This window comes from Rhodococcus wratislaviensis (assembly GCF_900455735.1).
Lineage (GTDB): Bacteria > Actinomycetota > Actinomycetes > Mycobacteriales > Mycobacteriaceae > Rhodococcus_F > Rhodococcus_F wratislaviensis.
Genome location: NZ_UAUI01000005.1, coordinates 1 through 57,384, shown reverse-complemented (window position 1 = coordinate 57,384; position 57,384 = coordinate 1). Strand labels below are relative to the sequence as shown.

Sequence of the window (57,384 nt, the reverse complement as noted above, 5' to 3'; positions counted from 1 at the left end):
AATGCGCCGCCCACGTCCTGCACGAATGCGGCGTCGATGTGTTCACCGACGACACCCCGCACGTCGTAAGCCTTGATCACGGCATGTACGGACTCGGCTGATCGCGCCACTTCTTGTTTCTCCTTTACGAGCACCAGTGCTGGCGCAAGCCTAATGCCTGCCCGTCGCGGGCCCGGCACGCCGCGGACCGCAGGCCCGGAAGCAGGCCGGGACGTCAGTTGGAAGGGTCGGGAAGTACCCGCAGGTGGCCGCGGCGACCGGTGCGCGCCGGGCCGGGCTGGGTGCCGGTCTCCGCGCGTTCCTCGGTGGACACGGCCCGGTCGGACCGCCCGCGATCGCCGAGACCCGCCTCCCGCACGGCCTCCGCCAGCGCGGTCAGGTCGTCCTCGTCCGGAGTACTCGACGAGAACCCACCCTCGTACCGAACCAGTTCCCAGCCCTTGGGTGCGGTGATCCTCGACGCGTGCGTTTCGCACAGATCCCACGAGTGCGGCTCGTCGACCGTGGCGAGCGGGCCGACGACGGCAGTGGAGTCGGAGTAGACGTACGTGAGCGTCGCGACAGCGGGGTTCTTGCACCCGGGGCGGCAGCATCGACGCAGAGATCTCACAGCTAGGGAGCCTAGCCCCACGAAGGCCCGACACCTACTCGGACACACCGAGAGTGTGCGGCTGTCGTAATGTCCACACCATGTCCAGAGCACGACGCAGGCGTCCCGTGACCACCCGATCCGTCGACCGACGGGGACGGGGAATCCGCGGGTCCGTGTTCCCTCCGGACGCACCGGCACGACGGAGCCGCGCAGAGAAGTTCGATCTGGTGGTGCTCGAGGCGTTCGCGCCGATCGACGCGCGCTGGCGCGAACGCCTGACGAAGCTGGACATTGCCGTCGACGAGGTTCCGAAGATTCATGCGCTCGACCCGGATTCGGTCAACTGGCCCGCCGAGGTCGTGGCGGACGGGCCCGTGCCGCTGTCCCGACTGATCCCGGCCGGCATCGACCGGCACGGATCCACGACGCGGGCGCGAGTCGTCCTGTTCCGGCGACCGCTCGAACAGCGCGCCAAAGACCCGGACGACCTCACCGACCTGGTGCACGACGTGCTCGTACAGCAGGTGAGTACGTACCTCGGAGTCGAACCCGAGGTCATCGACCCGGATTTGCCGGGCGACGAAGACTGACTAGACGATCCCCCGCTTCAGGCGCCGGCGCTCGCGCTCCGACAATCCACCCCAGATACCGAACCGCTCGTCATTGGCCAGTGCGTAGTCGAGGCATTCGTCCCGCACCTCACAGCCCAGGCAAATGCGCTTCGCTTCCCTGGTGGAGCCTCCCTTTTCGGGGAAGAAGGCCTCAGGGTCGGTCTGCGCACAGAGCGCGCGTTCCTGCCACTGGTCCTCGATGGTCTCGAACAGCTCGTCGAAACCGGTCACCAGACTCAACGCCGGGCGAGGGCCCGTCGTCTCGACTTCCTGTGCGACGAGTTCTCGCACAGGAATTTCTTTCACACTGTCTTCTTGCACACAGACTTCTTGAACACAGACGCCGTCCGCTGCGCCTGCTTCGGAATTGGTCTGCGGTTCGTCGCTTACTGTGCTCCAGCGAGTCTCCGACTCGATCTGCTCATTGGGCATCGTTCCGCCTCCTCACCTGTGATAGCGCAGAAAATTTCGATCGATCATGTACCCCGAACCGAACACCCCTGCCACCCGTTCGAACAACCGTTCGAATTGATCCCCGCTGCAAGTGATTCCACGCCCACAACGTCGGAATGACATATTTGTGATTAGACACGCCCAGCGTGTCGCGGTCAAGCTAACCGTCGAAAGTCGATTACTATTTCGCGCTCTCAAATCGCTCCGGGGAAGCAGCTCACAGGAGGCGGACAGCCACCGCCTAGGCTTGCATCGTGAACGTGACTGTATTGGTTGGCGGGGTGGGCGGGGCCCGGTTCCTGCAAGGTGTGCGGAGACTTCTGGGGGCCGATTCGGGCCATCGCATTACCGCGGTCGTCAATGTCGGGGACGACGTGTGGATGCACGGGTTGCGGATCTGCCCGGACCTGGACACCTGCATGTATACCCTCGGTGACGGTATCGACACCGAGCGTGGGTGGGGGCATGCCGGTGAAACCTGGAACGCCAAGGCCGAACTCGCCGCCTATGGTGCGAAACCGGATTGGTTCGGGCTCGGTGACAGGGACATCGCCACGCATCTGATCCGCACGCAGATGCTGCGGACGGGGTATCCGTTGTCGGCGGTGACCGAGGCGCTGTGCAACCGGTGGCAACCGGGTGTGACCCTGCTGCCGGTGACCGACGACCGTAGCGAAACTCACGTCGTGATCACCGACCCGCAAGACGGGGAGCAGCGGGCGATCCACTTCCAGGAGTGGTGGGTTCGGTACCGCGCCCAGGTCCCGACGCACAGCTTCGCGCACATCGGCGCCGAGCAGGCCGCCCCGGCGCCCGGAGTGCTCGAGGCGATCGAGAGCGCCGACATCGTGCTGCTGGCACCGTCGAATCCGGTGGTCAGTGTCGGCGCGATCCTGGCGGTGCCCGGGATCCGCGGCGGCCTGCGTACCACCGCCGCGAAGGTGGTCGGTGTGTCGCCGATCGTCGGCGGAAAACCGTTGCGGGGCATGGCCGACGAATGTTTGGACGTGATCGGGGTGGACACGTCGGCGGAGGCGATCGGCCGCTGGTACGGGGCCCGGTCCGGGACCGGGATCCTCGACGGCTGGCTGGTCCACGACACCGACACCGCCGAGATCCCCGGCGTGAACGTGGCCCGGGTGCCGCTGATCATGACCGACCCCGACGCGACCGCCGCGATGGTGCGGGCGGCGCTGGACGTGGCGGGGGTGACACTGTGACCGACCCCACCGGAGCGTCCCGGTCCGATCACGCCCCGGGCGGTGCGGTCGAGATCCGCCCGGTGACCGGCCTGCCCGAGTTCCGGCCCGGCGACGACCTCGCCGGCGCGGTGGTCGCGGCCGCGCCGTGGCTCGCGGATGGTGACGTGCTGGTGGTCACCAGCAAGGTGGTCTCGAAGGTGGAGGGCCGGATCGTGTCCTCGCCGACCGACCCGGAGGAACGCGACGCCGCCCGCCGGCGGCTCGTCGAGCAGGAAGCGGTGCGGGTCGTGGCCCGCAAGGGCCGGACCCTGATCACCGAGAACCGGCTCGGGATCGTGCAGGCGGCGTCGGGCATCGACGGCTCGAACGTCGAGGGCTCCGAACTCGCGCTGCTGCCCGAGGACCCGGACGGCAGCGCCCGCGCCCTGCGGGAGGCGATCGCGGTGGCGCTGGGGGTGCGGGTGGCGGTGGTGGTCACCGACACCATGGGCCGGGCGTGGCGCAACGGGCAGATCGATGCCGCGATCGGTGCGGCCGGGCTTGCGGTGCTGCACGGGTACGCCGGGTCCCGCGACAGTCAGGGCAACGAACTGGTGGTGACGGAGGTGGCGGTCGCCGACGAGATCGCCGCGGCGGGGGATCTGGTCAAGGGCAAACTCGGCGGGGTGCCGGTCGCGGTCGTGCGGGGCCTGGATGTGGCCGACGACGGGTCCGCCGCACAGGATCTGATCCGGCGCGGCGCCGAGGACCTGTTCTGGCTCGGCACCGCCGAATCCGTCGAGATGGGGCGGGCGGAGGCGCTGCTGCTCCGCCGCTCGGTCCGCCGGTTCGCCGACGACCCGGTCGAACCCGGCGCGGTCCGGGCGTCGATCGCGCAGGCCCTGACCGCGCCGGCGCCGCACCACACCCGGCCGGTCCGGTTCGTGTGGGTCCGCACCCGCACCGTCCGCGATGCACTGCTGACCCGGATGGCCGAGCAGTGGCGCACCGACCTCACCTCCGACGGGATGAGCGCCGACGCTGTAGCCGCGCGGGTGGCCCGCGGGAACATCCTGTTCGACGCACCGGAGGTGATCATCCCGTTCTGCGTCCCCGACGGCGCCCACCACTACCCCGATGAGCGCCGGCGGGCGGCGGAGTCGACGATGTTCACCGTCGCGGTCGGCGCCGCGGTGCAGGCACTGCTGGTGTCGTTGGCGACCAAGGGAATCGGCAGCTGCTGGATCGGGTCGACGATCTTCGCCGCCGACACCGTCCGCGCCACCCTCGACCTGCCCGCCGACTGGCAACCACTCGGCGCGATCGCCGTCGGCCACCCCCTCGAACCACTCACCCCCCGACACGCCGCCGACCCCGGCGACGCCCTGATCGAGAGATGAGCCACGCGCAATGAGCGCCGAATCACTACACCGCACCGCGACCGCCGCGCTCGAGGGCTGGAAAACGCTCGACGAGAACGACGAATCGTTGCGGCACACCATGCTCGCGTTCCTCGCGTCGGCGCCGCTCGGCTGCCTACGCGAGCACGTACCCGGACACATCACGGCGTCCTCCCTCGTCCTGGACGAGGAGGGATGTCACGTACTCCTGACCCTGCATCCCCGGGTCGGCCGGTGGATCCAATTGGGCGGGCACTGTGAGCCTTCCGACGAGACCGTCGTCGATGCCGCGCTGCGGGAGGCGTGCGAGGAATCGGGAATCCCCGACCTCCGGATCGATCCCGACCTGCTGTCGGCGCACACCCACCCGATCACGTGCTCACTCGGCCAGCCCACCCGGCACCTCGACCTCCGGTTCCTCGTCCGCGCGCGACCCGGCGCCCACATCGTGCGCAGCTCCGAATCGACGGACCTCCGCTGGTGGCCGGTGGACGCACTGCCGCCGAACGCGGAGAAGTCCACGATCGACCAGCTCGTGCACCTGGCCGGACTGCGCTAGCGGAGCGGCTCCAGCGTCAGGCGCTTCGCCGCGATACGGTCGCCGGAGGATGTTCCCCAGACGGGCCGCAAGTTGCTCGGCAACCCGATCCGATCATCCGCGTAATCCGTTGGGACGCCTCGGGTCCGGATCGCCGATCCCTCCGTAAACGAATCGTCGAGCGCCACTTAGCGTGTGAAGGCGCGCGTCACTTCACCAGCGCTTCGGCGGAAGCCGGGCCCTTCATGGCCGGAGGTAGCCGATCAGAGTTGCGTGGTAGCGCCGGGACTGCACGACTCCCCCGGGATCAGGGCTGTTTCTGGTTGGTGATGTATGGGGCGACGTTTGATAGCGGGGTCTCCGGCGGAGGCAACGAAATATGATGGTGGCGAAGAGTGACTGCAGAGGTTCGCCCGGGTGTGGTCGGGGAATTGCTGTCGCGGACAGTCGCGGGACTTCGTCACCTACAAAGCCGCGTCGGTGGGTGTCCCTGTGGAGGTCATTGACCCGCGGAACACCTCGCGGACGTGCTACCCGTGCGGGCACGTCGACAAGGTACCTGGGGTACGTGAAGTACATGACCACGACGCACGGCTATTGGGCCGCCTAATCAACCGGCCTACAGTCGGCGCGCACCTGACAGCCAGTCGGGGACGCGACTGCCAAACCCCGCCCTTCAGGGCAGGGGTACGTTGATCTCTCACACGTCCGTGCTGAACCGGACCCCACCGTCGGGCAGGGTCACTCCCGGCCACACCCGGGCGCCGCGCAGGAGTTCGCACCGGGCGCCGATGTCGGCTCCGTCACCGATCACCGCGTCACGCACCAGCGCCCGCGGCCCGATGCGTGCGCCGAAACCGATGATGGACCGTTCGACGGTCGCTCCGGCCTCGACCACGGCACCGTCGAACAGCACGGCGCCGTCGAGTCGTGCGCCCGCACCCACCTCGGCGCCGCGGCCGACGACGGTTCCGCCGATCAGCAGCGCACCCGGGGCGACACCCGCACCCGGGTGGACGAGCGATTCGCCGCGGGGCCCGTCGAGCGCAGGCGACGGAGCGATGCCGCGCACCAGGTCCGCGGAACCGCGCACGAAGTCCTCGGGGGTGCCCATGTCGCGCCAGTACGAGGAGTCGACGTGTCCGTACACGCGGGCGTCCTCGGCCAGCAGCGACGGGAACACCTCGCGCTCCACCGACACCGCGCGTCCCTCGGGGATCCGTTCGATGATCTCGCGCTTGAAGACGTAGCAGCCGGCGTTGATCTGGTCGGTCGGCGGGTCCTGCGTCTTCTCGAGGAACGCGGTCACCCGGCCGTCCGCGTCGGTGGGCACGCAGCCGAACGCCCGCGGATCCCCGACCCGCACGAGGTGCAGGGTGACGTCGGCGTCCCGGTTCCGGTGGGTGTCGAGGATCGCGCCCAGGTCGGTGCCGCCGAGGACGTCGCCGTTGAAGACCATGGCGTGGTCACCGCGCAGCTTCGGCAGAACGTTGCGGATGCCGCCACCGGTGCCGAGCGGTTCGGTCTCGGTGACGTAGTCGATCTCGAGTCCCAGCTTCGAGCCGTCGCCGAAGTACTCCTCGAAGACCTCCGCCTTGAAGGATGTGCCGAGGACCACGTGCGTGATCCCGGCCGCCCCGATCCGGGCGAGCAGATGCTGGAGGAACGGCAGACCCGCCGTGGGCAGCATGGGCTTGGGCGCCGACAAGGTCAGCGGGCGAAGCCTCGTTCCCTTACCGCCGACCAGCACCACTGCATCGGTCGTCTTCTCAATTGCCATGAGTCGTTCCCCCCTCGTTCTGGTTCGTGCGTCGTTCCCGGACTGCGGCAGCCACGGCGATCTTCGACCGCACTGCCAATCCTCCCCGAAGTGCCCACCGCAGCGGCGCCTGCCACCAGTGGGGATGACGATCGGCCTGGAACCGGTACGCGCTCTGATGGTGAGCGGGCAGCATCAGTTCCGGATGCTTGCCCGCGGCGTGCCCCTTCGCGTGGGTGACCTCCGCGGAGGGCACGTACACGTTGAGCCAGCCGGCCTTGCCCAGCCGGTCACCGAGGTCGACGTCCTCCATGTACATGAAGTAGCGGGAATCGAAGCCGTCGATCGAGTCGAAGGCCGCGCGGCGCATCAACAGGCACGAACCGGACAACCAGCCGACCGACCGCTCACTGACCGTCTCGTTCTCCTGGCGGTAGCCGGCAGTCCACGGGTTGGACGGCCACACCGTGCCCAGAACCGCGTGCCCGGCCCCGGACACGAGGTCGGGCACCTGGCGCGCCGACGGGTAGACGCTCCCGTCGGGTTCCAGCACGAGAGGGCCGAGCGCCCCCGCTCGCGGCCAGCGCTCGGCGGCCGCGAGGAGTACGTCGATCGATCCGGGCGCCCAGCGAACATCCGGATTGGCGATGACGACGAATTCGATCTCGTCGTCGATCTCCGCCACAGCCCTGTTGATGGCACCGCCGTAGCCGATGTTCCCGCCGGTCCGCAGCAGGCGCACGTGCTCGTGCGCCGCATCCGCGGCCTCGGGGGCGCCGTCCGTCGATCCGTTGTCGGCCATCACGACCTGCGGATCTTCTTTCGTCGCCTCGGCGAGAGTGCCCAGGAACTGCTCCAGATGCTCGCCTGGCGAATAGGTCACCGTCACCACGGCCAGCTTCGAACTCACGCGGGCAAGCGTAGCCGTTGAAACAGGGTCCGCCTCACACCACTGCATGCAGGGCTGCATGCAACGCGTCTCGCCACGGCCGCAACGGGGTCAGCCCGGCGTCGGCCCACGCACGGCCGGACAGGACCGAGAAGGCCGGTCGCGGGGCGGGCCGCACGAACTGGGCGCTCGTGCACGGGCGCACGCGCCCAGGGTCCGCACCTGCCTCCTCGAACACGGCACGCGCAAGGTCGAACCAACTCGCCCGGCCCGAGTTGGTCGCGTGCAGCACCGGTGCATCGACGTCGCCGCGCGCGGCGAGTTCGAGCAACGCATCGGCCAGGTCGCCGGCGAATGTGGGCGAGCCCACCTGATCGTCCACGACGTCGACCGTGTCACGTTCACGCTCGAGCCGGAGCATGGTGGAGACGAAGTCGGTGCCGACCCCGGTGTAGACCCAGGCGGTGCGCACGACGTGGGCGGACGGAAGCGCTGCGTGAACGGCGCGTTCGCCGGCGAGTTTCGTGCGCCCGTAGGCGGTCGCCGGTCCGGTCGGGGCGTCCACCTCGTACGGCGTGTCGGCCTGCCCGGCGAAGACGTAGTCGGTGGAGACGTGGATCAGCCGGGCACCCGCCCGGGCGCACGCCGCCGCCAGGTTCGCGGGCCCCGTCTCGTTCACCGCCCGGGCGGTGTCCTCGTCCGACTCCGCAGCGTCGACCGCCGTGTACGCGGCACAGTTGATCACCACCGATCCGTCTTCGACCTGCGCCTTCACCGCGTCGGGGTCGGTGATGTCGAGTTCGTCCGACCCCACACCCCGGGCCCGAATTCCGGTCGCCTCCGCTCGTCGGAGGACATGCCCACCCAACTGTCCACGGGCGCCGGTCACAAGGATGTTCGTCACGGGGGTCAGTCTGGCACGCCGATCGACGCGTCCCTGCTCCCGGCGCGTCGACCAGTAGCCTGGTTTCCGTGTCACACGAGCAACCCGCACCAGACGCACCCCCGAGCACAGCTCGGCGGCCGATTCACATCGCTGTGGCCGTGCTGTCGGTGCTCGCCCTCGTCGTGACGGGATTCGCCTGGCGGAGTATCGACTCGCTGCGCAACAATCTGGCAACCGCGGGCGGCCTGGGCCTCGGCGGAAGCGCCGACGGCGCCGTCGACATCCTCATGGTCGGCACGGACAGTCGCACCGACGCCCACGGCAACCCCCTGTCCCAGGAGGAACTCGACTCGCTTCGGGCCGGCGAGGAGGTGGCATCCAACACCGACACCATCGTCCTCATCCGCGTTCCCAACGACGGGAGCTCCGCCACTGCCATCTCGATCCCCCGCGACTCCTACGTCGACGTGCCGGGCATCGGCATGTCGAAGATCAACGCCGCGTACGGCGCCACGAAGGAGACCGAGCGGCTGAAGCTCGTCGAGGACGGAGCCAGCGACAAGGAAGCCGAGGAGGAGTCGACGAAGGCAGGCCGCGAGGCGCTCATCCAATCGGTGGCCGATCTCACGGGAATCACCGTCGACCACTACGCCGAGGTCGGGCTGCTCGGGTTCGTCCTCCTCACCAACGCCGTCGGCGGCGTCGACGTCTGCCTCAACGAACCGGTGGACGAGGACATGTCCGGCGCGCACTTCCCCGCCGGTGAGCAGACGTTGAAGGGTGCGGACGCTCTGAGCTTCGTCCGCCAGCGCCACGACCTCCCCCGCGGCGACCTCGACCGCATCGTGCGTCAGCAGGTGTTCATGGCCTCGCTCGTCGGCAAGGTGCTGTCCGCGAAGACTCTCAGCGACCCGGGCAAGCTGAACGAACTCAGCGGCGCGGTGCAACGCTCGGTCGTGCTCGACGACGACTGGGACATCATCGAGTTCGCCACCCAACTGCAGGACCTCGCCGGCGGCAAGGTGCAGTTCGAGACGATTCCGGTCGCGGATCTCAACGGCACGACCGACTACGGCGAGTCCATCGTCGAGGTCAAGCCGAAGGACGTGAAGAGGTACGTGGCCGGTCTGGTCGGCGAGGAGCCCACCGACTCGGAAGACACCACCACGTCCGAGACGCCCAAGATCGACGCCTCGACCGTCACCGTCGACGTTGCGAACGCCAGCGACGTCGGGGGCCTCGCGAACGGCGTCGCCGATGCCCTGACGTCGCTCGGCTACGGCCAGGGCGAGGTCGGCAACTACACGGGCGCGTCGGTGAGCGAGACCACCGTCTTCGCGCACTCCGCGGACGACGACAGCGCCAAGGCGGTCGCCGCAGCACTCGGCGGGCTCCCCACCGACACCGACGCGACACTGCCCGAAGGTTCGGTGCGGGTGGTGCTGTCGAGTGACTACCAGGGGCCGACGTCCGCCGAGACCACCGGCACCACCACGTCGTCCGAGTCGTCGGAGACGGGCCTCGAGCCCGCGTCCACGGCCGGAACGACCCCCACCCCGGCACCGCCCGGCCCGCCCATCGACGCCGGCTCGTCGGGCCCGCGTTGTGTGAACTAGAAAACGAGAGACGGATCGTGTCCATGAACCATGCGTCCCGCACGCTGACCGACGCCCTGCTCGACCCCATCCTGAAGAACGACCCGGCCGGACCGCGCGTCACGTTCTACGACGACGCCACCGGCGAACGGGTCGAACTCTCGGCCCTCACGCTCGCCAACTGGGCGGCCAAAACCGCCAACCTGCTGCGTGACGAATTCGGCGTCGAGCCCGGCGCCCGCGTCGCGGTGCTCCTTCCCGCGCACTGGCAGACCGCCGCGGTTCTGCTCGGCGCATGGTGGGCGGGCGCCGAGGTCGTGCTCGAACCCGATGCGGACGCCGAGATCGCACTCGTCTCGGCCCAGCACCTGGGCGACGTCGAGGACGTACCCGAGGTAGCGGCACTGTCGCTGGACGCGTTCGGCAGGCCCGTCCCCGACCTCCCCGTCGGCATCACCGACTACGCCACGTCCGTGCGCGTCCACGGCGACCAGTTCCGGCCGACGGTCGCCGGACCCGCACTGGCGGGCAAGAGCGTCGACGACGTTCTCGCCGCGGCGCTCGCCTCCGCCGAATCGCAGGGGATCACCGGTACCGACCGGGTGCTCTCCGAAGAGGCGTGGGACTCCCCCGACGCCCTGATCGACGGTCTGGTGGCCGTCTTCGCGGCCGGCGCGTCACTCGTGCAGGTCACCAACGCCGACCCCGCAGCCCGGTCGAGGCGCGTGGACACCGAGAAGATCACCCGTCAACTCTCCCGGTAGCCGCCGTCCGCGAGGCCCGCGGCGATCTCGAACCTGTTCCGGGCACCGCGGTGCCGCAACTCCTCGAACAGGTACCGCAGCGCGAAGGTCCACCCGTACGTAGCCCATTGGTCGGCGTGGACCGCTTCGTGCCGCACGAGCGCTCTCGCCGGGTCCCGGCCGGTGAGAAATGCGCCGCCGATCGTCGTCCCGCCGCGTGCGTACCCACCCCGCATCCCTCTGCACACGAAGATGCCGAAGTCGGCGTCGAACGTGATGCGGGCGCCCCACAGTCGGGCGTACGCCAGCGCGAGCCGTGTGATCGCCGCGGACTGGGGGTTCCCCCGCGACGCTCGGATCATCGGCACACCGCGGCTGCGTTTCACAGGCGCAGGATAAGTGCTCGAGGCGAGGTTCATCCACAACTTCTCGCCCATCCACAGACCAACCTGAAGTCCCAGTTCGCGCGCGGCAGGGATGACGCGCCCACCACGATGCTGTCGATCATGACCGCACGCATTCGTACCCTGAAAGAACTCACCGACGCCGGAATCACCCGCAGTACCATCGCCGCCCGGTGCCGAAGTGGCAGCTACCACCGCGTGCTGCCCACGGTGTATTCCCTCGTCGAACCCGACACGTACGTGCGGTGTGCCGCCGTGTCGGCATGGCGGCCGGCCGCGGTCCTGAGCCACCGCACCGCGGCCTGGCTCTACGGCTGGTTGCCCGAGCCGGCGGTCGTCGAGGCGACGATTCCCCGGGGCCTCCGCGTCACGCCGCCGGACTGGCTTCGGCTGTACCGCCGCGACCTCGCACCGCACACGGTGTCGATGGTGTCCCTTCTTCCGGCGGTGTCGCCCGCCCAGGCGCTCTTCGATTGCGCAGTCGTCATGCCCGAAGGAGACGTGGCGTCCCTCGTCGACAGCGAACTCGACCGCAGCGTCGATCCGCACGAGTTCCGTGACCTCTGCGCCGCTCACCACGGTCGGCACGGTGCGCCCGCGGCACGGCGACTGTTACGCCACGCTGCCCTCCGAGCCGCGTCGGAACCCGAGCGGGTACTCGGTCGCCAGCTCAGCCTTCGCGGTTTCCCGCTCGAGGCCAACCACCCGATCGGTCCGTACGTGGGTGATTTCGCCGACGAGCAGGCGCGGATCGTGGTCGAGGTCGACGGCCGCGAGTTCCACAGCGAGCCCGACGTGTTCCGGAACGACCGACGGCCTCAGAACTGGCTCGTCAGTGAGGGGTGGATGGTGCTCCGCTTCGCTGCCTACGACGTGCTGGCGCATCCCGATGTGGTCGCCGCCGAGATCATCGATGCGGTGCGTCGACGGCGTCGCAGTCGGCGCCCGAAGTGAACTGAGCCGCCACTCCTTGCTCCCCGAGGGCTGATTCGGCCCCGGAGCAGCGAAGAGTGGCGGCTCAGTTCGACGCGGTCAGCCCAGCAGCTTGTCGCGCAGTGCCTTGTCCTTGTCCAGGACCATCTTCTCGAGCCCGTCCTGGAACGCGACCATCTGCTGCTGCAGTGCGGGGTCGGAGGCGCCGAGGATGCGGACGGCGAGCAGACCGGCGTTGCGGGCGCCGCCGATGGACACGGTTGCGACGGGGACGCCTGCGGGCATCTGCACGATCGAGAGCAGTGAGTCCATGCCGTCGAGGTATTTCAGCGGGACGGGCACACCGATGACGGGCAGTGGGGTGGCCGACGCGACCATGCCCGGTAGGTGGGCGGCGCCCCCGGCGCCGGCGATGATCACCTGGATGCCGCGGCCGGCCGCGTCCTTCGCGTAGTCGAGCATGCGCTGCGGTGTGCGGTGCGCGGAGACGACACCCACCTCGAAACGCACCCCGAACTCGGCGAGCGCCTCGGCGGCGGCCTCCATGGTGGGCCAGTCCGAGTCGCTGCCCATGATGAGCCCGACCTGTGCGCCCTGCCGTGCTGCCGTGTCACTCACCGTGTACATCCCATCCGTCGGTCCATTCAGCGTGCGAGAGCCAGTGGGCGGCGCGCTCGGCACGCTCGCGCACCCGCGCCACGTACTCGGGGTCGTCGATCGAGCCGGGTCCGCCGACGATGTTCACGTGGCCGATCTTCCGGTCTTCACGCTCACCCTTGCCGTACAGATGAATCTTCGCGTCGGGCATCCGGGCGAAGAGGTGGTGGACGCGTTCGTCCATGCTCATCTCGGGGGCCGTCGGCGCACCGAGCACGTTCGCCATCACCGTGATCGGCGCGAGCGGTGCGGTGTCGCCGAGCGGGTAGTCGAGGACGGCGCGCAGGTGCTGCTCGAACTGTGAGGTACGGGCGCCGTCCATCGTCCAGTGGCCGGAGTTGTGCGGGCGCATCGCGAGTTCGTTGACGACGAGCGTTCCGTCGGTGGTTTCGAACAGTTCGACGGCCATCGCGCCGACCACCCCGAGTTCGGACGCGATGCGGAGCGCGAGTTCCTCGGCGGCCTCGGCGACCGAGTCGGGCAGAGCGGGGGCGGGGGCGAGGACCACGGCGCACTGCCCGTGGCGTTGCACCGTCTCCACGACGGGCCACGTGGCGCCCTGGCCGAACGGTGACCGCGCCACCATCGCGGACAGCTCACGCCGCATCTCGACCTTTTCCTCGACGATGAGGGAGACACCCTGGTCGAGTTGCCGGGTGACGATGCGCTCGGCTTCGTCGAGATCATCGGTGATCCACACGCCGCGACCGTCGTAACCGCCGCGGACGGCCTTGATCACGACCGGCCATCCGTGTTCGGCGCCGAATTTGACGACGTCCTCGGCCCAGGTCACCTCGGCGTAGGCCGGGACCGGTGCGCCGAGTTCGGCGAGCTTGCGGCGCATCGCCAGCTTGTCCTGCGCATAGATGAGTGCCGTCGGCGGCGGCTGCACGTTGACGCCCTCGGCGACCAGGATGTCGAGGTGCTCGGTGGGCACGTGCTCGTGGTCGAAGGTCAGCGCGTGCGACCCGACCGCGGCCCTGCGGAGCGCGTCGAGGTCGGTGTGGCTGCCGAGGACGACGTCGGGGCTCACCTGCGCAGCGGGTTCGTCGGCGGTGCCCGAGAGCACCCGCAGTGTCTGGCCGAGCGCAATCGCGGCCTGGTGGGTCATCCGCGCGAGTTGGCCGCCACCGATCATCGTCACGACGGGTTGCCCGGCGGTCAGATCGCGGGGTGTCGTGGGACGCGGTGTGGAGTCAGAGTTGCCGGTCACGGGTCACTAGTTTGTCACGTCCGGCGCGGGGTTCCGCCGCCGAGGTGCCGGTCCGCACTTTCTGTGATTCTCCTGATGATCTCGCCGCCAATTGGTGGTATCCGGTCCGACTTTCGTAAACTCATCCGTTGTGTCATTTGTCGACGGCGTCCTAGCACGCGTTCCCCAGCCTTTTCGGGCTCTCGCGTTGCGGCATCACGAACTGATCAAGTTCGCGATTGTGGGCGGCACCACCATGATCTTCGACCTCGCCATCTTTTATTCGCTGAGCCTGACGATCCTCGAAGAGAAGCCTGTTGTCGCAAAAGTTCTGTCCGGAATTCTCGCGACGGTCCTGAGTTACATTCTCAACCGCGAATGGTCGTTCAAGAACCGTGGCGGACGTGAACGACACCACGAGGCCCTGCTGTTCTTCACGATCAGCGGGATCGGCGTACTCCTCGCCGCCGCGCCCCTGTGGATCGCCAACAACGTGTTCGACATCCGTGCCAGCCAGGAGAACCTGACCACACTGGTGGTGGTCGACTTCGTGCTCAACTACATCATCGGAAACCTGCTGCAGATGGTGTTCCGGTTCTGGGCGCTCCGCCGGTTCGCCTTCCCCGACGAGAACGTGCACATCATCGATCCGGACCTCGTCGACGAAGCTGTCGAGGAAGAGTTCGGCCACTCCTGATCGTCAGCGCGGTTCCCGGATCCCGGTGACCCGTGTCGGCACGTGCTCGCGCGCGAGGGGAACGAAGATCGCGAACAGGGCCGGACGGCGACGCTGCAGTTCCAGCCGGCCACCGTCGGCCTCGATGAGTGCACGGGCCAGCGCCAGGCCCACACCGGTCGAACCGGCCCCCGAGAAACCGCGATCGAAGATGTGTGGCGCGAGGTCGTTGCTGACCCCGACTCCCTCGTCCGACACCTCGACGCACACCATCGTCTCGCGCGGCGAGGTCTCCTCGCCGGGCGTCCTGAGATTCTGACCCTGGATCAGACGCACCGCGACGGTGCATGTCCCCGCCCCGTGCATGAGCGCGTTGTCGACGAGCACCGCGACGGCCTCACGGAGCCGGGAACCGGTGGTCGACGCCATCACGTTCGTGTCCCCGCGCAGCACCAGTTCGCGGTCGGCGTCCTCGAACGGCCGCTTCCAGTCCGCGATGACCACACTGAGCTCCCGGATCACCGACACCTGGGTCTCGGTGCCGTTGCTGCGTGACGAGCGGACCAGTTCGTCGATCGCGACGGTCAGTCGGTCCACCTGCGCCATCGCCTCGTCGGCCTCGACCACGACCGCGGGGTCCGAGTGCACGGACAGTTCGTCGAGCCGGAGGCGGACGGCGGTGAGCCGGCTGCGGAGCTGGTGTGAGACGTCCGCGACGAGTGCGTGTTCGCGCTGCAGCCGTCCCGCGATCTCGACGGTCGCGGAGTCCAGGACGTCGGAGACGCGGTCGAGTTCGGGGATGCCGTGACGCCGCACGTCCGGCCGGAAGTCGCCCTCCGCGAGCCGGGCCGCCCGGTTGGCGACGTCCCGCAGCGGATCGGCGAGCCGCTTCGCTGTGACGTAGGCGACCACGGTGCCTGCCGCGATGGACACGAGCACCAGCAGCGCGACGGCACCGACGGCCTGGCGTTGCTGGGTGCGCATCTCGTCGGACGGCACTTCGAGGCGGAGCGAACCGGACGTGCCCATCGCGAGAGATTCCACGAGCGGCGACTGCACGGACGATTCGCCGATGTCCACTCGCGCGGCGCCGTCGTCGGTGGTCGGATAGACCACCACCAGGCGGCCCCCGGCGGGCGTCAGCAGACGCAGGGAGTTCGTGTCGAGATCACCCTCGACGACACCGTTGACGCCCTCCTGGGTGATGATCTCCGTCGCCATCCGATCGAGCCGGACCTGGAGATCGCTCCGGTTGAAATCCTCGACCCACAGCCACGCCGTGTAGATGAGCGGCACACCGAGCAGCAGCGCCGTCAGGATCACGACTGCGAGGATCGACTGGAGAATTCTGCGGCGCACTACCCCGCCTAGTCGGTGTTGATGCGGAAACCGACGCCGCGGACCGTCGCGATGCGACGCTCGGCGGCGGGGCCCTCGTCACCGATCTTCCGGCGAAGCCACGACATGTGCATGTCGAGTGTCTTCGAGCCGCGCAGTTCCACGTCGCCCCAGACCTCGGCGAGGATGGTGTCGCGGGAGACCACCTGACCCGCGTGTTCGAGCAGCACCCGGAGAAGCTCGTACTCCTTGTTGGCGAGGGCGATCTCGGTTCCGTTCACGAGCACCCGTCGGGCCGCCGGTTCGAGCCGGATGCCGCCGACCTCGACGACGGAATCCTCGCCGCCGCCGCGACGGCGCAGCAGGGCGCGCACCCGGGCCATCAGCTCCGCCAACCGGAACGGCTTGCCCACGTAGTCGTCGGCGCCCGCGTCGAGTCCGACGACGAAGTCGACCTCGTCGGTGCGTGCGGTGAGCATGAGCACTGCCAGTTCCGAACTGTGGGCGCGCACTTGCCTGCACACCTCGAGTCCGTCCATCCCCGGTAGGCCGAGGTCCAGGATCAACAGGTCGTACGCTCCGTCGAGAGCCTGCTCCAGCGCTGCCGGGCCGGTCTGCTCGATGGTGACGTCGTATCCCTCCCGGCCCAGTGCCCGCGACAGCGGGGCGGCAATGGCTTCGTCATCTTCGGCAAGCAATACAGCAGTCACCTCCACAGCGTACGGAGGTGCGAAGACGGCTGTGACCGGTTACCAGCCTTTGCCGGTGTCGGCGTCGCCGCGCGGGTCGTCTCGCTCCCGTTCGCGGTGGAGATCCATCGCGTCGAACACCTGGTGATAGAGCAGCGAGTGGACACGCTGGACGTCGGGGATGTCGTCGAATTCCAGCGGGTCGTCGGAAGACGACACGATGACGAGCGTTCCGGTGCGGAGCATCCGGTCGAGGAGGCCGTGCCGGAACTGGACGTTGCTGATGCGTCCCATCGGAATGTCGATCCCGGTGTGCGTCATCACACCCTGACGGATGAGGACACGACGGTCGGTGACGATGAAGTGGGTGAACTTCCAGCTGAGAAACGGCGCGACACAGCGCCATACGACGAGGCCCAGCCACACCACGAGGACGACGACGAGCACGACGTTCAGCGCGGAGCCGTCCAGCTTGTTCTCGGCGAACCCCGCCGCGAAACCCGCCACGGCCGTCGCCAGCAGAAAGGTGACGGCGGGGAGCAACAGCATCTTCCAGTGTGGATGACGGTGAAGCAGCAGTTCCTCGTCCTCGGCGAGGGCGTCCTCCGGATATCCCATGCGAAGAGTGTGCCTCTACCGCATGCGGCTGAGCACTATCGGGGTGATGACGATGATGATGCCGTACAGCACCATCCACACTCCGACCACGATCACGAACACCTCGAGCGACAGTTCGGGCTGCAGGAGCACGAAGCCTCCGGCGACGACGCTGATCACGCCGAGCACGATGGTCAGCCCGCGATCCGCGACCGAACCCGAGGCGCCTTCCACGATTTCGAGGACACCCCGGAACACCCACCATGCACCGACGACGAGCGCGATGATCACGACGGTCTGGAGCGGGCTCCTCAGCACGAGGAACGCGAGAAGTATTGCCAGGGCGCCGGATACGCCCACCAGCGTCCGTGCGGCTCCCCCGGCCTCGACGTCGGCGAACGCCCGGATGATCTGGACGATCCCGAAGCCGAAGAACTGGATGGCGATCAGGACGGCCAGAACCGTGAGCGTCACGTGCGGCCATACGAGCACCGCGATGCCGAGACCCAGTGTGAGCAGACCGAGCACCACCGTGAGGCCGGTCAACGTGCGCCGGGCCGCGGTGACGGAGGACTCCGGAATTGAGGTACTCATGTACCACAGTGTGGCACTACTCGGTGCGCACCGGGCGTAAATGTGTGATGTCACCTGCGGCGACGGCGACCGTTCCGGGCTGGCCGTCGGGGGCGATCACGACCCGGCCCTCCGCGTCGACGTCCGTTGCGATGCCGATCAGTTCGCGACCGCCGGGCAGTTCGGCGCGCACCCGCTGGCCGAGCGTGCCGCAGCGGGCGCGGTAGGCCGCGGCGAGTTCCGTGACGTCCCAGTTGGAGTCGTGCCATTGCTGCCAGCGATCGGCGATGGCGCGCAGCACCGCCCGCACGAGGGTGTCGCGGTCACTGACCTCGGCACCTTCGAGGACGAGGGACGTGGCGTGCTCGACGGGCAGCTCGTCCCTCGTGAGGCTCACGTTGAGACCGATCCCGACGACCACCGCGGGATCCGGTGCCGTGGCGGACACCTCGGCGAGGATGCCGGCGACCTTGCGGCCGTCGATGAGCACATCGTTGGGCCACTTGAGTTCCGCGGGCACCTCGGCGGTCGCGCGGAGCGCGTCGACGACGGCGACACCGGTCAGCAGTGGCAGCCACCCCATGTCCTGGACGCCCATGCCCGGCATCGTCAGCAACACGGAGACCGCGATCTGCGCCTGCGGCGGACTCACCCAGGCGCGTGAGTGGCGGCCCCGGCCGCTGCCCTGGAATTCGGCGAGCAGCACGTGCCGGTCGCAGCTCGACGACGCGGCGCGCGCGAGAAGATCGGCGTTGGTGGACCCGGTCTCCTGCACGACGTCGAGGCGCGCCCAGAACCTGCGGGTGTCGCTGTCGTCGTCACCGCGGACGAGTGCCGCACGCAGATTGTCGGCGTTGAGAGGAGGTCGGTTCAGGTCGGTCCACATCACCACAGCCTAGGACGAGCAGGAAAAGGTACTGGTCAGTAGCCGGGTCCGGGCAACCCGCCGCCTGACCACCTCCCTTGGCAGAAGCTCGCCGGCTCTCGTTAAGCTGACCTGTCATGACCACTGTTCAGGAGCCGAGCGCGGCGGAGTCGGCGAGTACGCCCGATATTCACACGACGGCGGGAAAGCTCGCCGACCTGCGTAATCGTCAGGCCGAGGCGCAGCACCCGAGCGGTGAAGCCGCGGTCGAAAAGGTCCACGCCAAGGGCAAGCTCACCGCCCGCGAACGCATCACCGCCCTGCTCGACGAGGGCAGCTTCGTCGAACTCGACGCCCTCGCCCGGCACCGCTCGGTGAACTTCGGCCTCGCCGACAACCGCCCCGTCGGCGACGGCGTCGTCACCGGCTACGGCACCGTCGACGGCCGCGACGTGTGCGTCTTCTCCCAGGACGCCACCGTCTTCGGCGGCTCCCTCGGCGAAATCTACGGCGAAAAAATCGTCAAGGTCATGGACCTCGCCCTCAAGACCGGCCGCCCCCTGATCGGCATCAACGAAGGCGCCGGCGCCCGCATCCAGGAAGGCGTCGTCTCCCTCGGCCTCTACGGCGAAATCTTCCACCGCAACGTCCAGGCGTCCGGCGTCATCCCGCAGATCTCGCTGATCATGGGCCCCGCCGCCGGCGGCCACGTCTACTCCCCCGCCCTGACCGACTTCGTCGTCATGGTCGACCAGACCTCCCAGATGTTCGTCACCGGCCCCGACGTCATCAAGACCGTCACCGGCGAAGACGTCACCATGGAAGATTTGGGCGGCGCCCACACCCACATGGTCAAATCCGGCGTCGCCCACTACGTCGCCTCCGGCGAACAGGACGCCCTCGACTACGTCAAGGACCTGCTGTCCTACCTGCCGTCCAACAACCAGGCCGCCGCCCCCCGGATGCTGCCCACCGACCCGATCACCGGGTCCATCGAAGACTCCCTCACCGCCGAGGACCTCGAACTCGACACCCTCATCCCGGACTCGGCGAACCAGCCCTACGACATGCACGAGGTCATCCGCCGCATCCTCGACGACGACGAATTCCTCGAGGTCCAGGCCGAACGCGCCGGCAACATCGTCGTCGGCTTCGGCCGCGTCGACGGCCGCTCCGTCGGCATCGTCGCGAACCAGCCCACCGTCTTCGCCGGCTGCCTCGACATCGACGCCTCCGAAAAAGCCGCCCGCTTCGTGCGCACCTGCGACGCGTTCAACGTCCCCATCATCACCCTCGTCGACGTCCCCGGCTTCCTGCCCGGCACCGACCAGGAATACAACGGCATCATCCGCCGCGGCGCGAAACTCCTCTACGCCTACGGCGAGGCCACCGTCGGGAAGATCACCGTCATCACCCGCAAGGCCTACGGCGGCGCCTACGACGTGATGGGCTCCAAGCACATGGGCGCCGACGTCAACCTCGCCTGGCCCACCGCCCAGATCGCCGTCATGGGCGCCTCCGGCGCCGTCGGCTTCGTCTACCGCAAACGCCTCCTCGAGGCCGCCAAGAACGGCGACGACGTCGACGCGCTGCGCCTGCAACTGCAACAGGAATACGAGGACACCCTCGTCAACCCGTACGTCGCCGCCGAACGCGGCTACGTCGACGCCGTCATCCCCCCGTCCCACACCCGCGGACAGATCGTGGCCGCCCTGCGCCTGCTCGAACGCAAAATGGTCACCCTCCCGCCCAAGAAGCATGGGAACATCCCCCTATGACCGCGATCACCGAGGACGAATTGCGCACCGAGACCGGCCCGGACGCGACGCCGTCAGTCAACGGTTCCGCAGCGGACACCACGACCACGAACGGCGCGGCGACCGACGTGCCGCGTGACACGGACGGAACAGCAGCCGACGCTGCGCGTGAGCCTTTCTTCACGGTGGTCAAGGGCTCACCCTCCGACGAGGAGATCGCGGCGCTCGTCGCGGTGTTGTCCGCGGTCGCTGCCGCCGGCAGCGGTGATCCCGATTCGCACGTCCCGCCCGAGTCCTGGGGTGCTCCCACGCGGATGCACCGCAGCATCGCCCCGTTCTCGCCCTACGCGTTCCCGAACGTGTCGGCGTACCGGCATTGATCCGGATCCGGTGACGTCCTTCGTTCTCGCCTCGGCTTCCCCGGCGCGGCTGGCTGTTCTGCGCAGCGCCGGGGTGGAGCCGGCCGTGCGAGTCTCCGGAGTCGACGAGGACGCTCTCATCGCGGCACTCGGTGCCGACGCCGCCCCGGAGCACGTCGTCACCGAACTGGCCCGCGCCAAGGCGAGCGACGTCCTCCCCGTTCTCGCCCGGGACGGGATCTCGGACGCCGTGGTGGTCGGATGCGACTCCATGCTGCTCATCGACGGGTCCCTCCAGGGCAAACCCGGAACCGTCGACGTCGCCCGCGCGCGGTGGTCGGCGATGGCCGGCCGTAGCGCGACCCTGCTCACCGGGCACAGCGTCCTGCGGATCGCGGAGGGCGCGGTGGTGGGTGACGCACACGATCACAGCGCCACCGTCGTCCATTTCGCGAGCCCACCGGACGCCGATCTGGAGGCCTACCTCGCGACCGGGGAACCACTGCAGGTCGCGGGCGCGTTCACCCTGGACAGCCTCGGGGGTTGGTTCGTGGACCGAATCGAGGGCGATCCGTCCAGCGTGATCGGGATCGGTCTGCCGCTCGTCCGGAGGTTGCTCGCGGAGGTCGGCGTCGGCGTCGCCGAGTTGTGGGCGTCGTCAGGCCGCGTCGGCTGACCGTTCGTCGACCTGCTGGTTCCGGCGCGGAAGCGTCAGCGACGCCACACCGATCGCGGCCGCCACCGCCGCGATGATCCAGAGGATGCGGCGTTCTGCCTGGAGGAACGCCTCGCCTGCCGCTGATCGCGTCGATTCCCGTGCGGCCACCACCGCGGAATCGGCGATCCGCTGCTGAGTCGCACCGAGCGCCGCACCTCCGGAGGCCGGAGAACGGCATTCGTCCGGCACCTTCATCGGGGACGTCGACCCGAGTTGCTCCGTCGCGCATCGTACGAACGTCTCCTCCGCCCGCGGAATCAGCGCCGGCGGCACCCCGGCCTCGGCGAGCTGCGCGGTCAGCGCAGGCCGCTCGGCCTGCACCGCGTCCGCCGACTGCGTCGCGACGAGGTTGAAGAACACGACGCCGATCACTGCGAGCCCGATCGAGCTGCCCACCTGCTGGACTGTCGGGAGCAGGCCCGACACCGAACCTGCGTTGCGCGGCTGCACGGTCGCGAGGATCGCCGTCTGGAGCGGCGCCACGAACAAACCGAGGCCGGCTCCCCCGATGAACAGGGGTCCGGCCAGCGCCGACCACCGCGGATCGGTGCCCTCGTGCTGCAGTTGCGCCGCCAGCACGACGAGGGAGCCGGCGAAGAGCACCATCCCGAGAGGCAGGACGAGGTTGCCGATGCGCCGGTAGACGACGGCGGACGCCAGCGCGGCGAGGCCGGTCCCCAGGGCCCACGGCAACGTCATCACCCCGGCCCTGAGCGGTGAGAACCCGAACCCGAACTGCAGCGTGAGGGAGATGGTGAAGATCAACGACGTGAGCGTCCCGAAGAACACGAACGCGATGGCCGCGCCGAGCGAGAACGCGCGGTCGGTGAACAACTCGAGGCGCAGAACAGGGTCGCCGCCGCGGCGCCCGAGCCGCCACTCGTAGACGACGAACGCGATCAGGACCGGCACCGAACACAGCAGCATCACCACGATCGACGTCGGCCAGCCACGTTCCCTCCCCTCCGCGAGCGGAAAGATCAGGAGGAACAGGCCGACCGCCGACAGCACGGCGCCGCCCACGTCGAGTCGGCGGATGCCGTCGGGCTTCGCATCGACCAGATAGAAGTAGCCGAGGACCAGCGCCGCGAGTCCGATCGGGAGGTTGACGAAGAAGATCAGCCGCCAACCCCAGTCGAAGAGGTCCCACTGGATGAGAAGTCCGCCGACGAGCGGACCGCAGATCGTGGCGAGCCCGATGGTCGCGCCGTAGATTCCGAACACGCGCGGGTGGGAGCGTTTCGGAAAGAGTCCCGAGATGATGGCGAACGTCTGAGCCGACATCGACCCCGCCGCGAGGCCCTGCAACGCCCGCGAGACCACGAGAGCGGTCGGCGACTGGGCCAGGCCGCAGAGCAGTGAGGCGACGATGAAGACGGCCAGTGCGGTGAGGAAGACGCGTCGCCGGCCGAGTAGATCCCCCAGTCGCGCCGCTGTGATCAGCGAACATGCGAAGGACAGCGTGTAGACGCTCACCATCAGCAGCTGCGCCGACACCGAGGCGCCGAGATCGACCGCGATGCTCGGAAGCGCGACGTTGACGATGGTCGCGTCCAGGAGTTGCATGAATACGGCGGCGAGACTGGTGGCCAGACCCAGCCACGGGACCCACCGACCGAGTTCGCCTCGATAGAGTGCGTCACGCTGAGTCGCAGGCATCCGGACAGGCTAGCGGCTCGAACCTCACAGAATGCTGTGAGGTGGTTCAAAGGTTGCTGGATAATACGCGAAGAACTTGCAGCGTAGAACCCTTTTGCCCGACACTTGACTGGACCGGGACCGACCTGTAATCAGTCTCATACTTCTTTACCTCTCGCGGTAAGGCACTCGGTGCCGCATCCTGTTGCGAGAAGTCCGTGCCACACCCGACCGAACTCGCAACCGATTCGACACCCGAGGAGCCGCTCGATGGACTTGAACTTGATCACCCACTGGAAGCCAGAGCCTGGGAGGGTCGTCGAGTGGAAAGTCACGGACGCGAGTGCACGTGCGGCTGCCGAAGCGCCGGTGGATCCGGCACTGCCGACCACCATGCAGGAGCGGCACCTGCGGCGGGCCCGGCTGGCGGCGAACAACGGCGAGACCCAGTCCCCGTGGATCGGCATCGCGTTCGACTTCCCGGGCAGGCTCGACCGCGCCGCGATGACCCGGACCCTCGAGCGTTACATCCTGCGGCACGACACGCTGCACAGCTGGTTCTCGTTCGAGAACGCGGACGCCGACCCCACGGACACCGCGAACGCGGTCCGGCGGCACGTCGTGCCCGTCGACTCAATCGCCCTCACGGCGCACGAGGGCGAGAACCTCACCACCCCTGAACAGGTCCGCGACCACATCGCCGCGCGCTTCGCGAACGACACGAGCGCGCTGGCCTGGCCTGCATTCGTGTTCGGCGTGGTGGAACATTACGACGCCGCGGCTCCCGGGACCGACGACAGCTTCACCCTGTTCCACGCCGTCGATCATGCGCACACCGACATGCAGTCGATGATCCTCACGTTCGCCGAGACACGAATCATCTATCAGGCCGAACTCGACGGTGTCCAGCCCGAGCTGCCCGATCCGGGAAGCTACGTGGAATACAGCCGGCGGGAGCGGGAGAAAGCGGCGACGCTGACCCTCGCCTCCCCCGAGGTGCACGGCTGGATCGGTCACCTCACCCGCAACGGCGGCACCTTCCCGAGTTTCCCCCTCGACCTCGGGGCGTCGGACGAACCGAAGCCGGCCATCGGCAGCCGATTCGACCTCGCCGACGCCGACGAGTGCGAACGGTTCGGTGCCGTGTGCAAAGCACACGGTTCCAACTTCATCGGCGGCGTGTTCGCGGCCCTCGCCATCACCGAACACGAACTGGTCGGGCGCGACCGCTACATGGCGCTGTCCCCCCTCACCACCCGCACCGACCCGCAGTTCTACTGGTCCCAGGGGTGGTTCATCAATCTCATTCCGGTCGGGTTCGCCCTCGAGGACGCCACCACGTTCACCGGGCTCGCCCAGCGCGCACAGGACGCCTACCGGTCGGGCAAGGCGCTCGGCGAAGTATCGGTGCAGCAGGTGATCGACACCGTTCTCGCTCAGGCCGGCCCCGAGGCGATGTCGCAGCCCACCACACTGGCGCCGCCTCCGATCGTGTCGTACATCGACGGGCGGCGATTGCCGCAGACCGAGAGCTTCACCTCGACGCGGGCGACCGGCATCGTGGGCGGCAAGGCCACCCAGATCGCGTCGATCTGGATCAACCGCGTCCTCGAGGGCACGTGGATGGCCGTCTCACACCCCGACACCGACGAGGCGCACCGGTCCGTGACCGCATATGCGGAACGGTTGTCGACCATCATGAGAACCGTTGCCCGCGAGGGCGATTACACGGTGTCACCGTTCGTGCCGGCGGCGGCGGACTCCGCGACTGCCGCAGGGGTGGAGTAGTGCACGTCACGTCGATCGACCGGTACATGCTCGAACCCGGCCTGGTGACGGAATGGTCCGTCGCGCCGGGCGAGATTTCCCCGTCCGCGGTGCCGCCGTCGTACAACCAGCAATTCCACCTCGACACCGCACGGACCCACGGGGTCGGGCGAAGCGTCTGGATGGCAGCGGCATTCGACCTTCCCGGGACACTCGACCGGGACGCGCTCGCGCAGGCTCTGGTGCATTTCATCCGGCGTCACGACACTCTGCAGACCGGCTTCGACGTGAGCCCGGACGCGATGGCGCGCGTGGACCTCGATCCCGAGGACATCACCGTCGTCGCGTCCGAGTCCTCGGCGACGACGTCACCGGACGAGCTCCGCGACCATCTGCGGTACCGGTTCACCGAGGCGTGCGACCCGCTGACGTTCCCCGCGTACCTGTTCGCCACCATCGAGCGCGACTCGCACTACACCGTCGTCAGCGCGTTCGATCACACACTCGTCGACGGATACTCGCTCGTCATCGCGCTGGGCGAACTCCGGCAGATCTATCAGCGAATCATCGGACTCCGCGGCTCCGCTGTGCTCACGGAAGCGGACCTGACGAAGGAACTCGGCGATCCGGGGAGCTTCCTGCGGTACTGCGAACTGGAGGCCGAGGCGCCCGTCACGGAGATCGGCGACCCCCGGGTGCGCGAATGGGCACGCTTCTACGAGCGCTGCGGCGGCACCGCGCCCAGTTTCCCGCTCGATCTGGGTGTCGAGGCGGGCAGGCCCGCCCCGCAGGGAGCGGACGTCCGCCCCCTCCTCGACGCCGCCGGCACCGAGCGGTTCGAGGAAATCTGCCTGGACTCGGGGGGAAGCCTGTTCACCGGGACGCTCACCGCGATGGGCATGGCAGTGCACTCGATCAACGGCATCTCCCGGATGCCGTTGCAGTTTCCGCTGCACATTCGCCAGGACCCACAGTGGGCCAATGCGATCGGGTGGCTCACGACGAGCGCGCCGCTGACGGTCGAACTGACCCCCGACTGCGACTTCCAGTCGTCCCTGGCGCACACCCACGCCTCGTTCCGGACGGCCCTCACGCTCAAGGGTGTGACGATGGCCCAGGTGCGGGCGGCTCTCGGTGACGGATATCGCCGCACCCGCACGGATGTGTTCATGGTCTCCTACATCGATTACCGCAGACTGCCCGGCACCGACGATCACGACGAGCTGAACGCACACCACATCAGCAACGTGACGGTCGCGGACGACGCGCAGTTCTGGATCTCACGCACGCAGCGGGGTCTCGCGTTGCGGTCGCGGTTCCCCGAGACGCCGACGGCACGCCGGGCGGTCACCGAGTTCCTGGTGCGGCTGCGGGACATCATGCACGACATCTGCGAGAACGGCGTCACTCCCATCGCGGAGCTCACCAGTCAGCTGAACCTGGAAGGCACTCCGGTCGTCTGACCGCCGGAGGGCTCGAACAGTCGTCGCCGCATCGCGTCGGCGATCTTGGCTGCCTCGACCGTGGCCCGGTGCGCGACGTCGCCCGCGAACAACTCGTCGACGCTGGACGTCCACAGTTCGACCCAGCGGTCGAAGTGGCGGTCGGTGAAACCGTGCCGGCCGTGCAGCGCCCGGTGTACGGCGAATGCGCTGCCGCGGTAGACGCCGGTGCGCAGCAGGATCGTCTCCCAGAAGTCGCACATGACGGGCAGGTGGTCGTCCAGGCCGATCACCGCGAGCGTCTCGAAGGCCGGTTCGAGGACCGGATCGGCGAATGCTCGGCCGTAGAAATGCCGGAGCAGCAGTTTCAGGTCGGCGCGCGTCGAGATGTCGGGCATGGGGCCTCCGTTCGGGTGCGAATGTACGCGCCCGCGCGGCCTCCTTCACCGTCCGCGGAAGGTAAGTGTGAACGCCGGTCGGAAGAACGTCCGGCGTCCGCCTAGAATTGACGCCGTCCCCGTCGCATCTGCCCCAGGAGCCCACCCGTGCCCGTAGCGCCAGATCCCACCCAGTCCTTCGCCGAGTACGCCAATCCCGGTCGGCTCGTGTCGACGGAGTGGCTGTCCGCGAATCTGGGCACACCCGGCCTCAAGGTGGTGGAGTCGGACGAGGACGTGCTCCTCTACGACGTCGGCCACATCCCCGGCGCCGTCAAGGTCGACTGGCACCTCGATCTCAACGATCCGGTGACGCGTGACTACATCGACGGCGAGCAGTTCGCCGAGCTGATGAGCCGCAAGGGCATCAGCCGCGACGACACCGTCGTGATCTACGGCGACAAGAGCAACTGGTGGGCGGCGTACGCACTCTGGGTGTTCACGCTGTTCGGGCACGAGGACGTCCGCCTCCTCGACGGTGGCCGCGACGCGTGGATCGCCGAGAACCGGGACACCGCGTTCGACGTCCCCGAGACCTCCCCCACCGACTACCCGGTGGTCGAGCGCAACGACGCCCCGATCCGCGCATTCAAGGACGACGTGCTCGATCACCTCGGCAAGGGGCCGCTGATCGACGTGCGTTCGCCTCAGGAGTACACCGGCGAGCGCACCCACATGCCCGACTACCCGGAAGAGGGCGCGCTGCGCGGCGGCCACATCCCGAGCGCGCTGAGCATTCCGTGGGCCAAGGCAGCCGCGCCCGACAGCCGGTTCCGCTCGCGCGGTGAACTGAACGAGATCTACGGCGGTGTGTCCGCCGACGACGACATCGTGGCGTACTGCCGCATCGGTGAGCGTTCCAGCCACACCTGGTTCGTCCTCACCCACCTGCTCGGTTACCCCACCGTCCGCAACTACGACGGTTCGTGGACGGAGTGGGGCAACATGGTTCGCGTTCCGATCGTCAGGGGTGAAGAGCCGGGAGACGTTCCCGGCGCATCGTCATGACCGAACTACCCGATTCGCTTGCCGAGATCGTCGACGACTTCGCTGCCGTCGACGGCTCGGACAAGCTGCAGTTGCTGCTCGAGTTCAGCCGGGAACTGGCACCTCTGCCCGCCGAACTGGAGCAGGACGCGATGGAACCGGTGCCCGAGTGCCAGTCCCCGTTGTTCCTGTCGGTCGACGACTCCGATCCGGAACATGTGCGGCTGCATTTCAGCGCGCCCGCGGAAGCGCCGACGACACGCGGTTTCGCGTCGATCCTGCACCAGGGCCTGGACGGGCACAGCGCTGCCACCATCCTCGGCGTTCCGGACGATTTCTATTCCGCGCTCGGGCTCGCCGACGCCGTCAGTCCCCTGCGGCTGCGCGGCATGTCCGCGATGCTCGCGCGAATCAAGCGGCATCTTCGCAGCTAGGCAGGGTCTGAACACACACTGATGGAATTCACCGAACTTGCCGACTACCCCGTTCCGGTGGGCGCGCTCACCGAATGGTTGCCGTGCGCCCGCTCGGAATGGGTGGACGATCCTCGCCCGGCCTCGTACATCCACGAGGCGCACCTGCGCCGGTGCTCCGACTCCGGCGGTCGCGAATCGTGGCTTGGTACCGCCTTCGAGATTCACGGCACGCTGAACGTCACCGCCTTTCGGTCGGCGCTGGAGAAGTGGACGGATCGTCACGAGGTGCTGCGCTCGCACACGACGTTCGACGCGGAAACCGAGCGCGTGCGCCGGCGCACCGTGCCGCAGGGCGGGCTGCACGTGGGGGTCGTCAGCCACGGGTACGACGCCGCCGGTGGCGACAACTTCGCCCACCTGCAGCAACTGTTCGACGAGTACGCCTCACCGCACAGTTGGCCGTCGTACGTCTTCGCGACACTCGAAACCGTCGAACGCGACCGGTTCACGGTGTTCTTCGCGGCGGATCACTCGATCATCGACGGGTTCTCCATCGTGCTCGTCGCCCACGAATTGACCGCCCTGTACGAGGAGGCACTGTCCGGCCGGACGGCCAACCTGTTCCCCGTCGGCAGCTACATCGACTTCGGCCGTGAAGAGCGTGAGAACTCCACCGACGCCGAGGTGAAACGTGAGGCCCTCGACGTGTGGCGGTCGGCACTCGAGGGACCGGGGCTCCCCGAGTTCCCGCTCGAGGTCGGCCCGCGCACCTCGTACGCCCAGCAGAACCTGTCTGCCTGGATTCTCGATGCCGACCAGGCAGCGGCATTCAACTCGGCGTGCCGCGAGGCGGATGTGGGGTTCTTCGCAGGCCTGCTCGCATGTCTGGGTATGGCCGGGGCGGAAGTGGCAGGGGATCAACGCTTTCGGACCGTCACTCCGGTCCATACGCGACACTCCCCGCAGTGGGCGTCCGCACTGGGATGGTTCGTGGGTCTCAGCCCGATCGACTTCGAGGTGACGTCGCACGACTTCGCCGCCGTCGCCCATGAAGCCGCCGAGAGCGTGGCCCGGACGAAACCGATCTCGGTGGTTCCGTTCGATCAGATCGAGAAGGAACTCGACATCCCCATCCGGCCGCGCTTCGTCGTCTCCTACATGGACGTCCGGTTCGTTCCCGAAGCGGGCCGCTGGCACGAGCGCAACGCCCGGGCGCTGCGGAGCCGGCAGTACACCCACGACGTCTACGCCTGGATCAATCGAACCCCCCGAGGTGTCAATCTGGCGGTCCGATATCCGGGCAACGACATCGCTGCCGCGAGCGTCCACACGTGGGTCGGGAGCCTCCGCAGACAACTGGAACAGGTTTCAACCAGCTACCCATCGGTAGGGTTGCGAAGCGTCGGACAGGCCTGACGGGAAATTTCGATCCGGTGACAACACGGATCGGTTCGGTGCTTAGACTCCGAAGTGATGCCGTAAACGACCGCTGGTGACACCCACGGGAGCCACCGCGGAGACAGAACATGCGAACCACAGGAGGCTCAGTGCCCAGTCATGCCAGCGCGCACATCACGAAGGTGCTCGTCGCGAACCGCGGTGAGATTGCAGTGCGGGTGATCCGGGCCGCAGCCGATGCCGGCCTGGCCAGCGTCGCCGTCTACGCCGAACCCGACGCCGACGCCCCGTTCGTGCGCCTGGCCGACGAAGCCTTCGCCCTCGGCGGGCAGACCTCCGCCGAGTCCTACCTGGTGTTCGACAAAATTTTGGATGCCGCCGCCAAGTCCGGCGCCGACGCCATCCACCCCGGCTACGGCTTCCTCTCCGAGAACGCCGACTTCGCCCAGGCCGTGATCGACGCCGGCCTGATCTGGATCGGCCCCTCCCCGCAATCGATCCGCGACCTCGGCGACAAGGTCACCGCCCGGCACATCGCCGAAAAAGCCCAGGCCCCGATGGCCGCCGGCACCAAGGACCCCGTCAAGAACGCCGACGAGGTCGTCGCCTTCGCCAAGGAATACGGGGTCCCCGTCGCCATCAAGGCCGCGTTCGGCGGCGGCGGCCGCGGCATGAAGGTCGCCCACACCATCGAGGAAATCCCCGAACTGTTCGACTCCGCCACCCGCGAGGCCGTCGCCGCGTTCGGCCGCGGCGAATGCTTCGTCGAACAGTATCTGGACAAGGCCCGCCACGTCGAAGCCCAGGTCATCGCCGACCAGCACGGCAACGTCATCGTCGCCGGCACCCGCGACTGCTCCCTGCAACGCCGCTTCCAGAAACTCGTCGAGGAGGCCCCCGCCCCGTTCCTCACCGACGACCAACGCCACCGCATCCACACCTCCGCCAAGGCCATCTGCAAGGAGGCCGGCTACTACGGCGCCGGCACCGTCGAATACCTCGTCCAGGGCGACACCGTCTCCTTCCTCGAGGTCAACACCCGCCTGCAGGTCGAACACCCCGTCACCGAGGAAACCGCCGGCATCGACCTGGTCCTGCAGCAGTTCAAGATCGCCAACGGCGAACACCTCGACCTCACCGAGGACCCCACCCCCCGCGGGCACTCCTTCGAATTCCGCATCAACGGCGAGGACGCCGGCCGCGGCTTCCTGCCCGCCCCCGGCCCGGTCACCACGTTCATCCCGCCCACCGGCCCCGGCGTGCGAATGGACTCCGGCGTCGAAACCGGCAGTGTGATCGGCGGCCAGTTCGACTCCATGCTCGCCAAACTGATCGTCACCGGCGCCACCCGCGACGAGGCCCTCGCCCGCGCCCGCCGCGCCCTCGCCGAATTCCAGGTCGAGGGACTGGCCACCGTCATCCCGTTCCACCGGGCCATCGTCTCCGACCCCGCCTTCATCGGCGACGGCACCGGCTTCGACGTCTACACCAAGTGGATCGAAACCGAATGGGACAACCAGATCGAACCGTTCACCGGCACCCAGCCGATCGACGAGGACGAAACCCTGCCCCGGCAGAACGTCGTCGTCGAGGTCGGCGGCCGCCGCGTCGAGGTGTCCCTGCCCGGCCAGTTCACCCTCGGCACCGGCCCAGCCCCGGCCGGGGCGATCCGCAAGAAGCCCAAGGCCCGCACCCGCGGCGGCGCCCACGGCGGCGCCGCCTCCGGTGACGCCGTCACCGCCCCCATGCAGGGCACCGTCGTCAAGGTCGCCGTCGAAGAAGGCCAGCAAGTCGCCGAAGGCGACCTCATCGCCGTCCTCGAGGCCATGAAAATGGAAAACCCCGTCAACGCCCACAAGGCCGGCACCGTCACCGGCCTCGCCGTCGAACCCGGCGCCGCCATCACTCAGGGCACCGTCCTCGCCGAACTGAAATAGGCGCCTGCACCACTCGTGAGTCCTTCTCGACCCCCCGGGGCCGAGAAGGACTCACAGTAGTCTGTACGCATGTCTGACGTTCCCGAGATCCGTATCGGCACTGCCGAACGTGAGCAGGCCCTGAACTTGCTGAGCGAACATTTCGCGGCGGGCCGTTTGACGGTCCCCGAGTTCGACGAACGCAGTCTCGCGGTCACGAATGCCGCCACCCGCGGCGAGCTCGATCGAGTGTTCACCGACCTCCCCGCGACCACGGTCGGCACGCCCGCCAAAGCCGAATCGGCCGGCACCGACAACGACCAGAACTGGCGTCGCATCGTGATGTCGGTGATCCCGCTCGTCGCCCTCGTGCTGTTCTTCGTCGTCCCGGTCGACAACAGCTGGTTGTTCTTCCTGATGATCCCGGCCGCCGGCGCCATCCTGTTCGGCACCCGCGACGACCGCCACGGCCGAGATCGCCGCCGCGATCGGGACCGCTGACGTGGAACCTGTCGAGGTCAATGCGGGTGGCTGGTACCTGCGCGCGCTGCGCGCCGACGAACGGGTCGACGATCGTCCGGCGCTCGCGGAGGGTGGAATCGCCGAACCCGAGTACGTCGCCCGCCGCACGGCGCAGTGGCTGAACGACGAGCACTACTCGTGGGCGATCTGCCAGCCCAACACCGGCGAACTGCTCGCCGAGGTGGGGCTCACTCCGTCCGGGGACTCCGCGACCCTCACCGGCTGGGCGCGGGCCGGCAACGAGGACGCGCTCGCGAGCGGATCGGATGCGGTGCAACGGTTTGCGGAGGGCGCACTGGGGTTCACGGTCCAGCGGTGAATATGCGATCCGTTCCGGTGGCGGCCCTCACCGTGCTGGCACTGGTCATGCTGCTGTCCCCTGCGTCCGCGACGCCGTCGGGTCCCGAGCATGCCGACAAGGTGGTGCACGCCCTGCTGTTCGCGGCGCTGGCGGCGGCCTCCCGGTATGCGCTCCTGACGCCACGGATCACCGTGCTCTGGCTCGCGGCGTTCGCGGTGATCACCGAGATACTGCAGGGCGTGCTGCCGATCGGCAGGCACGGATCGGTCTGGGATCTCTGCGCCGACATGGTGGGTGTGGCGATCGGGTTGGCCGCTCAGTCCGCGATCATGCGCTCCCGCAGCAACGTCTGAACCCCGGTGTCGAGGCCGAGGCCGTCGGAGAAGTACCGCTCGACGGTCCCGTACTTCTCGCGCATGGTGGCCAGGGACACTTCCAGGTACTGCTCACGGACTCCGAGCACGGGCTCGAGCAACGCCGGATCTCCACCCGCGTCGACGAATTTCTCGAACACGCCCGCGAACGACGGAAGCAGGAGTTCGTTGGTCAGCAGGTAGTCGTGGAACACGTCGTCCTCGCCGACTCCGAGGAGCAGCAGTAGCGCCGCCGTGGCCCAACCCGTCCGGTCCTTGCCGGTGGTGCAGTGCACGAGGGCAGGCGTGTTGCCGTTCGAGGCCAGGCCGCCGAACAGTTCCCGGTACGAGGAGACCGCGCTGGGCATCACGACGAAGTCGCGGTAGCTGCCCTCGAAGTAGTCGATTGCGCGTCCGCCGCCGAGTTCCCGTTCGGCGATCATCGGGTCGGCGATGACCTGGAGCATCTGCGCGGGGATCGATCGGATCCCCTTGTCGGCGAGGACGTCCAACGCGACCGCGCGGGCCCCGTCCGGGAGTTTGTCGGGCGCCGCGTCACGCTCGTCCGCGGTGCGCAGGTCGTACACCGTCCGGATCCCGAGGCCGTCGAGCAGCGGCATGTCCGTGTCCACGACCCGGCTGAGATCCGTCGAACGGAAGTACACGCCGGTGCGCACTTTCGCGCCGTCCCGGGTTCGGTAGCCACCGACGTCTCGCAGATTGGGCACGGACGTGAGCGGTATCGGCGTCATGCGTCGACGGTACCGCCCAGCACTCGGGCCAGTGCATCCACGGCGGCGTCGAGTTCGGCGGTCGTCACCGTCAGAGGTGGGCGGAACCTGATCCCGCGCTTGCCGGTCGGCAGGATCAGCACCCGCTCACGCTCCCTGAGTTCGGCGACGACGCGGTCCCGCCGCTGCGGGGTGGGGAGCGTGATCGCGCACATGAGGCCACGTCCCCGCGGCTCGGTCACCTCGGCGTGCGCTCGTGCGAGTTCCCGCAGTCGCTCGAGGAGATGCGCCCCGGTCATGCGGGCTCGGTCGACGAGCCTGTCCTCCTCGACGATCTCCAGGATCCGGCGGGACCGCACCATGTCGCTGAGGTTGCCACCCCAGGTGGAGTTGATCCGCGAGCTGACGGCGAACACGTTGTCGGGGATGTCGTCCACCCTGCCGCCGGCCATGATTCCGCAGACCTGAGTCTTCTTGCCGAACGCGACGACGTCCGGGTGCACTCCCATTTGCTGGTACGCCCAGGCGGTGCCGGTGAGACCGCACCCGGTCTGCACCTCGTCGAAAATGAAGAGGGCGTCGTTCTCACGGCAGAGCGCCTCCATCGCCTGGAAGAACTCCGGGCGGAAATGGTGGTCGCCGCCCTCACCCTGGATCGGTTCGGCGATGAAACACGCCACGTCCGAGGGGTTCTCGGCGAACGCGCGCCGCGCCTGGTCCAGTGCGCGGCGCTCGGCGTCTTCGACGTTCCGGCCGTCCGCGAGGTACGGGGAGTCGATGCGCGGCCAGTCGAACTTGGGGTACCGCGCCACCTTGCCGGGCTCGGTGTTGGTGAGCGACATGGTGTATCCACTGCGCCCGTGGAACGCCTCGGTCAGATGGAGCACCTTCGTGCCGAGCGACGGGTCGAGGCCCCGGCTCTCGTTGAGCCTGCTCTTCCAGTCGAACGCCACCTTCAGAGCGTTCTCGACGGCGAGTGCTCCACCGTCGATGAAGAAGAGATGCGGCAGAGCGGTATCGCCCAGCACCCGGGCGAACGTCTCCACGAACCGTGCCATCGGGACGGTATAGATGTCGGAGTTGCTCGGTTTGTTGACCGCCGCCGCTGCCAGTTCCCGGCGAAAGGCGTCGTCGTCCGCCAGTTCCGGGTGGTTCATCCCCAGCGCCGACGAGGCGAAGAACCCGAACATGTCCAGGTAGCTGGTGCCGTCTCGCTGGTCGACGAGATGCGTACCGCGTGAGCGTTCCAGGTCGAGCACCAGGTCGAAACCGTCGACCAGAATGCGCTCGCGCAGCACGTCGTGCACCTGGCTTGCCGGCAGCTCGCCCCCATCTCCGGTAAATCGAATCGCTGTGCTCATACCGAGAGATTACGTCAAAATTCCTGTGAACCGGCGACGATTCGGCAACATATCCGGAACAGAGCTCACCTGTCGTAAAATGTTTGCAAGATGATGGTGCTGCGCGTGTGTACGTTGGCGGTGGCACGGATCTCCTGCAGCAGGTGTTCCAGCTCCCGTGGGGAGGCGACGCGCACCACCAGCACGTAGCTCTCCTCCCCCGCGACCGAGTGACACGCTTCGATCGCGGGGAGGTTCCGCAACCGGGCGGGCGCATCGTCGGGCTGCGACGGATCGAGAGGGGTGATCGCGACGAATGCGGACAGACCGTGCCCGAGCGCATCCGGATCGATCTTCGCGGTGTACCCGCGGATCACTTTGCGGGCCTCGAGCCTGCGCACCCTGGACTGCACAGCGGAGATCGACAGCCCCGCCTTCTCGGCGAGTGTCGCCAGAGTCGCCCGGCCGTCGGCCACCAACTCCTGCATCAGTACCCGATCGATGTCGTCGAGAGGAGTATGGGGTGCGTCGCTACGAAAAGAATCCACCACCAGCGCAGGCTAGCCCAGCGGAGGTGCCTCATGGTCGAAACGTCAGAGCTCCCCGCCCGCGTTGCCCGAGCGCGGAAGCCGAACGCGAGACGAGGGCGCCGGCGTACTTCACCCACCGACCGCGCCTCGCCGAGACACTCGGCCGGCCCGTGCACGACCCGTTCACGCTCTACCGACAGCAGCAGGATCGAACCCGAGAGAGGACAGCATCGTGAACCTTCCCGCCCCCGAGGAGTTGTGCCGCCGCGCCGAGGAAGCACTGATCAGGTGTGGTGCCGAGATCACCGACGCCGGTGGACCGCTCGTCGCACGCACACCGATCACCGGGACCGAACTGCGCACGGTGACCGCGAGTAGCGCGGACGACGTGGACCGGGCGATCACCGCGGCGCACGACGCCTTTCTCGAGTGGCGTTCCGTCCCCGCCCCCCAGCGCGGCGCCGTGGTGCGTCGCCTGGGTCAGCTTCTGACGGAACACAAGACGGATCTGGCGGAACTGGTCACCCTCGAGGCGGGCAAGATTCCGTCCGAGGCGCAGGGCGAAGTGCAGGAGATGATCGACATCTGCGAGTTCGCGGTCGGTCTGTCACGCCAGTTGTACGGCAGGACGATGGCGTCGGAACGTCCGGGACACCGGCTGATGGAGACGTGGCACCCGCTGGGAGTTGTCGGGGTGATCTCGGCCTTCAACTTCCCCGTGGCCGTGTGGTCGTGGAACACCGCCGTCGCGCTGGTCTGCGGCGACACGGTGGTGTGGAAGCCGTCGGACCGGACTCCGCTCACGGCCATCGCCTGTGATGCACTGCTGGCACGCGCTGCCCGCGACGTCGGCGCACCCGCCGGGATCCACGCCCTGGTCCAGGGTGCGGGGGATGTCGGTGAGCGTCTCGTCGACGACGCACGCGTGGCGCTGGTCAGCGCCACCGGATCTGTGCGGATGGGTCGCGCCGTGGGTCCGCGCGTCGCCGCGCGCTTCGGCAGATGCCTGCTCGAACTGGGCGGCAACAATGCAGCGGTGGTGGCCCCGTCCGCCGATCTCGATCTGGCCGTGCGGGGAATCGTCTTCTCCGCCGCGGGCACCGCAGGCCAGCGCTGCACGTCCCTGCGGCGGCTCATCGTGCACTCGTCCGTCGCCGACGAACTGGTGCAGCGCATCTCTTCGGCGTACGGCCAGCTGAAGGTCGGAAATCCGTTCGACGACGGCGTCCTCGTCGGCCCGTTGGTGAACCGATCCGCGTTCGAGGCCATGCAGACCGCGTTGGACAAGGCCCGCGCCGACGGCGGGACCGTCGTCTGCGGCGGCGAACGCAGTGGGGGCAGCGACTCCGCCTACTACGTCTCGCCCGCCCTCGTCCGGATGCCCGCGCAGACGTCGGTGGTCGAGGAGGAGACGTTCGCACCGATCCTCTATGTCCTCACCTACGACGACTACGACCAGGCGATCGCGTTGCACAACGAAGTGCCCCAAGGCCTCTCGTCGTCGATCTTCACCACCGATCAGCGTGAGGCCGAGAGGTTCCTCGCGGCAGACGGTTCCGACTGCGGCATCGCGAACGTCAACATCGGCACGTCGGGGGCGGAGATCGGCGGCGCATTCGGCGGCGAGAAGGAGACGGGTGGCGGACGCGAATCCGGGTCCGACGCATGGAAGGCCTACATGCGGCGCGCGACGAACACTGTCAACTACTCCGATCGACTCCCGCTCGCGCAGGGGGTGGAGTTCACCTGATCGGCGGCGGCGACCGGCTACTCTCGGGGCGTGAGCAACTGGACCGAGATGGCGCGTGAGATTGCCGAGAACGTGTTGTTCCCGGTGGCCGACAGCGTCGATGCCGACGGCGAGATTCCCGACAGTCACTTCGAGACTCTCGCCGCCGACGGCTTCTACGGACTGGCGGCACCGGGCGAAGAGGGTGCGACGCCGTCGGTGCTGGTCGACGTGATGGAGACGTTGTGCGGCGGCTGCCTCGCGACGGCCTTCACGTGGATGCAGCACCACGGCGTCGTCGCCGGTCTCGCCGGTTCCCCGAACACGGCCCTGCAGGATCGCTACCTCGACGGGCTCATCGACGGGACCGTGCGGGCCGGTGTCGCACTGGCCGGAGCGATACCCGTCCCGCCCACACTGTGGGCACGCAGCGTCGACGACGGCTATGTACTCGACGGGGTGTCACCGTTCGTCACCGGCTGGGGCATCGTCGATCTGCTCCAGGTGTCGGCGCGCGACGAGTTCGACGACACCATCGTGCATGTCATCATTCCCGCGCAACCGCTTCGGGGACTCACCGCCGAGGAACTCCCGCTGATCGCCGCGCGCGGGTCCAACACGGTCCGGTTGAAATTCGACGGGCTCGCCGTGCCACGGGATCTGGTGAGCGCCGTCGTCTCCTCCGAGGATTTCGCGAAGAGCCAGCTGTTCGGGTCGTGGATCAACGGGTGCATGGCGATGGGGATCACCCGCCGGGCGATCAGCGAACTGGAGGCTCTCGGCGTCGACGCCGACCCGTTCGAGGAGCAGGCCGCCCGGGCTCGCCTCGACCTCAACGCCGCGCTCGAAGGCCGGGCGGAGATCGCCGAAGCACGGGCCCGCGCTTCGGAACTCGCCATCCGCACCGCCACTGCCCTCGTCACGGCGAAGGGCAGTTCGTCACTGCTCGCCGGGAACACCGCGGAACGACTGATGCGTGAAGCCACCTTTACACTCGTCGCAGCCGGACGTCCGGCGATCAAGTCGGCGTTGCTGGAGCGCCTCGGCCGCGACTAGCGGGTGCGGACCCTCAGGTCACCGAACAGCGAGTACGACACGATGCGGATCGTCGGCGCCCCGGGCCCGGGATCGTGTGCACCGGCATCGAGTTCGCGATCGCCGAAGAGGTCGAAACCACCCACCTCGACGTGCACGCCCTCCGGAACGGTGATCGTGCTGTCACCGAACAGTGTGACGAGCGTGATCGTCGACGTGCGGGCGCCGATCACGGCCGACCGGAGGTCGAGCTTCACGTCCCCGAACACGAGCAGGGCCAACGTCTTCACGGCGAGCGACCAGCGGCCGGACCGCTTGGTGTCGCCGAAGATTCCGACGATGGTGGACTGAGGTCGCGACACCGGTGCCGTCGGTGCCTCGACGGGCACCAGCCGCCGAAGACGCTCGACGTCGACGTCGCGTGACCAGGCGATCGCGGCTTGCTCCGAATACTCCTCCAATGTCAGCTTTCCGTCCCCCACCCCCTTCTCGAGGCGGGCTTGTGCAGCCTCGCGGAGTCGGTCGAGTTCGTGGCTGTCCCCTGCAGCAGTCATGGCTCCACCGTAGCTGTCGGTGCCCTCGTCTACTGTCTGACAGCTCCACCCGTGACGCACCGCCCCTTCGACCGAAGCGAGACAACGTGTTCAGGATTTTCCGCGCAGTTGCTCTGGCGCTACTCGCTGTGGGCGCCTATGTGGTGGTCTCCGAGCACGAACCCGCCACCGTCGAGTTGCCGTCGCCGTCGTTCGTTCCGGCGGCCGCGGATCTCACGACAGTGTGAGACCAACCCCCGACTAGGGCACTCCGTCCTCGGCTAGGGGCACTCTGTCCTCGGCTCGTGCCCGGTCGCGGGCTTTCCGGCAAGCGCGACCGATCAGCTCACCGGCGTGGTGTCGGTGATTGATTCGCGGTCTTCTGTCCGGGTCTATGTGCGGTGGCGGAATCCATTCGGTGCGTCCCGCGTACGTGTCACCTGGTGGCGCGCTGCTGGTCGCCCAGCCTGCAGGCCCGTCGTGGACCTGGGCGTGGCAGGCATCGCACGCGAGCGTCAGTGAGTCGATGTCGGTGTGTCCGCCCTTGCGCCACTCCTGCACGTGGTGCACCGCGCACATGCTGGCCGGGGTCGCGCAACCCGGTCGAGTGCATCCGCCTTCGGCAGCGATGAGAGCGAGGCGTTGATCCGCGCTCGCCACTCGCCGGCGCCGGCCCAGATGCAGGGGCCGGCCGTCGTGGTCGAACAGGACGAGCACCGGGTGCGCGCGTTCGGCGAGTTTCAGCGCGTCATCGACCGGAAGGAGTCCGCCGGTCGCCGTGGTGGCCACACCGCCGGCTGCCTTCTCGAGTTGGTCGAGGGTCATCGTGATGATCGCCGTGACGGGCAGACCTCGATGCTGACCTAGGATCCCGGATTCGAGCATGACCCGGAACATCGCACTGAGGGCGTCGTGGTTTCGCTGCGCAGCGGTGCGGTTGTCGCGCGCTGCCGCCGCTACCAGTGCTTCACGGTCGATCGACGGATTCTCGGCGTCGCCGCAGGGTGACTCCGGGTCGTCCGGGTTGTTCATGCCGGGGCGAGCCCATTTCGCGAGGATCGGGTCGAGCAGAGCACGCGCAGTGGGGTCGAGTTCACCGGAGATCTTGGACATCAGTTCGGAATCTTGACGGCCCAACGAAACACCACGCCGTCGGGAACGATCACGGTCGTCACCCAGGTTTCCGTCGGGATTGAGAAGAGCAAGGAGGCGGTGGCCGGCACTCTCGACATCTTCGGGCGTACCGCCTCGCGCACACTGCGCCAGAATCGACTCCGCCAATGCGACATCGGCATTGTCGACCGCATGCGGGATCTTTCGCATGATCTTCCGGACGGCGCGCGCATGGTCGGCGCCGATGTCGCCATCCCGTTGCGCGGCGGCGGTTTCCGGCAGCGCTGCCTCCATCTGCTCGCCCGAAGTTGTATGAAACAGACCGAGGTCGCGGGCCGACGCTACCCGAGCAGAGGCGTCCGCCGCCGAGACGCGGAGCACCTCGATCAGGAGCTTGTTCGGTGAGTTGTAGCCGAGCGTCGCGGGCAACGAGCGTTCGACACTCTCGACGATCAGTCGCAGCGAGACCGAACCGGCGCGGCGGAGGGACTTCTCGAGCTGCTGCATGATCAGCACCACATCAGAATCCGACACACCACTGAGGTCTGCGTCGAGCAGGCCTGACACGGCAGCGTCCAACGCAGTGAGGTGTTCCATCACCTGACCTGCCGCCAACCCCCCGGTCGAACTCATGTGCGAACCATACTGCGCCCCACCGACACGTTCGCCGAACGGGATTGTCGACCGCCCGGTATGTTTCCGCTACCTGTCGTACCTCAGGTGCACTATGGAACGGTGACCGACGTCCTGGGCAGGTTCTCCGCTGCCACCCGTGAGTGGTTCGACGGCGCCTTCCCGGCGCCGACGGCCGCGCAGCTCGGTGCGTGGGAGTCGATCGCCAGCCGCGCGCACACTCTCGTCGTGGCCCCGACCGGGTCTGGCAAGACGCTGTCCGCGTTCCTGTGGTCCCTCGACCAACTCGCCGCCACCGACGGGAAGGACCGCAAGACCAAGGTCCTCTACATTTCCCCGCTCAAGGCCCTGGGTGTCGACGTCGAACGCAACCTGCGCGCCCCGCTCGTCGGGATCACGCAGACGGCCAAGCGGCTCGGGCTCACGCCGCCGGAGATCTCGGTGGGCGTCCGCTCCGGCGACACACCGGCAGGCGACCGGCGCGCCCTGATCAAGAATCCGCCCGACATCCTCATCACCACCCCGGAGTCGCTGTTCCTCATGCTCACGTCCGCCGCACGCGAGACGCTGACCCAGGTCGACACCGTCATCGTCGACGAGGTGCACGCGGTGGCAGGCACGAAGCGCGGCGCCCACCTGGCCCTGTCGCTCGAGCGCCTCGACCAGCTTCTCGCCACCCCGGCCCAGCGCATCGGGCTGTCGGCGACGGTGCGGCCGCACGAGGAGGTGGGCCGGTTCCTGTCCGGTTCGGCGCCCATCCGGATCGTCGCGCCGCCGTCGCCGAAGACGTTCGACCTCACCGTGCAGGTGCCGGTCGAGGACATGACCGAACTCGGCCTCGCCGAACCCGCCGAGGGTTCGGCGTCGGCGACCCCGCAGGCGGGGTCGATCTGGCCGCACGTCGAGGAACAGATCGTCGACCTCGTCCTTGCGCACCGGTCGTCCATCGTGTTCGCGAACTCTCGGCGCCTCGCCGAGCGCCTGACGGCGAGACTCAACGAGATCTACGCAGAACGCGCCGGAACTGCCGTCGACAAGAACCCGAAACCGGCCTCGCAGATCGGCACACCGTCCGAGGTCAATTTCGGCGCGGACCCCCTGCTCGCGCGCGCCCACCACGGGTCGGTCAGCAAGGACCAGCGGGCCCTGATCGAGGACGACTTGAAGTCGGGGCGACTGCGGTGCGTTGTCGCGACGAGCAGCCTCGAACTCGGAATCGACATGGGCGCGGTCGATCTGGTGATCCAGGTGGAGGCACCCCCATCGGTGGCGAACGGTCTGCAGCGGGTCGGCCGCGCCGGACACCAGGTCGGGGAGATCTCGCGGGGTGTCGTTTTCCCGAAGCACCGCACCGATCTCGTGCACTGTGCCGTCACCGTCGAGCGCATGGTCACCGGCAAGATCGAGGCGCTCGCCGTCCCCGCCAATCCCCTCGACATCCTCGCCCAGCACACGGTGGCGGCCACCGCCCTCGAGCCGCTCGACGTGGACGACTGGTTCGAGACGGTCCGGCGCAGCGGTTCCTTCGCGACGCTGCCCCGCTCGGCGTACGAGTCCACCCTCGACCTTCTCGCCGGTCTCTACCCGTCCGACGAGTTCGCCGAGCTCAGGCCCCGCCTCGTCTGGGACCGCGAAGCCAACACGCTCACGGGACGTCCCGGCGCGCAGCGGCTTGCCGTCACTTCGGGCGGAGCCATCCCCGACCGCGGTCTGTTCACGGTGTACATGGTCGGTGAGAAGGCGTCCCGCGTCGGCGAACTCGACGAGGAGATGGTGTACGAGTCGCGGGTCGGCGACGTCTTCGCGCTCGGGGCCACCAGTTGGCGGATCGAGGAGATCACGTTCGACCGGGTTCTGGTCAGCCCCGCTTACGGGCAGCCGGGGCGGTTGCCGTTCTGGCACGGTGACGGTCTGGGCCGGCCGGCGGAACTGGGCGAAGCGCTGGGGCAGTTCCTGCGGGAGATCTCACTCGGGCACGAGACCGAGGTCCAGGAACGCTGCCGGACCGGCGGTCTCGACGAGAACGCGACGAACAATCTCGTTCAGCTGGTCGCCGAGCAGAAGACCGCCACCGGGCAGGTGCCCACCGACCGCACCCTGGTGGTCGAACGGTTCCGTGACGAGCTCGGCGACTGGCGACTGATCCTGCACTCGCCGTACGGTCAGCGCGTTCACGCTCCGTGGGCGCTGGCCGTGAGTGCGCGGCTGAGCGAGCGGTACGGCCTCGACTCGAACGCGACGGCGTCCGACGACGGCATCATCGTGCGTCTTCCCGACACCGAGGACACCCCGCCCGGCGCCGACCTGTTCGTCTTCGACACCGACGAGATCGAGGACATCGTCACCGAACAGGTCGGCGGTTCCGCGTTGTTCGCGTCCCGGTTCCGTGAGTGCGCGGCGCGGGCGTTGCTGCTGCCGCGCCGCACGCCGGGAAAGCGTGCACCGCTCTGGCAGCAGCGGCAGCGGTCCGCCCAGCTGCTCGACGTGGCCCGCCGGTATCCGACGTTTCCGATCCTGCTCGAGACCGTCCGCGAGTGCCTGCAGGACGTGTACGACCTACCGGCCCTGAAGGACCTGCTCCGCCGACTCGCACGTCGCCAGATCCGCATCGTCGAGGTCGAGACGCAGTCGCCGTCACCGTTCGCCGGCGCCCTGCTGTTCAACTACGTCGGCGAGTTCATGTACGAGGGCGACAGCCCACTCGCCGAACGCCGGGCAGCGGCACTGTCCCTGGACTCGACGCTGCTGGCGGAACTGCTCGGCAGGGTGGAACTGCGCGAACTGCTCGACGCCGACGTCATCGCCCACGCCGAACTCGAACTCCAGCGCCTGCTGCCCGACCGCAAGGCGAAGGATCTCGAAGGCGTCGCCGACCTGCTGCGTCTCCTGGGGCCGCTCACGACGGACGAGATCACCGCACGGTCGATCAGCGATCCCCTCCCCTGGCTCGACGAACTGGTCCGCGCGAAACGGGCGCTCGCCGTGTCGTTCGCCGGTCACGAATGGTGGACGGTCATCGAGGATGCGGCACGCCTGCGCGACGGGCTCGGGGTGCCGCTACCCATCGGTGTTCCCGCCGCGTTCATCGAACCCGTCGACGATCCCCTCGCCGACCTGATCAGCCGGTATGCCCGTACCCACGGTCCGTTCACGATCACCGACGCCGCCGCCCGATTCGGCCTCGGTTCCGCGGTTGCCCGCGACGTCCTGCAGCGACTCGCACAGGGCAAGCGGGTGGTCGAGGGCGAGTTCCGCCCCGGCGCGACGGGAAGCGAATGGTGCGACGCCGAGGTCCTGCGCCGTCTCCGCAGGCGCTCGCTGGCCGCGGCGCGTCAGGAGGTCGAACCGGTCAGCACCGCGACGCTCGGGCGCTTCCTCCCGGGCTGGCAGCACGTCGGGGGCACGCTGCGCGGCATCGACGGCGTCGCAACGGTGGTGGAACAACTCGCCGGTGTCCCGGTTCCCGCCTCCGCACTCGAGTCACTGATCCTGCCGTCCCGCGTGGCCGACTACTCCCCCGCCATGCTCGACGAACTCACCTCCACCGGCGAGGTCCTGTGGTCGGGCGCGGGCAGCATCTCGGGGAAGGACGGGTGGGTGTGCCTCCACCCCGCCGATACCGCACCGCTCACGCTGACCACGCCCGCGGAATCGGACCTGTCGGAGGTGCAGCGCCGGGTGCTCGACACGCTGTCGGGTGGCGGCGCGTACTTCTTCCGGCAACTCGCGGACACCCTCGAGATGTCCGACGACACCGCGCTGGCCACCGCGTTGTGGGATCTGGTGTGGTTGGGCCACATCGGCAACGACACGCTCGCCCCGGTCCGCGCCCTGCTGTCGGACACGTCCCGGACCACCACGAGCCACCGGTCGCCGCGACGACCGCCGCGCGCCCGCGCGTACCGCAGCCTCACGGTTCCCGTGCGCACCGCACCGCCCACGGTCGGGGGAAGGTGGTCGATCCTTCCCGCCGCCGAATCCGATGCCACGCTGCGTGCCAGCGCGACGGCCGAACTCCTCCTGGAGCGGTACGGGGTGGTGACGCGTGGGTCCGTGATGACCGAGAACGTTCCCGGCGGATTCGCTCTGATGTACAAGGTGCTGGGCACGTTCGAGGACAACGGCCGCTGTCGGCGAGGACATTTCGTCGAGTCGCTCGGCGGTGCGCAATTCTCCACTCCGCCCGTGGTGGACCGACTCCGGAGCTACGCCGACTCGCTCGAGGGCAGGCACACCACTCTTCCCGCCGTGACTCTCGCCGCCAGCGATCCCGCCAACCCGTACGGGGCGGCTCTGCCCTGGCCGAAACGCGGCGACGACGCGCCCGCGCACCGGCCGGGACGCAAGGCCGGAGGCCTGGTGGTGCTCGTGGAGGGTGAACTGATCCTGTTCGTCGAACGCGGCGGGCGCACGATCCTCACCTTCACCGACGACCCCGGCGTGCTCCGCACCGCGGCGGTCACGCTCGCCGGTGTGGTCAAGCGCGGCGGGATCGACAAGATCGTGGTCGAGAAAGTCGATGGCGACACCATCCACGGCAGCGACTTCGCGCCGGTCCTGACCGAGGCCGGTTTCTCGCCCACCCCTCGCGGATTCCGGTTGCGAGCCTGAGATGCCCGAAGGCGACACCGTCTGGCGCACCGCCAACTCGCTTCGCGACGCCCTCGAGGGCAAGGTGCTGACCCGCTGCGACGTGCGGGTCCCGCGGTACGCCACCGTCGACCTGTCCGGCCAACTCGTCGACGAGGTGGTCAGCCGTGGAAAGCACCTCCTCATCCGGGTCGGTGACTACTCGATCCACACGCATCTGAAGATGGAGGGCGCGTGGCACATCTACGCGCCGGACACGAAGTGGCGCCGCCCCACTCACCAGGCCCGGATCGTGCTCGCCACCGAAGACAGGGTGGCGGTCGGATTCTCGCTCGGCATCACGGAGGTCCTGGGGCGTGACGACGAAGAGTCCGCGGTCGGCCACCTCGGCCCCGACCTGCTGGGACCGGACTGGGACGCCGACACGGCGATCCGCAACCTGCGGGAGGCCGGCGACCAGCCCATCGGTCTCGCCCTGGTCGATCAGCGCAACCTGGCCGGTCTCGGCAACGTCTATCGCAACGAAGTCTGCTTCCTCCGCGGCGTCCACCCCTACACTCCGTCGAGCGACGTGGCCGACCTGCCCGCGCTGGTCACGCTCGCGCATCGCATGATTCACATCGACAAGAACAACTCCGTCCGCCATCGGCCGTGGGTGTACGGGCGTGCCGGAAAGCGTTGCCGCCGTTGCGGGACGGTGATCGAAGGCCACGACCTCGGTCAGCAGCAGATCTTCTTCTGCACGTACTGTCAACCACCGATCGTGGGTTAGCGGAGAACCGTGGTCGGCGGCCCGAGCGGCGGCGGTCGGCGAGTCCGTCGGCGGCCGAGCAACCACGCGGCACCGTCCGGCACCCACAGCACCGCGGCCGTAGTGATCGTCAGCAGATACGTCGGCGCGATGACGGGCAGGAGAAGGCACCCGAGCAGAGCGACGGGAAAGTCTCTGCGCCACACCAGCGACAGCACGACCGGAAGCACGAGAAGGAGCGCGGCCAGGCCGAAGTGCGAGGTCGCCAATGCCCACGGCACTCCCACCACCCAGCACAGCATGCCGAGCACCTGGTGCGCGATGAGCAGGAACCGGACGACGTCGGTGAACGTCCAGAACCGGCCGACCTCGACGCCGACCCAGAAGATGCGGCTGCGGAACGGTCCGACGCCCTCGTCGAGCAGGGCGAGCCGGAACAGTTCGTCCGCGTGCCGTCGCAGCGTGTTTCCCTCCGGTCCCTGCGCGCTCGCACGTTTGCACAGGTCGTCGTGCATGATCGCGGGAAGCAGCTGCCGGCCGTACGGGGTGAGCAGGCCTTGCAGCGGTGCGGGGATCGATGCCAGATCCGTGCGGAGAAGGCAGGGCATGGGGGCGCAGCCGGGCACCGTCACCACCGTGTCGCCGTGGACGTAGACGAACTCGCCGACGAGTTGGAAGAACTTGCGGTCGAGTACCCGAAGTTCGGGTTGCGGGCGAGTCGGATCGTCCACGGATACCTGGAACGGCATGCGCACCTCACTCGTGGCCGGCCTTGTTTGCCTCCACCACCAGAGTGACGCAATGAGCGACGAATTGCTCGCGCGACGCGGCAACGGTTCCGTCGAGATATCCGATGAACAGTGTCGTGAGAGCGCCCACCACACCGACTGCGACGAGTTGTTTCTCCACCTCGTCGTCGACGGCGGACAGCTGGTCGTGCACGAGTGCCACGAAGCCGGGCATCAGGTCGATGCCGCGCCTGCTCAGCGCGGGTTCGGACAGCGGCGCGAGGAGCAGCACCCGGCCCATGGCGGGATCGTCGACCATCAGTTTCACGAACGCGCCCACGGCGGCTTCGGCGCGCTGCCGCGCGGTCTCGGTGGATGCCACCGCCTCCACGAGGGCGCCCTGCGCCTGGTTGCCCACGGTGGTGTAGACCGAGCGCACGAACTCGTCCCGGTCCCGGAACGACTCGTAGAAGTACCGTTCGGTAAGCGCCGCGGCGCGGCAGACCGCGCGCACGTTCACCGCAGGCCCGTCCGGGGCTCCGAGCAGCGCGACTCCCGCACGCAGCAGCGAATTCCGCCGCGCTTCCCGCCGGTCCTCCAGCGTCACTCTTCTCACCCCAATCCTTGACTACGCGTGTTGTCAGATCCTAGTCTGACAACGTGCGTAGTCACTTGAACGCGGACGGTACGCCCGTCCCGGCCTCCGCCCCCGTCCCCCTCGGCCCCGACTCGTTGACCTGGAAGTATTTCGGCGACTGGCGCGGAATGCTGCAGGGTGTCTGGGCCGGATCGATGCAGAACATGCATCCCGGACTCGGCGCGGGCGTCGAGGAACACTCCCGCTTCTTCGACGAGCGGTGGGAGCGCCTCTACCGGTCGCTGTACCCGATCGGCGGCGTCGTCTTCGACGGCGACCGCGCCCAGCAGACCGCGGAGCAGGTGCGGGGGTATCACGACAACATCAAGGGAATCGACAAACACGGCCGCAGGTATCATGCCCTCGACCCCGACACGTTCTACTGGGCGCACGCCACGTTCTTCATGGGGACCATCCTCACGGGCGACCACTTCATGGGTGGCCTCACCGAAGATCAGAAGCGCCGGCTGTTCACCGAGCACATCCGGTGGTACCGCCTGTACGGAATGAGCATGCGCCCCGTCCCGGAAACCTGGGAGGCATTCCAGGAGTACTGGGATCACATGTGCCGCAACGTCCTCGAGGACAACAAGGCCACCCGGGACGTCCTCGACCTGTCCGGTCTCGGTGTTCCCCCGTTCCTGACCTGGCTGCCCGACCCGATCTGGGCGGTTCTCCGGATCCCGGTGGCGAAGGGCTTCGTGTGGCTGACGGTCGGCATGTACGACCAACCGGTCCGCGACCTCCTCGGTTACCGCTGGACCACACGCGACGAGCGCCTGCACACCCTCGTCGGCCGCGCAATCGGCGCCGTCTTCCGTCTGGTCCCCTGGCGATACCGCTACCACCCGCGCGCCCGCGCAGGCTGGGACCGCGAGACCGGACGCGCCCCCGCGCACGCACCGCTCGTCCACACGCCCCGACGCAATCTTCCGCCGCTCGGCCGGCGGGACGACCCCCAGCACTACAGCCCGAAAGTCTGAGTTCCCAGGGAGCTCACAGACAACGCCCACACTGCTCACGGGTTCCGGGACGACGCTGAATCACATGGAATTCATCGCTGTCACAGCCCTCGTCGTCATGGCGCTCTCCGGGGTCGTCGCCGCACACGCCCCGAAATCGCTCGTCCACACCCGCTGACCCCGTGCGCGTGGAATGCTCGGGGCCATGGAGTGGGACCTTCCGAAGCTCTTCAACCGCCCCGCGCAGCTGACCGACGCCTCGATCGACACCGAGCGCGTCGCCCGGCGCATCAGCGCCTACATCTACGGCAACATCCTCGTCCTCGCCGCGCTCATCCCCGTCACCAAGGCACAGGAAACCGTCGGCATCGCGATCGTCGTCGGAGCGGCGCTGTCCACATTCCTCGCGCACATATTCGCCGAGTCCGTCGGGCAGACACTGCGTCTCGACCGCACGCTCACGCGAGCCGAACGCAGCGGGGAACTCCGCGACGGCCTCCCCATCCTCACGTCGGCCGTAGTCCCCAGCGTCATCCTGTGCACCGCGCTGATCGGCTGGCTGGAGCCGAGGACCGCGCAGTTGATCGCCGAGTTGGTGATGATCACCCGGATCGCGTCGATCAGTTACGTGATCAGCCGTCTCCGCCGCGAGAGAGTCACCTCCGGCACCCACTGGGCGGCGTTCGGCCTCGCCGTGATCGCGACGATCATCGTGGTCATCAAGGTATTTCTGACACACTGACCGGTGGTTCGAGCAGTTCGACCCGCGACTCGGGCGCCGCCGCCCGCAACGCGTCGGCCGACAGGTCGTCCGGCTGGGCCTGCGACTGGACCTCCGCCTCCACCCGCGCCTGATACGTCTTCACCTCGCGGTCGACGGCGTCGGCATCCCAGCCGAGGACGGGGGCCACCAGTTGCGCCACCTGCTCGGCGCAGTTCACACCCCGATGCGAGTACTCGATGGCGATGCGCGTGCGCCGGGCGAGGATGTCGTCGAGATGCAGGGCGCCCTCGGCCGCCGCCGCGTACACGACCTCGACCTGCAGGTAGGCGGGTGCGTCCGTGATGGGCTGGAGAAGTTCCGGTTTCCCGCTCGCCTGGTCGAGCACCTCGTCGATCAGCGAACCGTACCGGTCCAGCAGGTGCTTCACGCGGTACGGGTGCAACCCGTACATCTGGCCGAGGTGAACCGTCTGATTGACCAGCGCGAAATAGCCGTCGGCACCGACGAGCGGAACCTTCTCCGTGATGGACGGCGCCATCCGCGCGGGAATGTCGTCGGCGGCGAGATCCACGGCGTCCTCGGCCATCACCCGATAGGTGGTGTACTTGCCGCCGGCGATGGCGACGAGACCCGGCGCCACGCGCGCGACGGCGTGTTCCCGCGAGAGTTTCGACGTCTCGTCGCTCTCCCCCGCGAGCAGCGGGCGCAGACCGGCGTAGACGCCGTCGATGTCGTCGTGGGTCAGCGACGTCACCAGCACCTTGTTGACATGACCGAGGATGTAGTCGATGTCGGCCTTGGTTGCCGCCGGGTGCGCGAGGTCGAGATTCCAGTCGGTATCCGTGGTGCCGATGATCCAGTGGCTGCCCCACGGGATCACGAACAGCACCGACTTCTCGGTGCGCAGGATGATCGCGGCGTCGCTCACGATCCGGTCGCGAGGCACCACGATGTGGACGCCCTTGGACGCGCGGACGCGGAACCGGCCGCGTTGCCGCGACAGCGCCTGGATCTCGTCGGTCCACACCCCCGTGGCGTTGATGACGACGTGCGCCTTCACGTCGGCGGTGCGCCCGTCCTCGCAGTCCCGGACGCGCACTCCGGAGACCCGGTCTGCCTCCCGGAGGAACCCGACCACCTGGGTGGACGTACGCACGACCGCCCCGTAGTGGGCGGCGGTGCGGGCGACGGTCATGGTGTGGCGGGCGTCGTCGACCACGGTGTCGTAGTACTGGATGCCGCCGGTCAGCGAGTTGCGTTTGAGCCCCGGCGCCATCCGGAGCGCACCCGCGCGCGTCAGATGCTTCTGCGCCGGAACCGATTTGGCGCCGCCCATGCGGTCGTAGAGGAAGATGCCGGCCGCCATGTAGGGGCGCTCCCACACCCGGTGGGTGATCGGGAACAGGAACTTGAGCGGCTTCACCAGGTGCGGCGCCAGGGTGGTCAGCGACAGCTCACGCTCCCGGAGCGCCTCCCGCACCAATCCGAACTCGAGCTGCTCGAGATAGCGCAGACCGCCGTGGAACATCTTCGACGAGCGACTCGACGTGCCGGACGCGTAATCGCGTGCCTCGACCAACGCCACCTTCAGCCCGCGGGTGGCCGCATCGAGGGCCGCACCGGCTCCGACCACACCACCGCCGATCACGACGACGTCGAACTGTTCGGTCTGCAGCTTGTCCCATGCGGCATCACGCTGCCGGGGACCGAGGAACTGCACACCTGGCTGACTACTCAACTCGGGCTCCTGTGAGATGACGACGGATTCTCTGCCAGGCTAGTAGCTTCATGCGTGTGATTCAGTACATCGCCGCGATAGACCAGGGCACCACCTCCAGCCGCTGCATGATCTTCGATCACGACGGCGCCGTGGTCAGCGTCGCACAGAAGGAACACGAGCAGTTCTTTCCGCGGGCAGGCTGGGTGGAGCACGACCCGGCCCAGCTGTGGATCAACACCCGCGAAGTGGTGGCGTCCGCGCTCGCGAAGGCCGATCTCACCAAACGCGACATCGCCGCGATCGGCATCACCAATCAGCGGGAGACGGCGGTCGTGTGGGACCGGAACACCGGAGAACCCGTGTACAACGCCATCGTCTGGCAGGACACGCGCACCGACGAACTGTGCACCGAACTCGGTGGCGACGAGGGCCCGGGCCGGTACCAGAAGCGCACCGGCCTGCCGCTGTCCACGTATTTCTCGGGGCCGAAGGTCCGGTGGATCCTCGACAACGTCGAGGGTGCGCGCGAGAAGGCGGAGGCGGGCGAGCTCTGCTTCGGCACGATCGACAGCTGGATTCTGTGGCACATCACGGAGGGCACCCACGTGACGGATGTCACCAACGCCTCCCGCACTCTGCTGATGAATCTCGAGACCCTCGACTGGGATCCGGAAATCTGCGCCGATTTCGGTATCCCGATGTCGATGCTCCCCGAGATCCGCAGCTCGTCGGAGGTGTACGGCGTCGGACGACCGCACGGGACACTGCCCGGCGTGCCGGTGGCCGGAATCCTCGGCGACCAGCAGGCCGCCACGTTCGGCCAGGCCTGCCTGTCGGAGGGCGAAGCGAAGAACACGTACGGAACGGGGAACTTCCTGCTGCTCAACACGGGAACCACTCCCGTGCACAGCAAGCACGGACTCCTCACCACCGTCTGCTACAAGATCGGTGACGCGCCGGCCGTCTACGCGCTGGAGGGGTCCGTGGCCGTCACCGGCTCCCTGGTGCAGTGGCTGCGCGACAACCTGGGAATCATCGAGTCCGCCAAGGACATCGAGGATCTGGCCAAGTCGGTCGACGACAACGGCGGCGCCTACTTCGTGCCCGCGTTCTCCGGGTTGTTCGCACCGCGCTGGCGGCCCGACGCGCGCGGGGCCATCGTCGGACTCACCCGGTTCGTGAACAAGGGACATCTCGCCAGGGCCGCCCTGGAGGCCACCGCGTATCAGACCCGCGAGGTGATCGAGGCGATGCGCGCCGATTCGGGCGTCGAACTCGCCTCCCTCAAGGTGGACGGCGGCATGGTCGTCAACGAGACCCTCATGCAGTTCCAGTCCGACATCCTTGCAGTGCCCGTCATCCGGCCCGTCGTCAACGAGACGACGGCGCTGGGCGCCGCGTACGCCGCGGGGCTGGCCGTCGGCTTCTGGGAGAGCGAGGACGACATCCGCGCGAACTGGGCCGTCGACAAGACGTGGGAACCCGCGATGGACGAGGCCGAGTCCACCCGGCTCTACGCCGAGTGGAACAAGGCGGTCGAACGGACCTACGACTGGGCGTGATCGGCGTACGCGTCGCCGAGTCTCGCCGCCGCGCCCGTCAGCACGTCCTCCGGACAGGTCGCGAAGCACAGTCGCAGAGCGCTCCGGTGCTCCGCGGCGACGCCGAAAGCCGATCCGGGGACGAAGGCGACACCGTGGTCCACGGCGGTCTGCAGTAGTGCCGCCGTGTCGAGGTCCGCGTCCGTGAACTCGGTCCAGCAGAACATCCCGCCCGCCACCGACGACACGCGGACGCGGTCGCCGAACGTCGAGGTGACGCTGTCCGCGAGCGCCCGGGCCCGGGACCCGTAGCGGGCGCGCAGCATCTCCAGGTGCAGGTCCAGCCAGGGCTCGTCCGACAGCAGTCCGGCGGTTATCTGGTGCGTCAGCGACGAACCGCAGAGGTCCGCGCCCTGCTTGAGCAGTTCGACGGCCTCGCACACCCGCCGGTCGCCGTGCAGCCACCCGACCCGCAGCGCCGGCGCCAGGATCTTCGACGCGCTGGACAACCGGATCACCCGGTCCGACAGCGCCGCGACGGGCGCGGGCGGTGGCCCGTCGAAGAAAAGTTCGCCGTATGGATCGTCCTCGATCACCCAGAAGCCGTAGCGGTCGGCCAGTGCAGCCAGGTGTTCCCGCCGGCCGGGCTTCAGGACGACGCCACGAGGGTTGTGGAAGTTGCTCACCGTGTGGACCACGGTGGGGCGGAGTCCGTCCGCGAGCATGCCCTGCAGGGCGGCGGTGTCCATGCCGTCGGCGTCGAGGGCGACGGACCGGATGTCGGCCTCCGCGGCCCGGAACACCTGCAGCGCTCCGGTGTAGGCGGGTTCCTCGACGATCACGACGTCGCCGGGATCGAGCAGCACCTGCGCGAGAAGGCTCAGCGCCTGCTGCGAGCCGTGGGTGACGACGACGTCGGCGGCGCCCAGCGGCCGGCCGATCTTGGCGCCCTCACGTGCGGCGAGCACGTCGCGGAGCCGGCGCAACCCGGTGGTCTCGCCGTACTGGACGGACGCCGGATCAGTGAGCGCGAGTTCGGCTTCCTTCCGGATCCGTTCGCGCGGAATGAATTCGGGATCGGGAAGCCCGCCTGCCAGGCTGACCACGTCGGGCCGGGCAGTGAGGGTGAGAAGGTCACGGATGGCGGAGCTGCGCAGACCATCCATGCGGCGGGCAAGTGATTGCGGCATGTCGACTCCCAGGAGGCACGTCAAAGCGGGGATCAGGTGAGGAACACCCTGTCCGTCCTGGGTCTGCGGGGCGGGAGAGCGCCGAGGCACGGGGCGATGATTTCGAACCGTGCCTCGACTATCTCACCAAACGAGCCACTATGTGAAATGCTTATCCCACACTTCGGGATCAGTCCAGGTCGTCGTGCCGCATCAGCTGGCGTGCCGCCTCGGTGATCGAACCCGTCAACGACGGGTACACCGAGAACGTCGCGGCGAGGTCGTTGACGGTGAGGTTGTTCTGCACCGCGATCGCGATGGGCAGGATCAGCTCCGACCCGTTGGGGGCCACCACCACGCCGCCGATCACCACACCGGTGGCCGGACGGCAGAAGATCTTCACGAAGCCGCGGCGCAGACCGGACATCTTGGCGCGCGGGTTGGTGTTGAGCGGCAGCATGACGGTGCGGGCCGGCACCTCGCCGTCGTCGATCGCGGCCTGGCTGACGCCCACGGTGGCGATCTCGGGGCGGGTGAACACGGCCGACGCCACGGTCTTCAGCTTGATGGGGCTCACGCCCTCACCGAGCGCGTGGTACATCGCGATGCGGCCCTGCATGGCGGCGACGGACGCCAGCGGCAGCAGGCCGGTGCAGTCGCCCGCGGCGTAGATCCCCGACACCGGCGTCCGCGACACACGGTCCACACGCAGGTATCCACCCTTGTCGAGCTCGATGCCGACCTTCTCCAACCCGAGACCCTGGGTGTTGGGAACCGAACCGACGGTCATCAGGGCGTGGCTGCCCTCGACGGTCCGGCCGTCGGCGAGCACGACGACGATGCCGTCCTCCGTGCGTTTCACGGCATCGGCCCTTGCGTGCTTGACCAGGGTGACGCCACGCTCGGCGAGGACGTCCTCGAGGACGAGGGCGGCGTCGGCGTCCTCACCGGGCAGGACGCGGTCGCGGCTGGACACCAGCGTGACCTTGACGCCCATCTCGGTGTAGGCGGACACGAACTCGGCACCGGTCACACCGGAACCGACGACGACGAGGTGCGTCGGCAGCTCGTCGAGGTCGTAGAGGTCGCGCCACGTCAGGATGCGCTCGCCGTCCGGCTCCGCCCCGGGGATCACCCGGGGACTCGCACCGGTGGCGATGAGGACGACGTCCGCGTCGAGTGTCTTCTTCTCGCCGTTCTCGAGGGTGGCACACACCTGGTGGGACGCCATGCCCAACCGCGGGTCGACGATCTCGGCGGTGCCCGACAGCAGTTCGACACCGACCGTCTGCAGGCGGGTGCGGATGTCGGAGGACTGCGCCTGCGCGAGGCTCTTCACACGGGCGTGGATCTGCGGCAGTGCGACCGTGGCCTGCTCGGGATCGAGCGCAATGCCCAGGTCGGTGGCGCGCCGCATGTCGGTGCGCACGCCGGTGGAGGCGATGAAGGTCTTGGACGGCACGCAGTCGAACAGAACGCAGGCGCCGCCCACCCCGTCCGAATCGATCAAGGAGACGGAGGCGCCGTGCTGTGCGGCCACCAGCGCTGCCTCGTATCCGGCAGGCCCGCCACCAATGATCACGATTCGGGTCATCTGTCCTCCAATTCAACTGTCGACCGGGGTCTCCGGCCGGCTTTTTCTGCTATCGCAGCGCGTCGTGTCGTGCACTGCATGCAACAGATTACTAGCCACCGTTTAGGCTTGCCGCCGTGTCGATCTATGCCGCCTACGGGTCCAACATGCATCCCTCATACTGACTGATGTATGGGTTCATACGATCCTGAGACTAACAGGCTTATCTTAAAGAAGCAATATACGTAATCTAAGCTAACGGCCTATACAAACGTATATACCGACCCAAATGTCTGTATGAGCCGGTATATACGTCCTAGGGAGATAGTGGCTGAATGTCTGTACAACCACTCCTTACCTTTCGGTAAGCTTATTCACCAAAGAGCACTGTCTCTCTTCAGTCCAAAATCAATCTTTGTAACCCATGGCTTTCCTGGTCTGAACTTATGTTCAATTGATAGGATGCGTCGGTTTACATCGATCTTAGTCTTGTACTTGAACTGGATCATGTCATAGATATTCATTTGTGTGACATAACCTAGCTCAGTGATATTACGTACTGGGAATGTGAAACCAGTGGCAGCAATAACAGGTGTGTCGTACTTATTGAAGATACTGTTAGCAATCGTTTCTAGGTTCGCCCCCGCATAAACCTGTAGCTTGATGCCTGACTGTCCCCATGCCTGAATACTTTCGCTACGACTTGAAGACAATTCTTCTTTCACAACCTGTGGATCAGCAACACCGTTGTCATCAATGATGGTTTGCCAATCGAATACTTCCCAATCAATGTAGTTCACAGTAGCGGTAGTGTCGTAAGCAACATCAGGCTGACTGTAACTGAACTCTCCTGTTGTTAGACCAGTATCCTTGAACACTCGTGTGACTGTCTCAGGCAATGAGTTGGCTAGCACTACGCGACCATGCTTATCTACCCATACATAGCCACGTGTTGAGTTGCGAGTAATCATCAAACAATCCTTCACAGTAGCGTCACCTGATTCATCGATTAGCTTCCACTGATCGAATGTGGATGGATTGAAGATACCTGCACCGTAGTCAACACCATTGCAGACAACGTTGATACCTAGTGGTGGTAGTCCCTGCACATAGTCTGATAGAGCAGTGAAAACATAATCAAAGTTCTTTTGTAGATCAGCACTGGTATCAACCACAGTTACTACGATCTCTGGACGAGACTTGTAGCCATAGCGAACCTTCTTATGCAGAACAGTTCCTGTGAAGATTACAGACTTTGGTAGTTCTTTGTATGTGGTGTAATCAACATCGTATGTGTTAGCTAGAGTATTAGTTCTGATTCTTACCTTCTTCCCCGGCACAATTGCGCTAGAGGTATCAAGACCATCATTTCGTAATACAATCGTTGCAATACCAGTCTGAGACTCTGACTTGAACGTGGTCGCTTCAGTTACGTACTGAGTCAAATCAGTGTATCGGTAGCCATAACCGTATTCGTAATCCTCAGTAGCCTTCTTACTACGAAGAACAATGTCACTCACACGAGTAGAGCCACTGGAAGGAATGTTCGCAGTAACCACCAAGTTGTTTGAACCTGAGAATGATGATGCAGGAACGTCCACAGTGATCCACTGAGGTACACCCTTCACCAGAGTCTTAAGACCACTTGTGTATGTGGTGTTGTTCGGTCCCTTTACCAGTATCTCAGCCTGTTCGGTAGTTGTACCTGTAGTACGAAGCACAAACATACGTGCTCTCGCTCCATAGGTCTGACACTGGTTCGTACTGTCCTTGGCCACTGATGCAAGAATCGGCGGGGACTGAGCAGAGAACTTGAAGTTAGGCTTACGTACATCCCAGTTCTCATAGATAGGGAACGTTGGGTAAGCATCAATGCTTGTTGATGTATTGGGAACCACGTATTCAGAAGTAGCTTCTGGAACAGAGTAGACGGTGCCACTGATTGAAGCAGCAGGCTCAATGTAAATAGGAGTTGTGTGTGCCCAATCGGTATAGTCATACGTCACACCTGGATTACCAAGAATCTTCATAGGTAGATTCCAGTTGGATGCATACTCAAGAGTCAGTCTGAACTGAGTCTTACCACTAGGCATAGCAGTGTGAGCATTCAGACCAACAGTCTTAAGCAGACCATAGCCACCATCGAATGCTAGATCCCATGATGTATAGCCCCCTGTGCCACCGCTGTAAGCCGGTAGAACTTCAGCAGAAGCTAGTTCAACGTCCTGTGAGACAGTGCCATTTGTTGCGTATAGAACCAGTCTCAACTGAGGCATACCGTTTAGGTGAAACTTATCTCCGTAGTATCCGGGAGACAACATAGCGCCTAGATCGACAGTAGCAACACCACTGTACAAAGTACCCGGTACACCAAACACTGTGCTATCTAGTCTGTATGTTACAAGTTTGTTAATAGTTGTTCCTGAAGCAATACGACCATTGTATTCAGACTCCAATGACCAACCGCTTGTTACACGATTGACACTTTGTGGACGATTGAATCCGTCTGTATAGTTCTGCTTTGTATAACCACTACCAAGAAACACTTCAGGTAGATCAGTCATTTTAATTGCTCCACCGGCCACGATCTCCGGGGCAAGGTTAGGAAGGCGAGTATCTTCTACTTCAAAGATTACGTCACCACTATAGATCTTATCTCCAATCACCTTCCGTTCACCGCCCACCATGAACTCATAGCTTCTTCAATCTTTCTACCGGCATGTTCGTCAGCAACCATTGCATCGATTTGAATGTGAGGTGCAA

56 protein-coding genes (1 of these 56 only partly in view) are annotated in these 57,384 nt (G+C 67.1%); 29 read left to right on the top strand and 27 right to left on the bottom strand.

Annotated features, from left to right (window positions below):
• Positions 1–110: the 5' end (the start) of a phosphomannomutase/phosphoglucomutase gene (locus tag DTA22_RS09550; RefSeq protein ID WP_112299299.1), read on the bottom strand. It extends 1,258 nt beyond the left edge of the window; 110 of the gene's 1,368 nt are visible here — the first part of the coding sequence; its start codon is at positions 108–110; its stop codon lies off the left edge, out of view.
• 104 nt (positions 111–214) lie between these two features.
• Positions 215–610, bottom strand: a complete 396-nt coding sequence (locus DTA22_RS09545) for a DUF3499 domain-containing protein (protein ID WP_037245096.1) — start codon at positions 608–610, stop codon at positions 215–217.
• Positions 611–690: 80 nt separating this feature from the next.
• Here DTA22_RS09545 and DTA22_RS09540 point away from each other — a divergent pair, with 80 nt between their 5' ends.
• Positions 691–1,182, top strand: a complete 492-nt coding sequence (locus DTA22_RS09540) for a metallopeptidase family protein (protein ID WP_029539455.1) — start codon at positions 691–693, stop codon at positions 1,180–1,182.
• Here the strand turns inward: DTA22_RS09540 and DTA22_RS09535 are convergent, their stop codons facing one another.
• Positions 1,183–1,443, bottom strand: coding sequence for a WhiB family transcriptional regulator (locus DTA22_RS09535; protein ID WP_166680705.1), 261 nt, complete (start codon positions 1,441–1,443; stop codon positions 1,183–1,185).
• Positions 1,444–1,910: 467 nt separating this feature from the next.
• On the opposite strand from DTA22_RS09535, the gene cofD reads away from it, so the two are divergent.
• The 4 genes from cofD (at position 1,911) to DTA22_RS36705 (ending at position 5,471) form a co-directional block, all read left to right on the top strand.
• Entirely contained in the window at positions 1,911–2,876 is a 966-nt protein-coding gene (gene cofD, locus DTA22_RS09530; RefSeq protein ID WP_112299298.1) for a 2-phospho-L-lactate transferase, read from the top strand.
• A complete protein-coding gene (locus tag DTA22_RS09525; RefSeq protein WP_112299297.1) occupies positions 2,873–4,237 on the top strand; it encodes a coenzyme F420-0:L-glutamate ligase in 1,365 nt (454 codons plus the stop codon). Before cofD ends, DTA22_RS09525 begins: the two co-directional genes overlap by 4 nt.
• 10 nt (positions 4,238–4,247) lie before the next feature.
• A complete protein-coding gene (locus DTA22_RS09520; protein WP_112299296.1) occupies positions 4,248–4,796 on the top strand; it encodes an NUDIX hydrolase in 549 nt (182 codons plus the stop codon).
• Positions 4,797–5,192: 396 nt separating this feature from the next.
• On the top strand, positions 5,193–5,471 hold the full coding sequence (locus DTA22_RS36705) for a transposase (RefSeq protein ID WP_255309451.1): 279 nt from the start codon (positions 5,193–5,195) through the stop codon (positions 5,469–5,471).
• Between the two features lie 4 nt (positions 5,472–5,475).
• On the opposite strand, the gene manB is transcribed toward DTA22_RS36705, so the two are convergent.
• Genes manB through rfbD form a run of 3 tightly spaced genes read right to left on the bottom strand, consistent with a single transcriptional unit; the run spans position 5,476 to position 8,327 of the window.
• Entirely contained in the window at positions 5,476–6,555 is a 1,080-nt protein-coding gene (manB, locus tag DTA22_RS09505; RefSeq protein ID WP_037245084.1) for a mannose-1-phosphate guanylyltransferase, read from the bottom strand.
• Complete coding sequence (locus DTA22_RS09500; protein WP_037245081.1) at positions 6,545–7,444, bottom strand: glycosyltransferase family 2 protein; 900 nt, start codon at positions 7,442–7,444, stop codon at positions 6,545–6,547. The genes manB and DTA22_RS09500 overlap by 11 nt, the downstream gene beginning before the upstream one ends.
• A 34-nt stretch (positions 7,445–7,478) precedes the next feature.
• On the bottom strand, positions 7,479–8,327 hold the full coding sequence (rfbD, locus tag DTA22_RS09495) for a dTDP-4-dehydrorhamnose reductase (protein ID WP_112299295.1): 849 nt from the start codon (positions 8,325–8,327) through the stop codon (positions 7,479–7,481).
• 68 nt (positions 8,328–8,395) lie between these two features.
• Between rfbD and DTA22_RS09490 the strand changes: the two genes are divergently transcribed.
• On the top strand, positions 8,396–9,925 hold the full coding sequence (locus tag DTA22_RS09490; protein WP_457920858.1) for an LCP family protein: 1,530 nt from the start codon (positions 8,396–8,398) through the stop codon (positions 9,923–9,925).
• A gap of 23 nt (positions 9,926–9,948) precedes the next feature.
• Positions 9,949–10,668 carry a TIGR03089 family protein gene (locus DTA22_RS09485; protein WP_005240016.1) on the top strand — a complete coding sequence of 240 codons (720 nt, stop codon included), beginning with the start codon at positions 9,949–9,951 and terminating at the stop codon, positions 10,666–10,668.
• Here DTA22_RS09485 and DTA22_RS09480 read toward each other — a convergent pair.
• Positions 10,653–11,009 (bottom strand): hypothetical protein, encoded by a 357-nt coding sequence (locus DTA22_RS09480; protein ID WP_174233781.1) that lies wholly within the window; start codon positions 11,007–11,009, stop codon positions 10,653–10,655. The two genes, DTA22_RS09485 and DTA22_RS09480, sit on opposite strands and share 16 nt — an antisense overlap.
• A 144-nt stretch (positions 11,010–11,153) precedes the next feature.
• On the opposite strand from DTA22_RS09480, the gene DTA22_RS09475 reads away from it, so the two are divergent.
• Complete coding sequence (locus DTA22_RS09475; RefSeq protein ID WP_245973306.1) at positions 11,154–12,005, top strand: DUF559 domain-containing protein; 852 nt, start codon at positions 11,154–11,156, stop codon at positions 12,003–12,005.
• Positions 12,006–12,083: 78 nt separating this feature from the next.
• Here the strand turns inward: DTA22_RS09475 and purE are convergent, their stop codons facing one another.
• A complete protein-coding gene (gene purE / locus DTA22_RS09470; RefSeq protein WP_005563291.1) occupies positions 12,084–12,611 on the bottom strand; it encodes a 5-(carboxyamino)imidazole ribonucleotide mutase in 528 nt (175 codons plus the stop codon).
• Positions 12,595–13,854, bottom strand: a complete 1,260-nt coding sequence (locus DTA22_RS09465) for a 5-(carboxyamino)imidazole ribonucleotide synthase (protein WP_112299292.1) — start codon at positions 13,852–13,854, stop codon at positions 12,595–12,597. The genes purE and DTA22_RS09465 overlap by 17 nt, the downstream gene beginning before the upstream one ends.
• A gap of 130 nt (positions 13,855–13,984) precedes the next feature.
• On the opposite strand from DTA22_RS09465, the gene DTA22_RS09460 reads away from it, so the two are divergent.
• A complete protein-coding gene (locus DTA22_RS09460) occupies positions 13,985–14,530 on the top strand; it encodes a GtrA family protein (RefSeq protein WP_037179117.1) in 546 nt (181 codons plus the stop codon).
• A gap of 3 nt (positions 14,531–14,533) precedes the next feature.
• Here DTA22_RS09460 and DTA22_RS09455 read toward each other — a convergent pair whose 3' ends face one another.
• From DTA22_RS09455 to DTA22_RS09435, 5 genes are read right to left on the bottom strand one after another with little or no spacing between them, the layout of a single operon-like run.
• Positions 14,534–15,868 carry a sensor histidine kinase gene (locus DTA22_RS09455; protein WP_037245070.1) on the bottom strand — a complete coding sequence of 445 codons (1,335 nt, stop codon included), beginning with the start codon at positions 15,866–15,868 and terminating at the stop codon, positions 14,534–14,536.
• Between the two features lie 8 nt (positions 15,869–15,876).
• Positions 15,877–16,557 (bottom strand): response regulator transcription factor, encoded by a 681-nt coding sequence (locus DTA22_RS09450; RefSeq protein ID WP_025432276.1) that lies wholly within the window; start codon positions 16,555–16,557, stop codon positions 15,877–15,879.
• Between the two features lie 39 nt (positions 16,558–16,596).
• Positions 16,597–17,154, bottom strand: coding sequence for a PH domain-containing protein (locus DTA22_RS09445; RefSeq protein ID WP_105413190.1), 558 nt, complete (start codon positions 17,152–17,154; stop codon positions 16,597–16,599).
• Positions 17,155–17,169: 15 nt separating this feature from the next.
• Positions 17,170–17,727, bottom strand: a complete 558-nt coding sequence (locus tag DTA22_RS09440; protein WP_005264683.1) for an HdeD family acid-resistance protein — start codon at positions 17,725–17,727, stop codon at positions 17,170–17,172.
• A 16-nt stretch (positions 17,728–17,743) separates the two neighbouring features.
• Complete coding sequence (locus tag DTA22_RS09435; RefSeq protein ID WP_112299346.1) at positions 17,744–18,592, bottom strand: biotin--[acetyl-CoA-carboxylase] ligase; 849 nt, start codon at positions 18,590–18,592, stop codon at positions 17,744–17,746.
• A 116-nt stretch (positions 18,593–18,708) separates the two neighbouring features.
• On the opposite strand from DTA22_RS09435, the gene DTA22_RS09430 reads away from it, so the two are divergent.
• The 3 genes from DTA22_RS09430 to DTA22_RS09420 are packed head-to-tail and all read left to right on the top strand — an operon-like array spanning position 18,709 to position 21,363.
• Complete coding sequence (locus tag DTA22_RS09430; protein WP_112299291.1) at positions 18,709–20,349, top strand: acyl-CoA carboxylase subunit beta; 1,641 nt, start codon at positions 18,709–18,711, stop codon at positions 20,347–20,349.
• On the top strand, positions 20,346–20,708 hold the full coding sequence (locus tag DTA22_RS09425; protein WP_112299290.1) for an acyl-CoA carboxylase subunit epsilon: 363 nt from the start codon (positions 20,346–20,348) through the stop codon (positions 20,706–20,708). The genes DTA22_RS09430 and DTA22_RS09425 overlap by 4 nt, the downstream gene beginning before the upstream one ends.
• Positions 20,709–20,718: 10 nt before the next feature.
• A complete protein-coding gene (locus DTA22_RS09420) occupies positions 20,719–21,363 on the top strand; it encodes a Maf family protein (protein WP_112299289.1) in 645 nt (214 codons plus the stop codon).
• On the opposite strand, the gene DTA22_RS09415 is transcribed toward DTA22_RS09420, so the two are convergent.
• Positions 21,346–23,064 carry an MFS transporter gene (locus tag DTA22_RS09415; protein WP_112299288.1) on the bottom strand — a complete coding sequence of 573 codons (1,719 nt, stop codon included), beginning with the start codon at positions 23,062–23,064 and terminating at the stop codon, positions 21,346–21,348. The genes DTA22_RS09420 and DTA22_RS09415 overlap by 18 nt on opposite strands.
• A 249-nt stretch (positions 23,065–23,313) precedes the next feature.
• Here DTA22_RS09415 and DTA22_RS09410 point away from each other — a divergent pair, with 249 nt between their 5' ends.
• Complete coding sequence (locus DTA22_RS09410) at positions 23,314–24,831, top strand: condensation domain-containing protein (RefSeq protein ID WP_112299287.1); 1,518 nt, start codon at positions 23,314–23,316, stop codon at positions 24,829–24,831.
• Positions 24,831–26,273 carry a condensation domain-containing protein gene (locus DTA22_RS09405; RefSeq protein WP_112299286.1) on the top strand — a complete coding sequence of 481 codons (1,443 nt, stop codon included), beginning with the start codon at positions 24,831–24,833 and terminating at the stop codon, positions 26,271–26,273. The genes DTA22_RS09410 and DTA22_RS09405 overlap by 1 nt, the downstream gene beginning before the upstream one ends.
• Here the strand turns inward: DTA22_RS09405 and DTA22_RS09400 are convergent.
• Positions 26,240–26,650: a group III truncated hemoglobin gene (locus DTA22_RS09400; RefSeq protein ID WP_112299285.1), complete on the bottom strand. Its 411-nt coding sequence runs from the start codon at positions 26,648–26,650 to the stop codon at positions 26,240–26,242. The two genes, DTA22_RS09405 and DTA22_RS09400, sit on opposite strands and share 34 nt — an antisense overlap.
• Positions 26,651–26,797: 147 nt before the next feature.
• Here DTA22_RS09400 and DTA22_RS09395 point away from each other — a divergent pair, with 147 nt between their 5' ends.
• The 7 genes from DTA22_RS09395 to DTA22_RS09365 all read left to right on the top strand — a co-directional run bounded on the left by DTA22_RS09395 (position 26,798) and on the right by DTA22_RS09365 (position 32,582).
• Positions 26,798–27,697, top strand: a complete 900-nt coding sequence (locus tag DTA22_RS09395; RefSeq protein ID WP_112299284.1) for a sulfurtransferase — start codon at positions 26,798–26,800, stop codon at positions 27,695–27,697.
• Positions 27,694–28,110 (top strand): SufE family protein, encoded by a 417-nt coding sequence (locus DTA22_RS09390; RefSeq protein WP_037241309.1) that lies wholly within the window; start codon positions 27,694–27,696, stop codon positions 28,108–28,110. Before DTA22_RS09395 ends, DTA22_RS09390 begins: the two co-directional genes overlap by 4 nt.
• 21 nt (positions 28,111–28,131) lie before the next feature.
• Positions 28,132–29,508 carry a condensation domain-containing protein gene (locus tag DTA22_RS09385; protein ID WP_112299283.1) on the top strand — a complete coding sequence of 459 codons (1,377 nt, stop codon included), beginning with the start codon at positions 28,132–28,134 and terminating at the stop codon, positions 29,506–29,508.
• A 131-nt stretch (positions 29,509–29,639) separates the two neighbouring features.
• A complete protein-coding gene (locus DTA22_RS09380; RefSeq protein ID WP_112299282.1) occupies positions 29,640–31,427 on the top strand; it encodes an acetyl/propionyl/methylcrotonyl-CoA carboxylase subunit alpha in 1,788 nt (595 codons plus the stop codon).
• Positions 31,428–31,496: 69 nt separating this feature from the next.
• On the top strand, positions 31,497–31,907 hold the full coding sequence (locus DTA22_RS09375; protein ID WP_112299281.1) for a DUF1707 SHOCT-like domain-containing protein: 411 nt from the start codon (positions 31,497–31,499) through the stop codon (positions 31,905–31,907).
• Position 31,908: 1 nt separating this feature from the next.
• The gene (locus DTA22_RS09370; protein WP_112299280.1) at positions 31,909–32,247 is read left to right on the top strand and encodes a hypothetical protein; all 339 of its coding nucleotides are present in this window, start codon (positions 31,909–31,911) and stop codon (positions 32,245–32,247) included.
• A gap of 2 nt (positions 32,248–32,249) precedes the next feature.
• Positions 32,250–32,582, top strand: a complete 333-nt coding sequence (locus DTA22_RS09365) for a VanZ family protein (protein WP_037244953.1) — start codon at positions 32,250–32,252, stop codon at positions 32,580–32,582.
• On the opposite strand, the gene DTA22_RS09360 is transcribed toward DTA22_RS09365, so the two are convergent.
• The 3 genes from DTA22_RS09360 to DTA22_RS09350 form a co-directional block, all read right to left on the bottom strand.
• The gene (locus tag DTA22_RS09360) at positions 32,546–33,334 is read right to left on the bottom strand and encodes a tyrosine-protein phosphatase (protein ID WP_112299279.1); all 789 of its coding nucleotides are present in this window, start codon (positions 33,332–33,334) and stop codon (positions 32,546–32,548) included. The two genes, DTA22_RS09365 and DTA22_RS09360, sit on opposite strands and share 37 nt — an antisense overlap.
• A complete protein-coding gene (gene lat, locus DTA22_RS09355; RefSeq protein WP_112299278.1) occupies positions 33,331–34,674 on the bottom strand; it encodes an L-lysine 6-transaminase in 1,344 nt (447 codons plus the stop codon). Before lat ends, DTA22_RS09360 begins: the two co-directional genes overlap by 4 nt.
• 65 nt (positions 34,675–34,739) lie before the next feature.
• The gene (locus DTA22_RS09350) at positions 34,740–35,204 is read right to left on the bottom strand and encodes an Lrp/AsnC family transcriptional regulator (protein ID WP_112299277.1); all 465 of its coding nucleotides are present in this window, start codon (positions 35,202–35,204) and stop codon (positions 34,740–34,742) included.
• A 211-nt stretch (positions 35,205–35,415) separates the two neighbouring features.
• On the opposite strand from DTA22_RS09350, the gene amaB reads away from it, so the two are divergent.
• Together amaB and DTA22_RS09335 are read left to right on the top strand one after the other, a co-directional pair.
• On the top strand, positions 35,416–36,933 hold the full coding sequence (amaB, locus tag DTA22_RS09340; protein WP_112299275.1) for an L-piperidine-6-carboxylate dehydrogenase: 1,518 nt from the start codon (positions 35,416–35,418) through the stop codon (positions 36,931–36,933).
• 30 nt (positions 36,934–36,963) lie between these two features.
• On the top strand, positions 36,964–37,968 hold the full coding sequence (locus DTA22_RS09335) for an acyl-CoA dehydrogenase family protein (protein WP_112299274.1): 1,005 nt from the start codon (positions 36,964–36,966) through the stop codon (positions 37,966–37,968).
• On the opposite strand, the gene DTA22_RS09330 is transcribed toward DTA22_RS09335, so the two are convergent.
• Entirely contained in the window at positions 37,965–38,501 is a 537-nt protein-coding gene (locus tag DTA22_RS09330; RefSeq protein WP_112299273.1) for a LiaF domain-containing protein, read from the bottom strand. The two genes, DTA22_RS09335 and DTA22_RS09330, sit on opposite strands and share 4 nt — an antisense overlap.
• Before the next feature lie 86 nt (positions 38,502–38,587).
• Here DTA22_RS09330 and DTA22_RS36035 point away from each other — a divergent pair, with 86 nt between their 5' ends.
• Entirely contained in the window at positions 38,588–38,728 is a 141-nt protein-coding gene (locus tag DTA22_RS36035) for a hypothetical protein (protein WP_156046805.1), read from the top strand.
• Between the two features lie 13 nt (positions 38,729–38,741).
• On the opposite strand, the gene DTA22_RS09325 is transcribed toward DTA22_RS36035, so the two are convergent.
• Complete coding sequence (locus DTA22_RS09325) at positions 38,742–40,226, bottom strand: HNH endonuclease signature motif containing protein (RefSeq protein ID WP_245973307.1); 1,485 nt, start codon at positions 40,224–40,226, stop codon at positions 38,742–38,744.
• A 60-nt stretch (positions 40,227–40,286) separates the two neighbouring features.
• Here DTA22_RS09325 and DTA22_RS09320 point away from each other — a divergent pair, with 60 nt between their 5' ends.
• Together DTA22_RS09320 and DTA22_RS09315 are read left to right on the top strand one after the other, a co-directional pair.
• Entirely contained in the window at positions 40,287–44,837 is a 4,551-nt protein-coding gene (locus DTA22_RS09320; protein WP_112299345.1) for an ATP-dependent helicase, read from the top strand.
• Position 44,838: 1 nt separating this feature from the next.
• A complete protein-coding gene (locus DTA22_RS09315) occupies positions 44,839–45,588 on the top strand; it encodes a DNA-formamidopyrimidine glycosylase family protein (protein ID WP_112299272.1) in 750 nt (249 codons plus the stop codon).
• On the opposite strand, the gene DTA22_RS09310 is transcribed toward DTA22_RS09315, so the two are convergent.
• Both DTA22_RS09310 and DTA22_RS09305 read right to left on the bottom strand, forming a co-directional pair.
• Complete coding sequence (locus DTA22_RS09310) at positions 45,585–46,316, bottom strand: DUF1353 domain-containing protein (protein ID WP_112299344.1); 732 nt, start codon at positions 46,314–46,316, stop codon at positions 45,585–45,587. The genes DTA22_RS09315 and DTA22_RS09310 overlap by 4 nt on opposite strands.
• A 7-nt stretch (positions 46,317–46,323) precedes the next feature.
• Positions 46,324–46,902, bottom strand: a complete 579-nt coding sequence (locus DTA22_RS09305) for a TetR/AcrR family transcriptional regulator (RefSeq protein WP_112299271.1) — start codon at positions 46,900–46,902, stop codon at positions 46,324–46,326.
• A gap of 53 nt (positions 46,903–46,955) precedes the next feature.
• On the opposite strand from DTA22_RS09305, the gene DTA22_RS09300 reads away from it, so the two are divergent.
• Positions 46,956–47,915, top strand: coding sequence for an oxygenase MpaB family protein (locus DTA22_RS09300; RefSeq protein ID WP_112299270.1), 960 nt, complete (start codon positions 46,956–46,958; stop codon positions 47,913–47,915).
• Positions 47,916–48,099: 184 nt separating this feature from the next.
• The gene (locus DTA22_RS09295; protein WP_037244930.1) at positions 48,100–48,636 is read left to right on the top strand and encodes a hypothetical protein; all 537 of its coding nucleotides are present in this window, start codon (positions 48,100–48,102) and stop codon (positions 48,634–48,636) included.
• Here the strand turns inward: DTA22_RS09295 and glpD are convergent.
• Complete coding sequence (gene glpD, locus DTA22_RS09290) at positions 48,614–50,356, bottom strand: glycerol-3-phosphate dehydrogenase (RefSeq protein WP_005239930.1); 1,743 nt, start codon at positions 50,354–50,356, stop codon at positions 48,614–48,616. The genes DTA22_RS09295 and glpD overlap by 23 nt on opposite strands.
• A gap of 50 nt (positions 50,357–50,406) precedes the next feature.
• On the opposite strand from glpD, the gene glpK reads away from it, so the two are divergent.
• Complete coding sequence (gene glpK / locus DTA22_RS09285) at positions 50,407–51,900, top strand: glycerol kinase GlpK (protein WP_112299269.1); 1,494 nt, start codon at positions 50,407–50,409, stop codon at positions 51,898–51,900.
• On the opposite strand, the gene DTA22_RS09280 is transcribed toward glpK, so the two are convergent.
• The 3 genes from DTA22_RS09280 to DTA22_RS35915 form a co-directional block, all read right to left on the bottom strand.
• Complete coding sequence (locus DTA22_RS09280; RefSeq protein WP_112299268.1) at positions 51,885–53,069, bottom strand: aminotransferase-like domain-containing protein; 1,185 nt, start codon at positions 53,067–53,069, stop codon at positions 51,885–51,887. The genes glpK and DTA22_RS09280 overlap by 16 nt on opposite strands.
• A gap of 169 nt (positions 53,070–53,238) precedes the next feature.
• Complete coding sequence (locus DTA22_RS09275) at positions 53,239–54,642, bottom strand: NAD(P)H-quinone dehydrogenase (protein WP_037244922.1); 1,404 nt, start codon at positions 54,640–54,642, stop codon at positions 53,239–53,241.
• 353 nt (positions 54,643–54,995) lie between these two features.
• Positions 54,996–57,308 (bottom strand): hypothetical protein, encoded by a 2,313-nt coding sequence (locus DTA22_RS35915; RefSeq protein ID WP_146777763.1) that lies wholly within the window; start codon positions 57,306–57,308, stop codon positions 54,996–54,998.
• Between the last annotated feature and the right edge of the window lie 76 nt (positions 57,309–57,384).

What these genes read in the sequence shown, in the direction of transcription:
- DTA22_RS09540 (WP_029539455.1), top strand. Translation starts at nt 691, where the DNA reads ATGTCCAGAGCACGACGCAGGCGTCCCGTGACCACCCGATCCGTCGAC.
- DTA22_RS09520 (WP_112299296.1), top strand. Translation starts at nt 4,248, where the DNA reads ATGAGCGCCGAATCACTACACCGCACCGCGACCGCCGCGCTCGAGGGC.
- manB (WP_037245084.1), bottom strand. Translation starts at nt 6,555, where the DNA reads ATGGCAATTGAGAAGACGACCGATGCAGTGGTGCTGGTCGGCGGTAAG.
- DTA22_RS09485 (WP_005240016.1), top strand. Translation starts at nt 9,949, where the DNA reads ATGAACCATGCGTCCCGCACGCTGACCGACGCCCTGCTCGACCCCATC.
- DTA22_RS09480 (WP_174233781.1), bottom strand. Translation starts at nt 11,009, where the DNA reads ATGATCCGAGCGTCGCGGGGGAACCCCCAGTCCGCGGCGATCACACGG.
- DTA22_RS09475 (WP_245973306.1), top strand. Translation starts at nt 11,154, where the DNA reads ATGACCGCACGCATTCGTACCCTGAAAGAACTCACCGACGCCGGAATC.
- purE (WP_005563291.1), bottom strand. Translation starts at nt 12,611, where the DNA reads ATGTACACGGTGAGTGACACGGCAGCACGGCAGGGCGCACAGGTCGGG.
- DTA22_RS09445 (WP_105413190.1), bottom strand. Translation starts at nt 17,154, where the DNA reads ATGGGATATCCGGAGGACGCCCTCGCCGAGGACGAGGAACTGCTGCTT.
- DTA22_RS09440 (WP_005264683.1), bottom strand. Translation starts at nt 17,727, where the DNA reads ATGAGTACCTCAATTCCGGAGTCCTCCGTCACCGCGGCCCGGCGCACG.
- DTA22_RS09435 (WP_112299346.1), bottom strand. Translation starts at nt 18,592, where the DNA reads ATGTGGACCGACCTGAACCGACCTCCTCTCAACGCCGACAATCTGCGT.
- DTA22_RS09430 (WP_112299291.1), top strand. Translation starts at nt 18,709, where the DNA reads ATGACCACTGTTCAGGAGCCGAGCGCGGCGGAGTCGGCGAGTACGCCC.
- DTA22_RS09425 (WP_112299290.1), top strand. Translation starts at nt 20,346, where the DNA reads ATGACCGCGATCACCGAGGACGAATTGCGCACCGAGACCGGCCCGGAC.
- DTA22_RS09415 (WP_112299288.1), bottom strand. Translation starts at nt 23,064, where the DNA reads ATGCCTGCGACTCAGCGTGACGCACTCTATCGAGGCGAACTCGGTCGG.
- DTA22_RS09410 (WP_112299287.1), top strand. Translation starts at nt 23,314, where the DNA reads ATGGACTTGAACTTGATCACCCACTGGAAGCCAGAGCCTGGGAGGGTC.
- DTA22_RS09400 (WP_112299285.1), bottom strand. Translation starts at nt 26,650, where the DNA reads ATGCCCGACATCTCGACGCGCGCCGACCTGAAACTGCTGCTCCGGCAT.
- DTA22_RS09390 (WP_037241309.1), top strand. Translation starts at nt 27,694, where the DNA reads ATGACCGAACTACCCGATTCGCTTGCCGAGATCGTCGACGACTTCGCT.
- DTA22_RS09385 (WP_112299283.1), top strand. Translation starts at nt 28,132, where the DNA reads ATGGAATTCACCGAACTTGCCGACTACCCCGTTCCGGTGGGCGCGCTC.
- DTA22_RS09375 (WP_112299281.1), top strand. Translation starts at nt 31,497, where the DNA reads ATGTCTGACGTTCCCGAGATCCGTATCGGCACTGCCGAACGTGAGCAG.
- DTA22_RS09365 (WP_037244953.1), top strand. Translation starts at nt 32,250, where the DNA reads ATGCGATCCGTTCCGGTGGCGGCCCTCACCGTGCTGGCACTGGTCATG.
- DTA22_RS09360 (WP_112299279.1), bottom strand. Translation starts at nt 33,334, where the DNA reads ATGACGCCGATACCGCTCACGTCCGTGCCCAATCTGCGAGACGTCGGT.
- lat (WP_112299278.1), bottom strand. Translation starts at nt 34,674, where the DNA reads ATGAGCACAGCGATTCGATTTACCGGAGATGGGGGCGAGCTGCCGGCA.
- DTA22_RS09330 (WP_112299273.1), bottom strand. Translation starts at nt 38,501, where the DNA reads ATGACTGCTGCAGGGGACAGCCACGAACTCGACCGACTCCGCGAGGCT.
- DTA22_RS09325 (WP_245973307.1), bottom strand. Translation starts at nt 40,226, where the DNA reads ATGAGTTCGACCGGGGGGTTGGCGGCAGGTCAGGTGATGGAACACCTC.
- DTA22_RS09320 (WP_112299345.1), top strand. Translation starts at nt 40,287, where the DNA reads ATGTTTCCGCTACCTGTCGTACCTCAGGTGCACTATGGAACGGTGACC.
- DTA22_RS09315 (WP_112299272.1), top strand. Translation starts at nt 44,839, where the DNA reads ATGCCCGAAGGCGACACCGTCTGGCGCACCGCCAACTCGCTTCGCGAC.
- DTA22_RS09310 (WP_112299344.1), bottom strand. Translation starts at nt 46,316, where the DNA reads ATGCCGTTCCAGGTATCCGTGGACGATCCGACTCGCCCGCAACCCGAA.
- DTA22_RS09295 (WP_037244930.1), top strand. Translation starts at nt 48,100, where the DNA reads ATGGAGTGGGACCTTCCGAAGCTCTTCAACCGCCCCGCGCAGCTGACC.
- glpK (WP_112299269.1), top strand. Translation starts at nt 50,407, where the DNA reads ATGCGTGTGATTCAGTACATCGCCGCGATAGACCAGGGCACCACCTCC.
- DTA22_RS09280 (WP_112299268.1), bottom strand. Translation starts at nt 53,069, where the DNA reads ATGCCGCAATCACTTGCCCGCCGCATGGATGGTCTGCGCAGCTCCGCC.
- DTA22_RS09275 (WP_037244922.1), bottom strand. Translation starts at nt 54,642, where the DNA reads ATGACCCGAATCGTGATCATTGGTGGCGGGCCTGCCGGATACGAGGCA.
- DTA22_RS35915 (WP_146777763.1), bottom strand. Translation starts at nt 57,308, where the DNA reads ATGGTGGGCGGTGAACGGAAGGTGATTGGAGATAAGATCTATAGTGGT.